The following is a 54,148-nucleotide window of genomic DNA, read 5'->3' on the forward strand; positions in this document are numbered from 1 at the left end:
CCCCCCCCCCCCCCCCCCCCCCCCCCCCCCCCCCCCCCCCCCCCCCCCCCCCGCCCACCCCCCCCCCCCCCCCCCCCCCCGTGACCGTGCGGGAGAGGGGACGGCCGCCCCTGCGGAGGTCACTCCTCCACCGTCAGCCCCTTGCGCAGCCGTACCAGCGTGCGGGACAGCAGACGGGACACGTGCATCTGGGAGATGCCGAGCTCCTCGCCGATCTCCGACTGGGTCATGTTGGCCACGAAGCGCAGCGAGAGGATCTTCCGGTCGCGCTGGGGCAGCCCGGCGATCAGGGGCTTGAGCGACTCGATGTACTCGATGCCCTCGATCCCGTGATCCTCGTACCCGATGCGGTCCGCGAGCGCGCCCTCGGTCTCGTCCTCCTCGGGCTGGGCGTCCAGCGACGAGGCGGTGTACGCGTTCGAGGCGGCCATGCCCTCGACCACCTCGTCGTTCGAGATGCCCAGGCGCTCGGCCAGCTCGGCGACCGTCGGCGCGCGGTCCAGCTGCTGGGCCAGCTCGTCCCCGGCCTTCGCCAGGTCCAGGCGTAGCTCCTGGAGCCGCCGCGGGACGCGCACGGACCACGAGGTGTCGCGGAAGAAGCGCTTGATCTCGCCGATGATGGTCGGCATCGCGAACGTGGGGAACTCGACACCGCGGGACAGCTCGAAGCGGTCGATCGCCTTGATCAGGCCGATGGTGCCGACCTGGATGATGTCCTCCATCGGCTCGCTGCGGGAGCGGAAGCGGGAGGCGGCGAACTTGACGAGCGCGAGGTTCAGCTCGACGAGGGTGTTGCGGACGTACGCGTGTTCGTGCGTCCCCTCCTCCAGCCCCTCCAGGCGCTCGAAGAGGGTCTTGGACAGGGCCCGTGCGTCGACGGGGCCGACCTCGTCGTACGGGGGGATCTCCGGGAGTCCCTCGAAGGGGTTGTGGAGATCGATGGGATGATCCAGTTGTACCGGTGGGGGTGTCGACGTCGCGGTCGGGGTAGGCGAGGCGTCGAGCCGGGGTGACATGGGTGTCCTCCATCGTTCTCGGCATACGGCTGCCGAAGCCATCAGGTGCACTACGGAGTGCGGCGCCTCCAAAGCCGGCGTGTAGAAGTACGTGTCCTTACTAGCCCTATCGGCTTTGCGGGAGCGATCGCAAGTGCGTTCTGTTCAGGTATGTCCGATTATGTGAGGTTGTTCGGGTGCCGGACTGCGCCAGGAAGGCGTAATGTTCGAGGGCATCAGCAAGCCACGACCTCGGGAGAGAGACGGCATGGACCACGGGATGGTCGGCAGCGCACAGTCGGGCCGGCTTCTGGTGGAGGTGCGTGAAGAGGGCTCCAGCGCGGTTGTCACACCGGCGGGTGAGCTTGACCACCACACCGCCGATCTACTGCGCGAACCCCTCGACGACCTCCTGGGCAAGGGTTTCTCGCGGCTCGTGGTGGACTGCTCGCGCCTGGAGTTCTGCGACTCCACGGGGCTGAACGTTCTGCTCGGAGCCCGCTTGAAGGCGGAGGCCGCCGGCGGCGGCGTCCATCTGGCGGGAATGCAGCCCGTAGTCGCCCGCGTGTTCGAGATCACCGGGGCCGAGGCGGTCTTCACCGTCCACGACTCCGTGGCGGACGCCCTGACCGGGGAGGGTGACGGCACCGACTGAGCCCGCGATCACGTGCGGCCGGGTGCGCTGTGCCCCCCCTCGCCCGCCCCTTCGGGGAACCCGGAGACTCCAGGGATCCCAGGGGGCCCGTGTATCCCACGGAAGACGGGGGTGTTCCGGCGCCCGGGTCGGGCAGGAGAGATGCTGACGGCCATCCTCACCAGACGGCGTCGCCGCGCTCCGGGTGTGACGCACCCGTGGGTGTGCGACGGACTCGAACGGGCAGGGACCTGCCCGGACGGGACGACCGCGACAGGGGTGCGGGTGTTTTCGCGCGACGGGCGGACGGGACTGATGTGCGGATGACGGGACGTGCGGCGGGCGCTGGCGCCGAAGACGGACGGACCGACCGGTACCGGGAAGTACCGGACTTTTCAATCGTGTACTGGTGATTCGGTGAGGTGAAGCGCTGATGAGCACCACCCGGCCCTACCCGCCGGGCGACCGCGGCCACGAGCCCAGCGGCGCTTCCGGGATCTCCGGGGCCTCCGGAGCCTCCGGGGAGGAGGCGCCGGCCGGCGCCGCCATGGCGTCCGTCGCGGGCGCGGCCCCCCCGTCCGCGCCGCCGCCCCCCGCCGACGCCGGTGGCGCCGAGGCGGCGCCGCGGGGCCGGCAGCTCCGCAGACTCGGGCTCCAGGGGGCCAGCGGCGTCGTCCCGCTCGCCCGCGACTTCACCCGGCAGGCGCTGTACGACTGGGGGTGGCTGCCCGCCGCGACCGCGGACCAGCGGGCCGCCGCCGAGGATGTGCTGCTCGTCGTCTCCGAACTCGTCACCAACGCCTGCCTGCACGCCGAGGGGCCCGACGAGCTGGCCCTCGCCTGCGACAACAAGGTGATCAGGCTGGAGGTCACCGACCGCGGCACCGGCCAGCCGGCCCCGCGCACCCCCCACCGCGCCGGCCGCCCCGGCGGCCACGGCATGTTCATCGTCCAGCGCCTGTGTCTGGACTGGGGCGTGGTGCGCGCCGAGGGCCGCCCCGGCAAGACGGTCTGGGCGGAGCTGGGCGCTCCGGCCTGACGACGCGTGGCGGCCCCGCCTCAGGGGCCGGCGCCGAGGGCAGGTGTGAGACGCCGATCGGCGCCAAGAGCGCCGCCCCGCCGAACCCAGGGCCCCTCCTTGACGCCGACGACACGCCGGGCGCCCTCCGGCTGACCCGGCGCGCCCCGGCCGTACGCCTTCACGCCACGGCCACGCTCCACCCGCACTCGCACCCGCACCCGCCATCGCCCCCCCACGACTCCTCAGGCGGAAAACCGGGAGGGCCGCCACACCCACCCAGGGTGCGACGGCCCTCCCGGCCGCGTTCCAGCGACTGAGCGACTAGCGCACGTCGCCCATCAGCTTGTTCACCTTGCCGCGGTACATCCACACCGCCACACCGGCGATCACCGCGAGGACGGCCTCCAGCATCACGAAGCCCATCTTGTCGAGGTTGACCCCGCCGACCGCCGGGTTCGACAGCAGCGCGGTGACGGAGTCGCCCGCGGTGACCGCGAGGAACCAGACGCCCATCATCTGCGAGGCGTACTTCTTCGGCGCCATCTTCGTCGTCACCGACAGACCCACTGGCGACAGCGTCAGCTCACCGACGGTCTGGAGGAAGTAGATGCCGACCAGCCACATCGCCGCGGCCTTGTGGCCGTCCTGCGCGATGGACAGCGGGGCGAGGAACACGAAGAAGGAAGCGCCGACCAGCACCAGGCCGGAGGAGAACTTCACGATCGTGCTCGGCTCCTTGCCGCTCCGGTTCAGCCACAGCCACAGCCAGGCGAAGACCGGCGCCAGCGCCATGATCATGACCGGGTTGACCGACTGGTACCAGGAGACCGGGAAGTTCCAGCCGAAGATCGTGTTCTTGGCCGAGGCGCTCGCGAACAGCGACAGGGTCGAACCGCCCTGGTCGTAGATCATCCAGAAGACCGCGGCGGCCACGAAGAACCAGATGTACGCGCGGACCTTCGAGCGCTCCTCGCCGTCGAGGTCCTTGTCGCGCAGGATCCGGCCGATGACCAGGATCGGCACGATGAGCCCGATGACGGTCAGCGGGATCAGCGCCCAGTTGAGGGTGAAGTGACCGGTGCCGCCGACGATGCCGTAGAAGACCACGGCGACGACCAGCCAGATCAGGCCCTTGCGCAGGGTGGTCGCCTTCTCCTGGGCCGTCATCGGCGTCGGGACGACCTTGCTCTCCTCGCTCAGGTGGCGGCTGCCCAGCAGGTACTGGGCCAGACCCAGCGCCATGCCGAGCGCGGCCAGCGCGAAGCCGAAGTGCCAGTTGACGTTCTCACCGATGGTGCCGATGACCAGCGGAGCGACGAAGGCGCCCAGGTTGATGCCGATGTAGAAGAGGGTGAAGCCACCGTCGCGGCGCGGGTCCTTCGGGCCGTCGTACAGGTGGCCGACCATCGTGGAGATGTTGGCCTTCAGCAGACCGGAACCGATGGCGACCAGCACCAGGCCGACGAAGAAGCTCGCGGCGGCCGGCAGCGCCAGGCACAGATGGCCCAGCATGATGATCAGACCCGCGAACGTGACCGTCTTGCGGGGGCCGAGAAGCCGGTCGGCGACCCAGCCGCCGGGCAGCGTGAGCAGGTACACGAGCGACAGATACACGGAGTAGATCGCCGTCGCCGTGCCCGCGCTGAGGTGCAGGCCACCCGGAGCCACCAGGTACAGGGGGAGCAGGGCCCGCATGCCGTAGTAGGAGAACCGCTCCCACATCTCGGTCATGAACAGAGTGGCCAGGCCGCGGGGGTGGCCGAAGAAGGTCTTCTCGGTGCCGGGGGTGCCCGGGTGGACCGAGTCCTTCGTCAGGCTGGACGCCATGGTCGTTCCTTGCTGGTCGGGACGCGCGGTGGAGCGTTGCGCGCCCGGTGGGGGTGGCGGCCGGCACCGGCAGGGTCGGTCGTCCGCCCCCAACGCCCGGAGGGTGTCCGCCCCGGATCACGAAGCGGTGGACGGCGACCACCGGGATCCACGCTCCGTGACGCCACAATGCGTCCGGAGCCCGGCCAGAGGTCATTCCTTTCAAGGCCGGTCAGACGTGACCGGCCCGCACACAACAAGGACCTTCAGCGTCGATGCCCGCCAAAGGTCCCCTGGTGTACTACAGGCGTTCACGTCACTGTACGTCAGGACACCGCCCGGTATGGAAGGACTTGAGACGCGGATCACAGGGGTCCGGGGAACCGCGCGACGGATTTCGAAGGTCCCTTCTACGATCGCATCCCGCAGGTGATGGTTCGTACCGGGGGAGGCCCCAGGTAAGAATCCCGCGAACCGATCACACCCCAGCAGCGCACGCGGGCGGTCTACCATCACCTCATGACCCGTGTACTGCTCGCCGAGGACGACGCGTCCATCTCGGAGCCGCTGGCCCGCGCCCTGCGCCGGGAAGGTTACGAGGTCGAGGTGCGGGAGGACGGACCCACCGCGCTCGACGCCGGAATGCAGGGGGGCGTCGACCTGGTCGTACTGGACCTGGGCCTGCCCGGCATGGACGGCCTGGAGGTCGCCCGCCGGCTGCGCGCCGACGGCCACACCGTGCCGATCCTCATCCTGACCGCGCGCGCCGACGAGGTGGACACCGTCGTCGGCCTGGACGCGGGCGCCGACGACTATGTCACCAAGCCCTTCCGCCTCGCCGAACTGCTCGCCCGCGTACGGGCCCTGCTGCGCCGCGGCGCGGCCGAGCCGCAGCAGCCCCCGGCCACGCACGGCGTGCGCATCGACGTGGAGTCGCACCGCGCGTGGATGGGCGACGAGGAACTCCAGCTCACCGCCAAGGAGTTCGACCTGCTGCGGGTGCTGGTGCGCGACGCCGGCCGCGTGGTGACCCGCGACCAGCTGATGCGCGAGGTCTGGGACACCACCTGGTGGTCCTCCACCAAGACCCTCGACATGCACATCTCCTGGCTGCGCAAGAAGCTCGGCGACGACGCGGCCAACCCCCGCTACATCGCCACCGTCCGGGGCGTGGGCTTCCGCTTCGAGAAGAGCTGAGCCCCGCACCGGGGGCCGGCGATCACCTCAGGTAACGGAACATGCGTCGACGTCTCATTCAATCCACCCTCGCCGTCGTCCTCGTGGTGATCGCCGTCTTCGGCGTCTCCCTGGTGATCGTCGAGACCCGGACGATCACCAACAGTGCCCAGGAGCGGGTGGAGTCCGAGGCGGTGCGGCTGGCCAGCATCGTGGACAGCCGGATCCTGGCCGCGGAGAACGTCAACGCCGACGCGCTGCGCAATCCGGTCAGCAAAGAGCAGTACGCGGTGATCGAGATGCCCGGCCGGTCGCCGATCGAGATCGGCACCCGGCCCGTCGGCGACGTCATCCACGCCACCCAGCACGGCGAGGAGGGCGAGACCGTCACCGTGCAGGAGCCGCGCTCCGCGGTCACCCGCGAGGTCGGCCGCACCCTGCTGATCATCGGCCTGGTGGCGCTGCTCGCGGTGGTCGCCGCCGTGCTGCTCGCGGTGCGCCAGGCCAACCGGCTCGCCTCCCCGCTGACCGACCTCGCCTCGACCGCCGAGCGCCTCGGCTCCGGCGACCCGCGCCCGCGGCACAAGCGGTACGGCGTCCCCGAGCTGGACCGGGTCGCCGATGTGCTGGACTCCTCCGCCGAGAAGATCGCGCGGATGCTGACCGCCGAGCGGCGACTGGCCGCCGACGCCTCCCACCAGCTGCGCACCCCGCTCACCGCGCTGTCCATGCGCCTGGAGGAGATCACCCTCACGGATGACCCGGACATCGTGAAGGAGGAGGCGAACGTCGCGCTGACGCAGGTCGAGCGGCTCACCGACGTGGTCGAGCGGCTGCTGACGAACTCCCGCGACCCGCGCACCGGTTCCGCCGTCACCTTCGACCTGGACGAGGTCATCCAGCAGCAGCTCGCCGAGTGGCGGCCCGCCTACCGCAGCATGGGCCGGGCCATCGTCAGCTCCGGCAAGCGGCACCTCCAGGCGGTGGGCACACCCGGCGCGGTCGCCCAGGTGCTGGCCGCGCTGATCGAGAACTCGCTGATGCACGGCGGCGGCACCGTCGCCCTGCGCACCCGTGTCACCGGCAACCAGGCCGTGGTCGAGGTCACGGACGAGGGGCCCGGAGTGCCGGCCGACCTCGGGGCGCGGATCTTCGAGCGGACCATCAGCGGCCGCAACTCCACGGGCATCGGCCTCGCCGTGGCACGGGACCTCGCCGAGGCCGACGGCGGCCGTCTGGAGCTGCTCCAGGCCCAGCCCCCGGTCTTCGGTCTCTTCCTGTCCCGCACGCCCCCGGCCCGCAAGACGGACGAGGAACAGCCGACCGTCCGCTGAGCGGTACGGCCGGCCGGGGTCTGTCGCTGTCTGCGGTCCGCTGAGCCGGGCAGCGGTCAGGGAACCCGCTGGGTGCTCGGCTCGGGCTCGCTAGGGGAGCGGCGCGACTCCGCCGCCAGGATCGACTCGGCCTCCTGCGCGGGCAGCGCGCGGAACACCCAGGTGCGGTACGACCAGAACCGGAACAGGGTCGCGATGCCGATGCCGAGGAACTTGAAGACGTTGCTCTCCAGCGGGCTGTCCCAGCCGAGGCCGTAGGTCGCCAGGAACAGGACGCCGTTCTCGATCACCAGGCCGATCGCGCTGAAGAACAGGAACAGCGTGAGTTCCTTGGTGCGCCCGCTGCGGTCGCGGTCCCGGTACGTCCAGTAGCGGAAGCCGACGTAGTTGAAGACGATGGCGACCACGGTCGCGATGATGCTGGCGCGCACCACCGGCAGGTCGGAGACGTGCCGGACCAGGTTGAACACGGCCAGATTGACCAGGACTCCGGCCCCGCCGACGGCGCCGAACTTCGCCATCTCGCCCACGAGCCGTTGCAGCCCCGAGGAACGCTGTTCCATGGCGTTGCAGCTCCCGTCGGTAGATTTCCGTCAACCCGGCCATGCTAGCGGCGCGCGGGGCCCGCTGCCTGAGGAGCAGGCCGGTGCGGGGAAACAGGTCGGAAAGAGGCCGGAAAGCGGTGGGTAAGAGCCGGGGACGGGCGGGGCGCGCCCGTCCGAGGGGCACCGGCGGAGGGAGGCGATCCGGCGAGCCCGCGGTGGCCGATACGCTGTAGGTGTGACGTTCCCGGTAGTCGGCATGGTCGGCGGTGGTCAGCTCGCGCGTATGACGCACGAGGCGGGCATCCCGCTGGGCATCAGGTTCAAGCTCCTCAGTGACACCCCTCAGGATTCCGCGGCGCAGGTCGTGAGCGATGTCGTCATCGGCGACTACCGCGATCTGGACACGCTGCGCGAGTTCGCGCGCGGCTGTGACGTGATCACCTTCGATCACGAGCACGTGCCCACCGAGCATCTCAGGGCCCTGGAGGCGGACGGCATCCCCGTGCGTCCGGGACCCGACGCGCTCGTGCACGCCCAGGACAAGGGCGTGATGCGGGCCCGGCTCGACGCGATCGGCATCCCGTGCCCGCGGCACCGGATCGTCGCGGACCCGGAGGATGTCGTCCGGTTCGCCGGGGAGGGGGAGGGCTTCCCGGTCGTCCTCAAGACCGTCCGCGGCGGCTACGACGGCAAGGGCGTCTGGGTCGTGGACAGCGCCGAGGAGGCCGCCGAGCCGTTCCGGGCGGGCGTGCCGGTCCTCGCCGAGGAGAAGGTCGACTACGTCCGCGAGCTCGCCGCCAACGTCGTACGCTCCCCGCACGGCCAGGCCGTCGCCTACCCGGTGGTGGAGTCCCGGCAGGTGAACGGCGTGTGCGACACGGTCATAGCCCCGGCCCCCGACCTGTCCGAGGACCTGGCCCTGCACGCCGAGCGGATGGCCCTGACCATCGCCAAGGAGCTGGACGTCGTCGGGCACCTCGCCGTCGAGCTGTTCCAGACCCGCGACGGCCGCGTCCTCGTCAACGAGCTGGCGATGCGCCCGCACAACTCCGGCCACTGGACCCAGGACGGCGCGATCACCTCGCAGTTCGCCAACCACGTCCGCGCCGTACTCGACCTGCCCCTCGGCGACCCGCGCCCGCGCGCCAAGTGGACCGTGATGGTCAACGTGCTGGGCGGCGACTACCCGGACATGTACTCCGCGTACCTGCACTGCATGGCCCGCGACCCCAAGCTCAAGATCCACATGTACGGCAAGGACGTGAAGCCCGGCCGCAAGGTGGGACACGTCAACACCTACGGCGACGACCTGGACGACGTGCTGGAGCGCGCCCGTCACGCAGCCGGCTACCTGAGAGGCACGATCACCGAATGAGCCCCGTTGTTGGCATCGTCATGGGGTCGGACTCCGACTGGCCCGTCATGGAAGCCGCGGCCAAGGCCCTGGACGAGTTCGAGATCGGCTACGAGGTCGACGTCGTCTCCGCGCATCGGATGCCCCGCGAGATGATCACGTACGGTGAGCAGGCCGCCGACCGCGGGCTCAAGGTGATCATCGCCGGTGCCGGGGGCGCCGCCCATCTGCCGGGCATGCTCGCCTCCGTCACCCCGCTGCCGGTCATCGGCGTGCCGGTGCCGCTGAAGTACCTCGACGGCATGGACTCCCTGCTGTCGATCGTGCAGATGCCGGCCGGGGTCCCGGTCGCCACGGTCTCCGTCGCCGGTGCCCGCAACGCCGGGCTGCTCGCGGCCCGCATCCTCGCCACGCACGACGAGGACCTGCTGCACCGCATGCGCGACTTCCAGCACGACCTGAACGAGCAGGCCACCGAGAAGGGCAGGCGGCTGCGGTCCAAGGTCGGGGGCGCCGGCGGCTTCGGCTTCGGGAAGTGAGCGCCGTGACGCATCTGGACGAGGCCCGCGCCCTGCTGCGGGAGTTCCCCGTGGTCGACGGGCACAACGACCTGCCCTGGGCGCTGCGCGAGAAGGCGGGTTACGACCTGGACCGCCTGGACATCGCCGGCCACCAGCACGGACATCTGCACACCGACATCCCCCGGCTGCGCGCGGGCGGCGTCGGCGCCCAGTACTGGTCGGTGTACGTACCGGCCGAGCAGTCCGACCCGGTGGCCGCGACGCTGGAGCAGATCGACTGCGTACGGCAGCTCCTCGACCGCTACCAGGCGGACCTGGCGCCCGCGCTGACCGCCGCCGACATGGAGGCGGCGCGCGGTGAGGGCCGTATCGCCTCGCTGATGGGCGCCGAGGGCGGCCACTCCATCGCCAACTCGCTGGGCACCCTGCGCGGTCTGTACGCGCTCGGCGTGCGCTACATGACGCTCACCCACAACTCCAACGTGGACTGGGCGGACTCGGCGACCGACACGCCGAGGGCGAACGGCCTGACCGCGTTCGGCCGCGAGGTGGTCCGCGAGATGAACCGGCTCGGCATGCTGGTCGACCTCTCGCACGTGGCGCCGTCGACCATGCGCGACGCGCTGGACGCGACCGACGCGCCGGTGATCTTCTCGCACTCCTCGGCCCGCGCGGTCTGCGACCACCCCCGCAACATCCCGGACGACGTGCTGGAGCGGCTGCCCGCCAACGGCGGCGTGGCGATGGTGACGTTCGTGCCGAAGTTCGTGCTCCAGGCGGCCGTGGACTGGACGGCCGCGGCCGACGAGAACCTGCGCGCCCACGGCCTGCACCACCTGGACACCACCGCCGAGGCGATGAAGGTGCACCGCGCCTTCGAGGAGCGCACCCCGCGCCCGGTCGCCACGGTGCCGGTGATCGCCGACCACCTGGACCACATGCGCGAGGTCGCCGGCATCGACCACCTCGGCATCGGCGGCGACTACGACGGTACGGCCTTCACCCCGGACGGTCTCAGCGACGTCTCCGGCTATCCGAACCTCCTGGCGGAGCTGCTGGACCGCGGCTGGTCCAAGTCCGACCTCGCCAAGCTCACCTGGCAGAACGCGGTACGGGTGCTGGGCGCGGCGGAGGACGTGGCCCGCGACCTCCAGGCGAAGCGGGCGCCGTCCCACGCGACGATCGAGTCGCTGGACGGCTGACGCGCGGTGACCTGAAGGGGCGGGGCGGCCGCTCGGCCACCCCGCCCCTGCGTCGTACCGGCGCGCGCTCCTTACCGGTGCTCGATCCGGCACAGGCAGAACGGATGCCCCGCCGGGTCGGCGTACACCACGAAGTCCTTCTTCTCGCGGTCCTCCTGGTCCAGCGGGCGGGCGCCGAGCGCCAGGACCCGCTCATGTGCGGTGTCCAGCTCCGCCCAGGTGCTGCCCGCGTCGAAGTCCAGGTGGAGCTGCTGGCCGTTGTGGTCGGCGCGGGGCCACTCGGGCGGGGTGTACCCCTCGGCCCGCTGGAAGGCCAGCCGGGGGCCGCCGGGAAGCTGGAGTACGACCCAGCTGTCGTCCTCGGCCACGGGCGTGCCCCCGCCCACCGCGGCGTAGAAGGCGGCCAGGGCGTGCGGGTCGGGGCAGTCGAGCACGACGTTGCGGAAGTGGGCGACGGACGCCATGGTTTTCCTCCTCGGTGTTCGGGCTCAGCAGGCGCACAGGCAGAACGGGTGCCCGGCGGGGTCGGTGTACACCCGCCAGGACCGGCCGGGCTCCCCGGCGTCCAGGAGCGTCGCCCCCAGCTTCAGCACGTCCTCCTGCGCCGCGTCCAGGTCCGGCACGTTCAGGTCCAGGTGGAACTGCTGGCCGTCGCTGCCGGAGCGCGGCCACCGCGGCGGGGTGTATCCCTCGGCCCGCTGGAAGGCCAGCGCCTGCCCGCCGGGCACCTTCAGGTCCACCCAGCGGCCGTCCTGCTCGCGCTGCACCGTGCCGCCGAGCACTGCGGCGTAGAAACCGGCCAGCGCGTCGGGATCCGGGCAGTCCAGGACCACCACACCGAGCTTGGCGAGAGCCATGTCGACCTCCTTCTGTTACCTGTAGAGCCGGGTAACCGGTAACGGTGACCTCATGCTCCCGGACAAGGGGTAACGTCGCAACCATGTATGACAGATCTGCCGCTCCCGGAGGTCTGGCGCTGATCGAGTCCCTGGTCAACACCGTGGACCTGGAGGACGGCACCGACGCGCTGGACACCGCGGAGGGGCGCCGGCGCTTCGGGATCACCGAGGACGGGCTCGCGCGGGCGCGGGAGCTGCGGGAGTCGCTGCGGGCCGCCCTGCTCGCCCACGCCGGGCATCCGCCGCACCGGCCCGTCACCCCGCTCGGCGAGCTGCTGGCCCGCGCGCCGCTGTACGTCGCCGTGGACGAGCGGGACGGCTCGGCGGCGCTCGCCCCCGCGTCCGCCCCCGCCGCGGACGCGGACCTGCTCTGCCGGGTCGCCGCCGCCGTCGCCGAGGCGCTGCTGGCGGGCACCTGGATGCGGCTGAAGGCGTGCGAGGCCGCGACGTGCCACTGGGCGTACTACGACCGCAGCCCCGCCGGACGCGGCCGCTGGTGCTCGATGCGGGTCTGCGGGGCGCGCGAGAAGATGCGGCGGTACCGCGCCAAGGGGGCGTAAAGCGCGGGAAGCCGGGGTCCTGGGGCACAGGGGGCTGGGGCAAAATGCGACACGGCGCCGGTTCGGCCGACTGAGCCTCGGCCGAACCCGCGCCGCCTCCCCGGTCCGTCGGACAACCCGACCGTCAGGTGATCGCCGGTCATCTGAGCAACCGCCAGGCAACGGGCCGTCAGGCAACCGTCCTCGGTCAGGCCGTCGGCCGCCCCATCGCCCGGTACGTCCAGCCCGCCCGGCGCCACAGTTCCGGGTCGAGGGTGTTGCGCCCGTCGAGCAGCACCCGTGCCGCCGCGACCGCGCCCAGCCGGGCCGGGTCCAGCTCGCGGAACTCGCGCCACTCGGTCAGGTGCAGCACGACGTCCGCGCCGCGCACCGCGTCGAGCGCCGACTCGGCGTAGCCCAGGGTGGGGAAGACCTTGCGGGCGTTGTCCATGCCCTTCGGGTCGTACACCGTCACCTGGCCGCCCTGGAGGTGTATCTGGCCGGCCACGTTCAGCGCGGGCGAGTCGCGGACGTCGTCCGAGTCGGGTTTGAAGGTGGCGCCGAGCACCGCGACCCGCTTGCCGAGGAAGGAGCCGCCGCCCAGCGCCTCGCGGGCCATCTCCACCATCTGGCCGCGCCGGCGCATGTTGATGGAGTCGATCTCCCGCAGGAAGGTCAGCGCCTGGTCCGCGCCCAGCTCGCCGGCGCGGGCCATGAACGCCCGGATGTCCTTGGGCAGGCAACCGCCGCCGAAACCGATCCCGGCGCGCAGGAACTTACTCCCGATCCGGTCGTCGTGCCCGATCGCCTCCGCCAGCTTGGCCACGTCGCCACCGCCGGCCTCGCAGACCTCCGCCATCGCGTTGATGAACGAGATCTTGGTGGCGAGGAAGGAATTGGCGGCGGTTTTCACCAGTTCGGCGGTGGGGAAGTCGGTGACGACGAAGGGGGTGCCTTCGCCGATCGGCGTCGCGTACACCTCGCGCAGCAGCTTTTCGGCCCGCTCGCTGCGCACCCCGACCACGATCCGGTCCGGGTGCAGGGTGTCCTCGACGGCGAAGCCCTCGCGCAGGAACTCCGGGTTCCAGGCCAGCTCGGCGTCGCCGCCCGCGGGCGCGTGCGCGGCGAGATAGGCGGCCAGCCGGTCGGCCGAGCCCACCGGCACCGTGGACTTGCCGACCACCAGGGCGGGGCCGCGCAGCTGAGGGGCGAGGGAGGCGATCGCGGAGTCGACGTACGACATGTCGCAGGCGTACTCGCCGTGCTTCTGCGGGGTGTTCACACACACGAAGTGCACATCGCCGAAGGCGCCGACCTCGGCCCAGTCGGTGGTGAAGCGGAGCCGTCCGGTGGACCCCTCGATGCCGGCCACGTGCCGGCGCAGCAGCTCGTCGAGGCCCGGCTCGTACATCGGGGTCTCGCCGCGCTCCAGCAGGGCGATCTTCTCGGGTACGACATCCAGGCCCAGCACCTCGAACCCCAGCTCGGCCATGGCCGCGGCGTGGGTGGCGCCGAGATACCCGGTGCCGATCACGGTGATCTTCAGGCTCATGGACGCGCTCCAGCTCGGGGATTCTCTCGTGCGGGCCCGAGCATAGCCGGGCCGGTCGGGGGGCAACTTTCCCGCTGTCGCCAACCTCACGTAGGCGAGTCGGGGCCAGGGCCCTAAAATTTGAGTTACTTAACGGTAATTAGCGTTTGTAATGTCCGTGATGCGTCACCATCACTGCGTCTTTGGAGCGTGAGAGACCTTGGCCGGATCGGCTGACTTCGACCTGTACCGCCCGTCCGAGGAGCACGACATGCTCCGCGACGCCGTCCGCTCCCTGGTCGAGGCGAAGATCGCGCCGTACGCCGCCGCGGTGGACGAGGAGGCCCGCTTCCCGCAGGAGGCCCTCGACGCGCTGGTGGCCAACGACATGCACGCCGTGCACGTCCCCGAGGAGTACGGCGGCGCCGGTGCCGACGCGCTCGCCACGGTCATCGTGATCGAGGAGGTGGCCCGCGCCTGCGTCTCCTCCTCCCTGATCCCCGCGGTCAACAAGCTGGGCTCGCTCCCGGTGATCCTCTCCGGCTCCGAGGAGCTGAAGAAGAAGTACCTGGGCCCGCTGGCCAAGGGCGACGCGATGTTCTCGTACTGCCTCTCCGAGCCGGACGCGGGTTCGGACGCGGCCGGCATGAAGACCAAGGCGGTCCGCGACGGCGACCACTGGATCCTCAACGGCGTCAAGCGCTGGATCACCAACGCGGGCGTCTCCGAGTACTACACGGTCATGGCCGTCACCGACCCGGCCAAGCGCTCCAAGGGCATCTCGGCCTTCGTGGTGGAGAAGTCGGACGAGGGCGTCTCCTTCGGCGCCCCCGAGAAGAAGCTCGGCATCAAGGGCTCCCCGACCCGCGAGGTCTACTTCGACAACGTCCGCATCCCCGCCGACCGCATGATCGGCGAGGAGGGCACGGGCTTCATGACGGCGATGAAGACCCTGGACCACACCCGCATCACCATCGCCGCCCAGGCGCTCGGCGTCGCGCAGGGCGCCCTGGACTACGCCAAGGGCTACGTCCAGGAGCGCAAGCAGTTCGGCAAGGCGATCGCCGACTTCCAGGGCATCCAGTTCATGCTCGCGGACATGTCGATGAAGATCTCCGCCGCCCGCGCCCTGACCTACCAGGCCGCCGCCGCCTCCGAGCGCGGCGACGCCGACCTGACCTACCTGGGCGCCGCCGCCAAGTGCTTCGCCTCGGACGTCGCCATGGAGGTCACCACCGACGCCGTCCAGCTCCTCGGCGGCTACGGCTACACCCGCGACTACCCGGTCGAGCGCATGATGCGCGACGCCAAGATCACCCAGATTTATGAGGGCACGAACCAGGTCCAGCGCATCGTCATGGCGAGGAACCTTCCCTAGCCGGGATTCCTGGGCGGGTGCCGGGCTGAAAACAGCCACTGACCTGCACGAACAACACAGCCTCCGGCGCGACGCCGGGGGCTGTTGTCGTACGCGGACCAGGCGACCTCTGATGCCTCCGTCGGGTCGTCGGCGCCAGGCGTCAACATCGTTGCGATGACGACCCGACCGCTACCACGAGAACGATGTAGCCGACTGGGCGGGCCACGGCAGTGCGGATTATGCGCCTGGGCAGCCCAGTTCAGCGTTCGCGCGATTCGGGGAACACGTCACCACTGCCAGGGACAGATACGAGGGACGTTCCAAGTAGAAGCCGTACGACAGATCAGCACCCGAGTGCAGTTGTTCGGCAGCAGCGTTGACCAGCCGGGCCAGCCGCGTGATGTCGCGATCCCTCTCTGACGCGAACCGGGGCGCGTACTCGGCCAGTCGCTCACCGAGCCATGACGCGGCCTCCTTCGCCTCCTCCCACGTGCCACGAACCAAGGAACGGGGCTTGATCAGCCAGTACGCCCTTTCCAAGGGCGGCAGATCGGAAGTGGGGAACTCTGCGGCTACCTCGCGGTACCGCTGCATCAGTTCCGGCCTGCTTCCGGCTGGGGGCGGCTCAGGGTGCGGGGGCCGTCGTAGTGCTTCCTGGTCGAAGCGCTCTTTCGGGCCGGTCCACAGGTAGCCGTGGTGGTGCACGAGTCGTTCCCGTTCGAGAGGTGCCAGCCGAGCCGGACCCGGGGACGGGGGATGGACCCGGCCCGGCTGACGGGAGGGGGAGGATCAGACGTTCAGGCCGAATCGCGCGGGCTCGATACCGGCCGCGTCCAGTTCCTCCGTGCTGAACCGCAGCGGCTGGGCGTCCGGCCGCTTGCTGTCACCGAGCGCCCAGAGGTCGTCACCGATCCGGGCCAGGGTCACGCAGCCCTCCGTGCAGGGGCCGCCGCACGCCTTCACGAACGAGGCCCCGCTGATGTCGAGCGCGTACAGGTCGGTTCCGTTCTGCATCACTGCACCTTCCTGCTCAACTAGTCGCGGTCATGGCTGACCGCCGCCACCCGAACGGGCGGGAGTACGAAGGGGGAGAGCCGAGCTTCAGCGGTTGGGATGCTTGCCGGACTTTGTGCATCGTGCGCACTCGCACGGCGGCCACGCGGAAGTCATGAGAGCTGCCGGATCATCACTCGCGGACACTGCCTGCTCCGGCTCCCACGTTCGCCCGGAGTCACGGGAAACCCGCATCGTCATCAGCGGCCGGTCAGCGAAGAACCGCTGCGCCGCTCCCCTGCACGTCACGCATGCACCTCAGCTTGATGACGACGCAGCCTCACGTTCCCGTCCGACACCCCGCTGTAGTCTCCTGCGGATCGCGCGTTCTCACGAGCGACCGACAGCGAGAGGCACGTATGGCATCCAGGCTTCGGGGACGGCTCCCGTGTTCCCTCCATCAGGCTGGGTGCCGCTGCGGTCGACTTTGGCTCGGAAGTTCTCTTTTCGCTCCCCATGACGCCATCTTCGGCTGGCCGGGGATGCGATTCTAGGCTGTTTCCTGTTCCCGCAAAAAGTCGTTGCGTATGTCGTCGAGCAGGCTACGCATTCTGTCGCCCGACAGAGCTACGGAAGCGAACCCATCGAACTTTTCTACGTACAGTCCAACGTCTCTGGGGTCCGTGACAACCACCTCGGCGTGCACGGTCTCTACCGTCACCAAATGGTCATCACGGATGACGAACGCGTGATTTGCAATGTCGTTCTGTGGAATCGACAGTGGCACCACCCGAATGTCCACATGAGATAGACGTGATATAGAAACGATGCGGTCGAGTTGCGCCGTCATCATCTGCGGCGGGACTATTTGCCATCTAAGCACGGGTTCCGTAATGACGAACCGTAGCGACTTCCCGCCGTCGTAGAGAACCGCTTGCCGTTCAAGCCTTCCATTGATCGTGCGTGTGAGGGCATCTGCACTCAGGTTGTGCCGTTTTAGCACAGCGCGCATGTACTCGGGGGTTTGAAGCAGGCCGGGAACCAATGCCGGTTGAAAGAGCCGCAGCGTCGACATCTGGGCTTCCAGGGCCTTCGCGGCTTGCTGTCCTTTGTGGACACCGATGCGTTTCAGCAGCCGCCACGCTGTCGCTTCCGTCGCCGACGCTCGGGCGGCCTCGGTGTACTCGGCCTTGACCTCATCTGAGACACCGATGGCGGTCAGGATGCGTTCAACATCCGTGGCGCTCGGCGCGAGCTTCGCATTCTCGATCTTCGACAGCTTGGACGGAGACATGAGGGCGCTGCGGGCCACCGCCTTGGCTTCCTTTCCGGATGCCATGCGCAGTGCCCGCAGCGCGGCCCCAAGCTGTGCTCTATTCACGTCCCGTACTTGGCCCACCATTCGGCGAAAGGTTTCGCGTGAGCGAGTGCCGTGTCACGGTACCTGGTGAATTCTGCCGCCCGTTCCGGTCCCAGTACTTCCGAACCGAGGTACTTCCCGGCCTCGTCGTAATTCATCACAGCCACGGACTCGGAATCAAAGCACCAGAAGTCCGGGACGCCGGCCAGAGGATTGGGTTTATCCGTGACGTCGAGGATGAAGAACTCTTCTCCTCCGGTCGTGTTCTTCCGGTAGCCCCACCCGAGTTCGAAGCAAAGATAGTCCGTGAGTGGACGCGACAGAATGTGCACCCGATAGACCCGCTTCCCGTTCCCGGTGTGCGAGCGGAGTTCTTCCACCCATCCGGCGTTGTAGTCCTCAGGCTGCGGATCCCCAGCCAGGTAGGCGTGATACGCGTTGACGTTCCCGGACTTGCTGTAGTCGTCCAGGGTTTCCAGACGGAAAGCCTCACGCTGGAACGAGTCGAAGAGGTCGCCGAGGGTCTTAGATGAGCTTGTCACGGATGGCCTTCTGGATCAGTTCCATCGGGATCTCGACCAGGGTTTCATGAGCGGGAATCTGAAGCCCGTGGTCCGTTGGCGTCTCGCCCTGCACCAGGAGGGTGTCGCGATCCGTCGCGTAGATCGTCGGGCAGTCCTTGATGTCACACGTGCTGACCAGCTTGGTGACCTTCATGGTCTGGGTTCCCCTCCCATGCCGCTGTCGGTGCCTCGCGTCTGGGTTGATGCTCCCGAGGGCCGGGTGTGCGGGTCAAGCGATCACGGTTGAGGGAACGGGAAACCGCGTGATCCAGGGAGGCACCAACCAGGTCCAGCGCATCGTCATGGCGCGCAATCTGCCGTAACCGCGCGCGGTACCGGGAGGCGTCCCGCGGGGCGCCTTCCGTGTTTCGGGGCGGCCTTACGACCGGTCGGTCACATGCGGGGGCGGGCCGGGCGGCGTAGGACGGAAGCACACGGGACCCGCTCACAGGGTCCCCCTGCTCCGAGGAGGAGCCATGGCCCAGCCCGGAACGACGATGCCCGCCATGACCCAGCAGATGCAGGACTGCATCGAGGCCTGCATGAACTGCCACAGCGTCTGCGAGGAGACCATGAGCTCCTGCATGCAGCAGGGCGGGCAGGCGCAGATGCAGATCATGCGCGCGCTCATGGACTGCTCCGAGACGACCCGGATGTGCGCCGACATGATGATGCGCCGCTCGCCCATGTCGGGCGAGATGTGCGCGATGTGCGCCAAGGCGTGCGACATGGCCGCCGAGGCGTGTATGTCCATGCCGGACGACCCACAGCTGATGCGCTGCGCGGAGGCGTGTCGCAAGTGCGCCCAGATGTGCCGCGCGATGGCCATGTGATCAAGGCGAAGGGCGGCCGGTGCCGCCGCACGCGGGTCTTGCCCGTCCGTGCGGCGGCCCGGCCGCCCCTGTCGCGCCGTTCCGGCTAGCTGCCGGAGACCGTGACCTTCTGGTCGTTGTTCAGCTCGTCCACCAGTGTCTTCACCTTCGCCTTGTCCCAGACGAGGTTGCCGCCGGTGGAGCCGGAGATGGGCATGTTCATGGAGGTGCCGTCACCGCCGTTGACGCCCTTCATGGCCCAGAACATCGAGGCCAGGTCCCACAGGGACATGTCCTTGTCCACGATCAGCGAGTCCAGGCCCGCGCCCATGGTCGGGTAGAACTTGAACGGGTTCAGCACCGTCGAGGGCGTCGCCACCTCGTGGGCCAGCGCCGACAGGAACTTCTGCTGGTTCTTGGTCCGCTGGAGGTCGGAGGCGGCGAAGGCGTGCCGGGTGCGCACGAAGGCGAGCGCCTGCTGGCCGTTCAGGGTCTGCTTGCCGGCCTTGAAGTCGGCGCCGGACCACTTGTCCTTGAAGCCCTTGTCGATGTCGATCTGGACCCCGCCGACCGCGTCCACGATGTTCGCGAAGCCCTCGAAGCCGATCTCCACGTAGTGGTCGATGTGCAGCCCGGTGTTGTACTCGATCGTGCGCACCAGCAGCGTCGGCCCGTCCTCCGCGTAGGCCGCGTTCAGCTTCTCCTGCCGGCCCGTGGCGGGGTAGACCTTCCCGGACGTCGAGCCCTTGTACGACGGGATCACCACGTTCGAGTCACGCGGCAGCGAGATCAGCGTGTCGCCGTTGTCGCCGACATGCAGGATCATCATCGAGTCGGTGCGCTTGCCCTCGGCGGCACCGGTGTGCAGCTTCTTCTCGTCCGCCTTGGACATGCCCTCACGGCTGTCCGAGCCGACGATCAGATAGTTGGTGCCGGACCCCGACTGCGGCCGGTCGATCACCTTGGACAGGTCGACCTCGCGGCGCAGCTTGGAGTCGGCCCAGAAGTAGGTCGCGACCGATGTGACGATCAGCACGGTCACCAGTGTGATCGCGGTCCACTTGATCCGCCGCCGCCAGTTCGGGGCGGGTCTCTGCCCGGCGCCCGGCGCGCCACCGGGCCCGCGGCCGCCGGGGGTGCCGTAGACCTGGCCGGTGTTGTAACCGCTGTCGTACTCGCTGTCATAGCCGCCGTCCGCGTACGACGGCTGCTGCGGAACGCCGGCCCCGTACTGCGGTGCCGCCGGGCCGCGCCGCACCTGGCGCATCGCGCGGGCGCCTTCGGGCTGCGCGCCGCCACTGCCGCGTCCATAGCGGGGGCCGCGGTTGTCGTCGGACCATGCCTCGGGCCAGTCATTCATGCCGACCAGTGTGCAGGGCCCCGCCGTATGGCTTACAAGGGCTGTCGGAAAATAAGGGCGGCGCTGTTGCGAAGCTGACACAAATTCCGCGAAAGCGGCTTCGGCATAAGGTGGAGGGCATGACAGACCAGGCCACGGATTCGGAAGCAGTGGAACCGGACATTCCAGGCAAGCCCACGTCCGCCTCGCGCACCACGCTCAGCCACATCATGACCCACAACGACACCAACCTGCTGGGTACGGTGCACGGCGGGGTGATCATGAAGCTGGTGGACGACGCGGCGGGTGCCGTGGCCGGCCGGCACTCCGGCGGCCCCGCCGTCACCGCCTCCATGGACGAGATGGCCTTCCTCGAACCGGTCCGTGTCGGCGACCTGGTCCATGTGAAGGCGCAGGTCAACTGGACCGGCCGGACCTCCATGGAGGTCGGCGTACGGGTCCTCGCCGAGCGCTGGAACGAGTCCAACCCGCCCACCCAGGTCGGCTCGGCCTATCTGGTCTTCGCCGCCGTGGACGCCGACGGCAAGCCCCGCCAGGTGCCCCCGGTGATACCGGAGACCGACCGGGACCGCCGCCGCTACCAGGAGGCGCAGATCCGCCGCACCCACCGGCTGGCCCGCCGCCGCGCCATCCTGGAGCTGCGCGAACAGCGGGCGGCGGACGGGTTCCGGGACTAGGTTCCGGGACTAGAGGGGAGGGGGCCGGGTCCGGAGCGGACGGGTTCCGGGTCCGGAGGGGACGGCGCTCCGGACCCCGCGACCAGAGGCGGCCGGGAGGGGCGCCCGCTCAGGCGTCCCCCGCCCGCCCGCTCAGGCGTCCCCCGCGCAGACCACCTCGTTGCCGCGCACCACGCCCTCGGCGCCCTGTGCCGCGCGCCCCGGATCCGCGAAGCGCACCGCCCGCACGCCCTTGAACCCGTCCCCCACGAGCACCTTCAGCACCGGCCCCTGGCCCGGCGCCGCGCGCAGCTCGCTGCCCGGCAGGGCCGCCGCCAGGGTCTGCGCGGAGCGGTCCCAGCGGGGGTCGTACGTGATGACGGTGTCCGGCAGCCGGGCGGGCGCGGTCACCGGCTGGTGGGTGGCGGCGAAGCCGGTCGCCGCCAGCTCGGCGTCGACCCGCTTGGCCAGCCCGCTCGTGGCGGTGCCGTTCGCCACCTGGACCCGGATTCCCCGCGGGTCCGTCTCGACGGTCACCGGGGCGTCGGCGGGGTGCGGGCGGGGCGCGCTGAGCGGTTTGTCGTCGCGCAGCGCCTGGAACAGCCGGGCCGAGCGGGCCGGGTCCCACTTCAGGGTCGAGCCGATGCCCTTGACCGGGTAGTCCATCTCCCCGATGGGCACGGTCGTGAACTCGGAGGACGAGGGCGAGAAGTTCCGCATCGCGCGCCCGAGATCGAGCAGCTCGTCGGTGCCGAAGCCCACATCGGCACGCACGGAACCGAGCACCGCGCGGGTCACGTCCCGGAAGCGCATCGGGTTCAGCAGCACCCCCGAGGACGTCGCCTTGTCGATCAGCGCGGCCAGGAACCGCTGCTGCCGCCTCATCCGGCCCAGGTCGCTGGCCCCGTCGAGGTGCCGCGAGCGCACGTACTGGAGCGCCTCACCGCCCAGCAGGGTGTGCGTGCCCGGCGCGAGGTCGAGCCCGCTGTAGCTGTCCTTCAGCGGCGTCGCCGTACAGATCCGCACCCCGCCGAGGACGTCCACGGTCCTCATGAAGCTGGAGAAGTCGATCTCCAGATAGTGGTCGATCTTCACATGGGTCATGCTCTCGACCGTGCGCACGGTCAGCTGGGGACCGCCCTCGGCGTAGGCCGCGTTCAGCTTGAGCGGGTGCGGGCCGAGCTGCCGGCCGGTGGTCTGGTCCCGGTGCGCGGGGACCTCGGCGAAGGAGTCGCGCGGCAGGCTCACCACCGTGGCCCGCTCGCGGTCCGCCGAGATGTGCACGATCATCATCGTGTCGGTGCAGTGGCAGGGCTGTCCGCCCAGGTGGAAGGCGCGCCGCTGCCGCTCGGTGATCTTGTCCCGGCCGTCGGTGCCGACCAGCAGGATGTTCATCCCGTGGCCCGCCTGCGGCCGGTCCTTCATGTCCTTGAAGGCGTCGACGCGGGCGATCCCCGCGTCCAGGCTGGTGACCACCGCGTGCCCGATGCCCGCGGAGGCGAGCACCACCACCGACAGCGTGGTCATCGCCCGCATGGCCCAGCGCGGCCGTCGTCGCCGGGGCTGGGGCCGCGCCGGCCGCTCGGGCGGGGGCGGCAGCCGGTGGGGCGGCTGCGGGCGGCGCTGGGGTCGCGCCGCGGACCGGGGCGGGCTGGCCAAGGGACACCTCCGGACGAGGCCGTACGTGGGATCCGTGAGCACAGTAGGCCGATACGATCTCCATCCCGCGTCAGAGCCCCGGCGGCGCGCACCGGTGTCCCCCGTTCGCGGTAACGTGAGGGCCCTATGAACGCCAAGCCCGACGTGCGGTTCCCCGCTGTATCCGTGATCATGCCCGTCCTCAACGAGGAACGGCATCTGCGCGGGGCCGTCCAAGCGATCCTCGCGCAGGAGTACGGCGGCGAGATGGAGGTCGTGATCGCCCTGGGTCCGTCCACGGACCGCACGGACGAGATCGCCGCCGCGCTCGTGGCCGAGGACCCCCGCGTCCACACCGTCCCGAACCCGACCGGCCGCACCCCCGCCGCGCTGAACGCGGCGATCAAGGCATCCCGGCACCCGATCGTGGTCCGCGTCGACGGCCACGGCATGCTCTCGCCCCACTACATCAGCACCGCCGTACGGCTGCTGGAGGAGACCGGCGCGCAGAACGTCGGCGGCATCATGCACGCCGAGGGCGAGAACGACTGGGAGTGCGCGGTCGCCGCCGCCATGACCTCCAGGATCGGTGTCGGCAACGCGGCCTTCCACACCGGCGGCGAGGCGGCCCCCGCCGAGACGGTGTACCTCGGCGTCTTCCGCCGCGAGGCGCTGGAGCAACAGGGCGGCTACAACGAGGAGTTCATCCGCGCCCAGGACTGGGAGCTGAACTTCCGCATCCGCGAGGCGGGCGGCCTGATCTGGTTCTCACCGGAGCTGAAGGTCTCGTACCGCCCCCGGCCCTCGGTGCGGGCCCTGGCCAAGCAGTACAAGGACTACGGCCGCTGGCGCCATGTCGTCGCCCGCTACCACTCCGGCTCGATCAACCTGCGCTACCTCGCCCCGCCGACCGCGGTCTGCGCGATCGCCGCGGGCCTGGTGGTCGGCGCGGCCCTGACCCCCTGGGGCCTGGTGGTCCCCGGCGGCTACCTCGCCGCGATCGTCCTCGGCTCGCTGCCCGCCGGCAAGGGCCTGCCCGTCAAGGCCCGCCTCCAGATCCCCGTGGCCCTCGCCACCATGCACATGTCCTGGGGCTGGGGCTTTCTGACCAGCCCGAAGTCCCTGGCGAAGCGGGTCATCGCCTCGCGCCGCCCGGCGGTGCGGAGCGCCGCCTGACGGACGCGAGCGTCGGGCAAGAAGGGCGGGGCCCCTCCGGGAAGGAGGGCCCCCGACTCGCCGGTGCCGGCAGGGCGTTCACCACCGGTACGGCTTGTACACATCCATGCAGCCGCCCTTGTCCGCGCCGTTGATGGCGTCCGCGTTGGACGGGAGGTCGCCGGCCTTGGGCTTGGCCTGCTTCGGGAAGGTCGTACCGGCGCGCCAGTCGGCGCCCAGCAGCAGGGTGACGCCGGAGACCGAGGTGGACTGCTTCACCGCGGTCTCCGGGAGACCCAGCGCCTTGGCCACGCCCTGCGCGTCGCCCTGGAGGTCGGCGCTCGGGTACTCGATCACCGTCTTGTCCTGCGGCGCCGGGGGCGCGGTGTCGGCCGTCGCCCTGCTGTAGCCGTCCGCCGCGAGCGCCTCGGCGATGGTGCGGGCGCGGCCGGGGACCGCCGCCTCGGTGGCCGAGCCGGTGCCGTTCTGGACCAGGACGCCGAGCCGGGACGGGTCGGTGGACGGCGACTTAGACGGCTTCGGCTTGTCCGCGGCCTGCTGGGAGCCCGCGGCCCCGCCGTTCTTGTCCAGCGGGATGTCGTCCCGGAGCATCTCCCAGAGCTTGTTCGCGTCGGTCGTGTCCGGGACGACGTGGTTGTCGGGGTCCCGCGGGTCCGGGAGGTTGGGCATCGTCACGCTCGTGATGCGGTCCGACGGCACGGACTTCATCTCCATGCCGAGGTCGTAGAGCTTCTTGACCGTGCCGATCTCCTTGGAGACCTTGAGGGACTTGATGGCCGCGTCGGCCAGGTCCATCAGGCGCCCGGTGTCGGTGAACACGTTCTGCGACTTGAGCGTGCGGAGCATGGAGTTGAGGTACATGTGCTGGGCGCGGGCGCGCAACGGGTCGCTGCCCCAGGCGTGCCGGGTGCGCAGCCACTGGAGCGCCTGCACGCCCTTGATCTTGTGGGTGCCGGCCGTCAGCTTCAGCCCGGAGCCGCCGCGCTGGGCCGCGGTCGGGCGGTCCCAGACGTTCTGCTTCACGCAGACGTCGACGCCGCCGATGGCGTCCGCCATCCGCACCACGCCCGCGAAGTCGATCGTCATCCAGTGGTCGATGTAGACCCCGGTGAGGTTCTCCCAGGTGGCCAGCGTGCAGCCGGCGCCGCCCCGGCCGAGGGTGGTGTTGATGATGTCGTTGGTCGCCGGATAGACCTTGCCGGTGTCCGGATCCGTGCACTTGGGGATGTCGACGCGGGTGTCGCGCGGGATGCTCACCATCGCGGCGCTCTTGCGGTCGGCGGATATGTGGATGAGCATCTGCACGTCCCCGAGCGGGGGATCGCCGACGCTGCTCTTGCTGCCGCCCAGCTTCAGGTTCTCCGCCGAGTTACGGCTGTCCGAGCCGACCAGCAGGATGTTCAGCGGGGTCTGTCCGGCGGCGTTCGGGGCGGTCTTGCGCGCCTTGGCGTCACCGCTGCTGCGCTCGCCCGTGCGTATGCTGTCGTTGAGGTGCTGGTAATAGAGGTATCCGGCGCCCGCCGTGCCGAGTATGACCACCGCGAGGATGGTCGCCGACCAGCGCAGCGCGCGCCGGCGACGCCGGCGGCCGGCCGTGGCACCCTCCGGACCGCCCGGCCCCCCCGAGCCCGAGCCCCCTTTGCGCCGCCCGCCGCCGTGCCGTCCGGCACTCGCTTCCGGGTTCGCCGTCCGCGGGTTGAGTGCCATCGTGTCGTCCAGTCCGGCAGCGTCACCCCGCACTTCGCTCTGCGCCACTCTCCCTGCCCTCCCCGCCCTTTTGCGCCATGCGACGGGCCCGTCCCGCGCCGAGTAGTTAGACGCACGACGGGCCCGCAGGGTTACCTATGAGGCGCACTTAACCTCGTCGGCCGTTGACTTGTCGACCTTCGGCGCCTTGTCCGGGGCGGCGATCGGCGTGCCCGCGGCCTTGAAGTCCTTGCCCAGGGTCAGGGTCATCGCGGGCAGCCCCTGGGAGTTGACGACGCTCGAACCCGGCTTGAGCGCCGAGCCGGGCAGCCCCATCAGCGCGGCCAACTCCCGTGCCTGCGCGGCCTGGTCGGGCGCGTATTCCAGCGTGGTCTTCGGCAGCCCGGCCGGGGCGTTGCCCGCGTTCTCCGACTTCAGCACGCCCTCGGTGTTCTGGAGCCAGTCGAGCACCGCCTGCGCGCTGCCCGGCGCCGCCTCGCTGTTGAGGATGCGCACGCGTACGTCGCCGGGTGCGGACCTGGTGCCCTTGAGCCGGGCGGCCTGCGCGTCCTTGGCGGCCTTCTCCTTGCGCTTGACGTCGGTGAAGGACACGTCGTTCTGTATGGCCTGGAAGACCGCCGGCGCCTCCGACTGGTTGAGCACCACCGTCGCGTGGACCTTCTCGGCGGGGTTGTCCACCACCGGCACCGTGGTGAAGGTGATGTTCTTCGGCGGTACCTTCTTGAGTTCGAGCGCCATGTCCTTCAGCGTGCTGATGCTTTTTATGCCGGTGTCGACGGTCAGCGCCTTGGTGGCCGCCTCCGCGAGGTCCATCACCTTCGAGGGGTTGGTGAGGGTGTCGCTGGAGGACATCTTGCGCATCAGCGAGCCCAGGAACTGCTGCTGGACCTTGATGCGGTCCAGGTCGCCCTGGTTGCCGAAGCTGTGCCGGGTGCGCACGAAGGCGAGGGCCTGCTCGCCCTCCACCACCGACTTGCCCGCGGGCAGCTTGAGGTGGGACTCCTTGTCGTCCACCGGGTGCGCGACGCACACCTCCACACCGCCCACGGCGCTGGTCAGCGTCTTCACCGCGTTGAAGTCGGCCATCATGAAGTGGTCGACGTGTATGCCGGTGACCGCTTCGACGGTGCGCATGGTGCAGCCCGGATCGCGGCCGTCCTGGCCGAGGCTGGTGTTGAAGCGCACGTTGTCCGTGCCGGGGATGACCTTCTTGCTGCCGTCGGGCTGGACGGTCTCGCAGTCCGGGACGTTCACGATCAGGTCGCGCGGGATGCTCAGCGCGGTCGCGTTCGTCCGGTCCTTCGAGACGTGCAGCAGGATGTTGGTGTCCGCGTGCCCCACGCTGCCCGAGTCGCCGTAGCCCTCGTTGCCCTTGCCGGTGCGCTTGTCGGTACCGATGATCAGCAGGTTGAAGGCCTCGTCCTTGCTGAAGCCCTTGGAGCCCGCGTCCCCGACATCGGTGGCGCTGATGTTGCCCTCAAGGTGCTTGAGGTACAGGTATCCGGCGGTGCCGACCGCGAGAAGCACGAAGGCGGTGCCGCCGGCGGTCCACGCCAGTACCTTCTTCGCCTTCGACTTCTTCTTCACCGGCCGCCGGCCGCGCCGTCCCGGTGCGCTTTCGGGCTCGGTGGTACGGCGCCGGGAGGTCCTCGGCGGCGGCACGTTCCCGGCGCGCGCCTTGTCCCCGGCGCGGGAACCCTCGCGGGTACGGCCCCCGTCCTGGACCCGCGATCCGCCCTGGGCGCGCGCCCCGTCCTGGGTGCGTGTCCCGCCTTTCTCGTGCCCGCCGTCCTGCGCGGGCACCGTGCTCATCTCGCGGGTCTCACCGGGCGCCATGTCGTTGCGCCGGCGGCGCCGGGGTCCGTCCCCGTCCTGGGCGGACGGCTTGCGCGGCCCGGGGACCGACTGCGTTCCGGAAGGAGGCAGTCGCAGTTCGTATTCGCCGGTGTTCGGATTGAGTACCCACTGGTCTGCGGGATCGATGTTCTCCGCCCGCCCACGGCCTTGCGCGTCCACGGTTGTCCGAATCCTCCGTCGGGGCCACGCGGCGCCTTCCCCCTCAAAGGCGCTCGGGTCTCGGTGAAACAGTGCACGACCCCAGGTCGGACCTCGTGGCCACGTGCACCGGATCGCTCACACTATCCGCCCAGTTCAGCGTCTAGGGGCCCCGGTGACAAATCCGTCGTCCCTACAACCGGGCAATCCGCCTCATTTTCTGAGCGGAAGCCGGACGCCTCGGTGAACGCCTTACGCGCAGCCGTGCTCGGCGGCCGTGTTCCCGGTGTAGGTGGGCGCGGGGGAAGGGCCGCTCTTTGTGCCCTTTTGCGGCGCCGGCGGCTTCTCGGGCGCCTGTCCGGCGACCACCACCGGCTGGTCCGCGCGCAGCCGCCGGAACAGTTTCTCGGCCTCGGGCTCCACGAGTTGGTCGCGGTCGGCGTCGTAGACGTACTGCTCCCTCGGCACCGTCAGGAACTGCATCCGCCCGGTGGGGATGTCGTGCAGTGTCCGCACCAGCCGGTACAGGTCGCCCAGATCGGCGAGGCCCGGATCGGTGGTGAGCGAGGAGGTCGCCGCGTCCAGCACGGCGTACAGCCGCAGCGGGTTCAGCAGTACGTCGTTGCCGCGCACCCTCGTGACCAGCGCGCCGAGGAACCGCTGCTGGCGCCGCATCCGCTCGGTGTCGCTGCCGTCGCCCAGCGACTCGCGGGCCCGTACGTAGCCGAGGGCCTGCTCGCCGTCGAGCGTGACCTCGCCCGCGGGCAGCCTGAGCCGCGCGGCCTTGTCGTCGATGGGCTCCTTCAGGCAGACCCGTACCCCGTCCACGGCGTCCACCATGTCCTTGAAGCCGCTGAAGTCCACGACCATGTGGTGGTCGACGCGGATGCCCGTGAGCTTCTCCACGGTGCGGACCGTGCACGCCGAACCGCCCAGCTCGAAGGCGTGGTTGAACATCGCGAACACCGGCCGGCCGCGGGTGCCGTCGCCCTGGAGGCAGCCGGGGATGTCCACCATCAGGTCCCGCGGCACGGACACGGCGGTGGCGCTGCGCCGGTCCGCCGCCAGGTGCAGCAGGATCGTCGTGTCCGACCGCTGACTGCCGAGGTCCCGCCCGTAGCGGGAATTGCCGTCCCCGGCCCGGCTGTCGGACCCGATCAGCAGGATGTTCCGCGCGCCGGGCGCCACGACCGCGGGCCGCTCGCGCGCGTACCGGCCCAGCTCGGCGGCCGCCGCGTCATCGGCCCGGATGTTGGCACTGAGCCGGTCGTACGCCGCCCACCCCGCCCCGACGGCCGCCAGCACCAGCACCGCCGCCCCGAGCCCGGCCCCCGTGGCCCACCGCCGCCGACGCCGCCGCGCCAGTCCTGCCCCGGTCGCGGACGACCCGCCGGCGGAAGAGGGGGAGTGGATCACGGCGTGGCGCCCCTGGAGTGGAGGAGGTGTTTCCTGCGTACTCCTACGACGATGCGGCGCAAGGGCGAGGTGAGGCGCCCTCTGCTACGCCAAGGGGAGGACGCGTCCCGACCCGGGGGGCGTGGGGAACCGCGCGAAAGCCACGACGTACCGGCACTCGGCATCCGACCTCCGGCACCCGCCTCCGCCCGCCGTCACCGCCGTACCGCCGTCACCCTCTCGCTCTCGATCCGCTTCGCCAGCGCCTCCTCGTCCAGGCGCTCCAGATTCCGGCAGAGCACCACGGACCCCCCGCTGGCCAGCGGCGCGAACAGCCCCGCGCTGAGCCCCTCCCAGGTGTCGTACGGCAGCCCCGACAGCAGCCGCGAACCGGGCCCCGTCAGCTCCAGCCCCTCCGCGTCGGCGAGGGCCTTCTGCACGACCTCGGCCCCGCTGAACTCCGCGCCGGCCACGATCAGCGCCGACTCCCCGTCGTCCGCGGAGGCGAACCGGTCGCCCTGGCCCGGCACCTCCACGGCGTAGTCGAGGAACCCCTGCGGCGGTTGCGGGAACCGTCCGCCGAGCGGCCGCAGGGACAGCGCGACCCGCTCGCCCCGGCACGCCCGCGCCGCCTCCAGCGTGTCCGGCCCGCTGACGACCACGTCGGCCGCCGCGGGGTCCCCGGCCACGTCCGCGACCGCGCCCACCGAGGCGCAGGCCAGCAGCCACACCGCGGTCTGCCAGTGCGCGGGCAGCAGCAGCGCGACCCGGTCGCCCGGTTCCACGGAGAGGTCGCCCTGGAGGAGGTTCGCGGTCTTGGCCACCCAGTTGGCGAAGGTGGCGACCGAGAGTTCGACGCGTTCGCCCGTGGCATCGTCGTAGAAGGTCACCAGCGGGCGGCCGGGATCCGCGGCGAGGGCGGAAGCCAGCAGGTCGGCGGGGGTGCGATCGGTGGCGTTCACCCGGCACAGGGTACGCGCGCGAGGGCGCGCGGCGGGGGCGCGTCTCTCACTGATCTCACACCCGTCTCATGGCAAACCGCGTGGCCGTCACGGCCTCCGTCGCTACCGTCTGCATACACTGACCGGCCGATACGAGTAGAACGAGACAGTTCGGCCGGTCCCGGCAGGAAGCAGAGACGACAGGTGACAGAAGCGATCCTCCTGGTCGGCGGCAAAGGCACCCGGCTGCGCCCGCTCACCGTGAACACGCCCAAGCCCATGGTCCGGGCCGCGGGCGTGCCGTTCCTCACCCACCAGCTGGCGAGGGCGAGAGCCGCGGGCGTCGAGCACATCGTCCTTGCCACCAGCTATCTGGCCGAGGTCTTCGAGCCGTACTTCGGCGACGGTTCGTCGCTGGGCCTCCACCTCGAGTACGTCACCGAGGAGGAACCCCTCGGCACCGGCGGGGCGATCCGCAACGTGGCCTCGCGGCTGCGCTCGGGACCCGACGAGCCGGTGCTGATCTTCAACGGCGACATCCTGACGGGCCTGGACATCCGGGCCCTGGTCGACACCCACGAGTCGACGGGCGCGGACGTCTCGCTGCACCTGACGAAGGTGTCCGACCCGCGGGCCTACGGCCTGGTGCCGACCGACGAGACGGGCCGGGTGCTGGCGTTCCTGGAGAAGCCGCAGACGCCGGAGGAGATCGTCACCGACCAGATCAACGCGGGTGCCTATGTCTTCCGGCGCTCGGTCATCGACACGATCCCGGCGGGCCGGCCGGTGTCGGTGGAGCGCGAGACGTTCCCCCAGCTGCTCGCGGCCGGGGCGCACCTCCAGGGCATGGTCGACTCCACGTACTGGCTGGACCTCGGCACCCCGGCGGCGTTCGTGCGCGGCTCGGCGGACCTGGTGCTCGGGCGGGCGCCGTCGCCCGCGGTGCCGGGGCGCTGCGGTGACCGGCTGGTGCTGCCGACGGCCCAGGTGGCGCCGGACGCGAAGCTGACCGGGGGCACGGTGGTGGGGGAGGGCGCGTTCGTCGCGGAGGGCGCGCGGGTCTTCGGCTCGACGATCCTGCCGGGCGCGGTCATCGAGCCGGGCGCGGTCATCACCGACTCCCTGATCGGCACCCGCGCCCGCGTCGGCACCCGCTCCGTCCTCACCGGCACGGTCATCGGCGACGGCGCGGTCATCGGCCCCGACAATGAGCTCCGCGAGGGGGCGCGGGTGTGGTGCGACGCGCGTATTCCGGCGGGGGCGGTGCGGTTCTCGTCCGACCAGTAGGTGGGTGGGGGGGGGGGGTGCGGCCGGGGTGAGGGGGCTTGTTTTGGTCGCCGGGTGCCGGTGCGTCGTGACTTGTCGCGCAGTTCCCCGCGCCCCTGACGGGCATAGCTGCGGGCAGTCGTGCCGCTGGGGGCGGCACGGGTGGGCGCGGCGGCACCCCGCCAGCGCGGGCAAGCGACCCGACTCCCGCCGCGCCCCGGCTCACAGCAGCCCGATGTCCACCCGAGGCATCTTCGGTACCCGCCGCGCCGGGGCGAGGCCGCTCAAGAGGATCAGCCGGGCGGCGCGATGCCGCTGACCGGCGTACGGCTCCAGCAGGCGCAGCATCTCGGAGTCGTCGGCGTACCGGTCCCCCGCCAGCACCCACCCCACGATCCCCGGCAGATGCAGGTCCCCGACCGTCACCTCGTCCGCCGCCCCATGACTCCGCTGCACGACCTCCGCCGACGTCCACACCCCCACCCCCGGCACCACCTCCAGCCGCGCTCGGGCCTCCGCCGCCGGCATCCCCGCCGCCTGCTCCAGCCGCGCGGCCACCCGCACCGCCCGCAGGATCGTGGACGCGCGCTTGTCGTCGACCCCGGCCCGGTGCCACTCCCAGGAGGGAATCAGCGCCCACGTCCGCGGCGCGGGCATGACGGACATCGGCCGCTCACCACGCCCCGCCGGCCCCGGCGCGGGCTCCCCGAACCGCCGTACGAGCAGCCGCCACGCCCGGTACGCCTCGTCCGTCGTGACCTTCTGCTCCAGCACCGAGGGGATCAGCGACTCCAGCACCAGCCCGGTCCGCGTCAGCCGCAATCCCGGCCGTCGGTGCCGCGCCAGCGCCACCACCCGGTGCCGGGGCACGAATGCCTCCGGATCGTCGGCCGCGCCGAGCAACGCGGGCAGGCCGTCGAGCAGCCACTCCGCGCCGGGCCCCCACGCCTCGCCGAGCACCTCACCGCCGTACGCCCGCACCCGCAGTGTGCCGGGCCCGGCCGGGGTGCGGCACGCCCGCCACACGGATCCGTCCGCCGTGGCCCGGAACGTCGGATCGGCGGGCCCGCGCCTCAGCGGCCCGAGCACCAGCCCGAGATCGAGCGGTCCCTCGGGCACCCACCGCCGCACCCGCGCGGGCACCGCGGCCTGCCGCGGTATCCCGGCCGCACCGCCGCCCGCGGACACACCGGCCTGCCCGCCGCGCACGGTCGTACGCGTGGGCCGCTGAACGAAACGTCCTGCCACGGATCAGATCCTCGCAATGCCGGTACGGCCGCTGCCCGCGGTGCCGCCCTTCGAGACTAGGCCCTCGGGACGAGCCCCCCGCCCCGTCTCACCGCACCTCGATGAACGCCTCCGTATCCCGCTCCGCCCGAGGCTTCGGCGCCTCCGCGGGGTGACCGATCGCCACGGCGCCCATCGGATCCCACTCCGGGGGCAGTCCGAGCGTCTCGCGGACCACGTCCCGGCAGAACATCGTGGACGACACCCAGGCCGAGCCGAGGCTCTCCCCGGCCAGCGCCACCAGGAAGTTCTGCACGCCCGCGCCCATGGCGACGACGAACATCTCCCGCTCGGCACCGTCGCGCCGCTCGTCCCCGTAGTGGTGCGCCCCGTCCATGACGAGGCACGGCACCACCAGATACGGGGCGCTGCGCAGCACCTCGCCGCGCCGGACCCGCTTGGCGATGGACTCCTCGCTCTTGCCGTCCCGGCGCAGGTCGGCGATCCAGGCGTCCCGCATCGCGTCCAGCAGCCGGCCGCGCGACTCGGCGGACTCCAGCAGCACGAACCGCCAGGGCGTGGTGTGGTGCGGCGCGGGCGCGGTCACGGCCGCCGCCACCGCCCGCCGCACCGAACCCGGATCCACCGGCTTCTCGGTGAACGCCCTTACGGTGCGCCTCAGGGTCACCGCCTCGCGGACCGCCTCGGAGGTGCCGAGCCGGAACATGTCGCCGGCCGCGCCGCGCACCAGCGCCCGCGCGCCGGTGTCCGCCTCGCCGCCCCGGTCCAGCACCCGCGACAGACCCCGCACCACCGCGACCGGCCGCCCCCCGGCCTTGCCCTTGACCAGGTCGCCGGCGGCGGCCAGCTCGTCCGCGGTGGCCACCACGGTGGCGCTGAGCGGGTTGCCGTACGCGTCCGTGCCCCCGCGCAGATCGTCCAGCACCCGCACCCCGGCGGCGCCGATCGCCACGTCCGTCAGCCCCGAGCGCCAGGGTCGCCCGAAGGTGTCACTGATGATCACCCCGACCTCGACCCCGAGGGTGTCGCGCAGTCCGTCGCGGATCGTCCGTGCGGACGCGTCCGGGTCCTCGGGGAGCAACAGGACGGTCCCGGCGGGGGTGTTGGAGGCGTCGACCCCGGCCGCGGCCATGACCAGGCCCTGCCGGTTCTCCACGATCCGCAGGGTGCCCCGGCGGGCCACGACCCGCACGGCCTCCGCGTCGATCGCGGCCTCCCGGTCGTCGGCCCGGACGATCCGGCCCTCCGCCTTGGACACGATCTTGGAGGTGACGATCAGCACGTCCCCGTCGGCCAGGGCGGGCTCGGCGGCGGCGATCAGCTTGGCGAGGTCGTCGCCGGGCTGCACCTCGGGCAGGCCGGCGGGAGCCCAGACCTGGAACGCGGGACGCTCCGCGCGGTTTCCGCTCACGCGTCCCGCACCTCCTCGGCCAGCGCCAGGGCCTCCCGCGCCATCTGCGCGGTCGCGGCCACGTCGGTCATCATCAGTGGTACGGCCCGGCAGCGGATGCCGTCGGTCTCCACGCGCTCCACCGACGCCGCGTCCACGGTGTCGACCAGCCAGCCGTCCAGCAGGCCGGAGCCGTAGTGCTCGGCGACCGCGGCGGCCGTGGACTCCACGCCGACCGCGGCGAGCACCTTGTCGGCCATCCCGCGCACCGGCGCGTCGCCGACGATGGGGGACAGGCCGACCACGGGCACGCCCGCGTCCGCGATGGCCTCCCTGATGCCGGGGACCGCGAGGATCGTGCCGATGGACACGACCGGGTTGGAGGGCGGGAAGAGGATGACGTCCGCCTCCGCGATGGCCTCCAGGACGCCGGGGGCCGGCTTGGAGTGCTCGGCGCCGACCGGCACCACCGCCTCGGCGGGCACGCCGGCCCGCATCCGCACCCAGTACTCCTGGAAGTGGACCGCCTTGCGTTCGCCGTCGATCTCGACGGCCACATGCGTCTCCACCCGGTCGTCGGTCATCGGGATCAGCTTCACGCCCGGCTTCCACCGGTCGCACAGGGCCTCGGTGACCGCGCTCAGCGGATAGCCGGCGCCGAGCATCTGCGTCCGCACGATGTGCGTGGCGAAGTCCCGGTCGCCGAGCCCGAACCACTCGGGCCCGACCCCGTAGGCCGCCAGTTCCTCCTTGAGATGGAAGGTCTCCCCGGACCGCCCCCAGCCCTGCTCCTCGTTGATGCCGCCGCCCAGCGTGTACATCACCGTGTCGAGGTCCGGGCAGACCTTCAGCCCGAAGAGGTGGATGTCGTCGCCGGTGTTGCCGATGACCGTGACGTCCGCGTCCGGCGCGGCCTGCTTGAGACCGCGCAGGAACCGGGCACCACCGATGCCGCCTGCCAGAACCACAATGCGCATGGGAACCAGTCTTGCAGGAGGGTCCGACAACGCGTCAGGCAGTCACCGCACGCGCCTCGCAGAAGGGGGAGGCACCCGCACCGGCGTGCGAGGCGGGGTGCATGGGCATCTCGGTCAGCCCCGGATAGTAGATGTGCAGGCTGACGGCCGGTTCCAGCGCGTCGTTGACGACCTCGTGCGCGTACCCCGGCGCGGACACGTGCTGTGCGCCGGGCGTGAGCGTCCTGGTGCCGCGCCGGGTGTGTTCGGTGAGCGTGCCCTCCAGGACGGTGAGGACGCCGAAGGAGCGGCCGTGGTCGTGCCGCCCGGTGCCCTGCCCCGGCACCCAGGACAGCAGCCAGACCTCGTATCCGGGGCCGGTGCGCAGCCGGTGGTACCAGCGGGTCGTGGCGTCGTAGCGCACGAGGTCCGCCCACTGGGCGCGGTCGGCGGCGATGGCGCGGGCCAGGCCGGCGAACTCCGCGACGGTGGCCGGGTGCTCGCGCGGCGGCTGCAGCAGGTGCGGCACCTCGAGCAGGTCACCGGCGATCTGGAGGTCGTTGTCGCTGTTCATGGGGGTGTGCTGGTTCCTCGGCTGAGAAGAGTGGAAGCCCGGCGGGAGGGGCTGCGAAGGAAGAACGGCCGAGCGCGCGCGGGGCGGGGCGTCGGCGGCGGCCGGAGCGGAGACCCGGAAAAGCGGAAGGGGTCGGCTCAACAGCTGGAACAGCGACAACAGCTACAGCGGGCCCGGGCAGCACCGTGGGACCCGGCGGGGCGGGTCGAGGTGGATACCGAGTTCGCGAGCATGCCCCCTAGGACAACGGTTCACACCTGCACTGTCAACTCGATGCCCGCCATGTGGGACACATTTCACCTCATCCGGGTCATCTGACCGTCGTGAGGTTTGCTGCTCGGGAAGCCGGGACACATGGGGCACATCCGAGCGCTCGACGAGCGGTGCAACGCGATCGAACGTCGGGACGTCTTTCTCCGTACAGGAGCCGTGCGGGTGCCGTAAGAGGGCCGCGCGGGTGCCGGGCGGAGTGCGGCGTCCGACGGATGTCGGTCGCGTGGTCGGCCGTGTGTCGGGGTTTATGCCGATTTGAACACTTTCCGCATGGCCTTGGTTCCGCAGAGTGAATAACGGGCTCAATAGCAGATCTCGGCTTGACTCGCCCGGAGCAGCACACTTGTAATTTCACTCGTGTCGTTCAGCCGAAATCGGTAACGGCTACGCACGGGGACGTGAAAGACAGACGAGGGGCGCACATGACCGAGCTGGTGCAGCAACTGCTGGTCGACGACGCGGACGAGGAACTCGGCTGGCAGGAGCGCGCGCTGTGCGCCCAGACCGACCCCGAGTCCTTCTTCCCCGAGAAGGGCGGCTCCACCAGAGAGGCCAAGAAGGTCTGCCTCGCCTGCGAGGTCCGGTCCGAATGCCTCGAATACGCCCTCGCCAACGACGAGCGCTTCGGCATCTGGGGCGGCCTGTCCGAGCGGGAGCGCCGCCGGCTGAAGAAGGCCGCCGTCTGACCGCGCGCCGACGGCGCGGGCACCCGGTACATACCCGCGCCATACCTGAGAAAACATCCCGAACGGCCCGCTGCCCGTGGGTTATCCACAGGCGGCGGGCCGTCGTCGTGGGCAGCCGATAGTGTGGTCGCTCGTCCGAGACGCCCCGCTGTCCCCGCGAGCCCATCGAGGCCCTGGGGGCGCGGGTGTCCACCGCAGTCCAGCGAACCGGGGCCCGTACCTCGATGTCCGTGCACAGCCACACGCCGGCCCAAGACCCGGCCGCCGCAGCAGCGTTCGACCCAGCCCGCCAGGCGGCGTTCGACCCGGCCCCCCAGGCGGCGTTCGACCCGGCCCGCCCACCCGAGTTTCCGCGTCACGTCGTCACCGCCGTCCTCGTCTCCCACGACGGCGCGCGCTGGCTGCCCGACGCGATCGCCGGGCTGCTCGGCCAGGAACGCCCCGTCCAGCACGCGGTGGCCGCCGACACCGGCAGCGCGGACAACTCCGCCCAACTGCTCGGCGAAGCCCTCGGTGACGCGGGCGTGCTGCACCTCGCCCGCCGCACCGGCTTCGGCCAGGCCGTCGAGGAGGCCAGCCGCACCGCCCCCCTCCTCACCCCGGACGAGCTGCCGTACCTCAAGCGCCCCAGCGGCTGGGACCCGGCCACCCGCACCTGGCGCGACGACGCCTACGACCTCCCCGAACTGCCGTACGGCGAACCGATCCAGTGGCTCTGGCTGCTGCACGACGACTGCGCCCCCGAACCCGACGCCCTCGCCCAGCTCCTGAAGGTCGTCGAGAACGAACTCGAACTCGGCCGCGACGACGTGGCCATCGTCGGCCCCAAACTCCGCGGCTGGTACGACCGCAGGCAACTGCTGGAAGTCGGCGTCTCCATCGCCAACTCCGGCCGCCGCTGGACCGGTCTGGACCGCCGCGAACAGGACCAGGGCCAGCACGACCACGTCCGCACCGTGCTGTCCGTCTCCACCGCCGGCATGCTGATCCGCCGCGACGTCTTCGAACAGCTCGGCGGCTTCGACCGCCGACTGCCCCTGATGCGCGACGACGTGGACCTGTGCTGGCGCGCCCACCTCGCCGGCCACCGCGTCCTGATCGCCCCCGACGCGGTCGTACGACACGCCGAGGCCGCCTCCCGCGAGCGCCGCGCCGTGGACTGCGTGGGCCGCACCGCCGCCTCCCCGCACAAGGTCGACAAGGCCGGAGCCGTCCACACCCTGCTCGCCAACACCCGTACCGCCGCGCTGCCCTGGGTGCTGCTCCGGCTCGTCCTCGGCACCCTCCTGCGGACCGTCGCCTACCTCGTCGGCAAGGTGCCGGGCCAGGCCGTCGACGAGATCCGCGGCCTGCTGGGCACCCTGCTGCGGCCCGAGCGGATCATCGCCGCCCGGCGCCGCCGCGGCACCCCGCGGATCGGCAAGGACGAACTGCGCGCCCTCTTCCCGCCCCCCGGCGCCACCATCCGCGCCACCGTGGAACAGTTCGCGGGCAACTTCACCGGCGGCTCCGACACCGACACCACGGCAGGCCGGCACGGCGGCGCCGTGGAATCCGGACCCGGCGGCGACGACGCCGACTTCCTGGAGGTCGAGCAGTTCGTCCGCCTCAAGCGGATCGCCCGCAGGCCCGGACCGGTCCTCTTCCTCGCCCTGCTGGTCATCTCCCTGGTCGCCTGCCGCGCCCTGCTCACCGGCGGCGCGCTCGGCGGCGGCGCCCTGCTGCCCGCCCCGGCGAGCGCCGGCGACCTGTGGTCCCGCTTCGCGGACGCCTGGCACCCGGTCGGCACCGGCGGCACCCCCGCCGCACCGCCCTACCTCGCCATCGTCGCCACCCTGGCCACCCTGCTGTTCGGCTCCGCCGGAGTCGCGGTCACCGTGCTGCTGGTCTGCTCGGTGCCGCTCGCCGGATTCACCGCCTACTTCGCCTCCCGGCCCCTGGTCACCTCCCGGCTGCTGCGCGCCTGGGCGGCCATCGCCTACGCCTTCCTGCCCGCCACCACCGGCGCCCTGGCCGGCGGCCGCATCGGCACCGCCGTACTCGCCGTGCTGCTGCCGCTGATCGCCCGCGCGGGCATCGCCGCGGGCGGCCTCACCAGCCGCACCGGCGCCCGCGGCAGCTGGCGCGCCACCTGGGCGTACGCCCTGCTGCTGACCATCACCACGGCCTTCACCCCGATCGTCTGGCCCATCGCGCTGATCCTCGGCCTCGGCGTGCTGGTGCTGCGCCGCGCCGACCTGGTCGCCCACGGCCTGCGCCTGCTCGTCCAGCTCGGCACCCCGCTGGTGCTGCTGGCCCCCTGGTCGCTGACCCTGCTGCCGACCGGCTTCTTCAAGGAAGCGGGCCTGGCCTACGGCGCCTCGTCCGCCTCCGCGCTCGACCTGCTCGGCGCCAGCCCCGGCGGCCCCGGCACCATGAGCGGCCTGCTGCTGCTCGGCATCGTGCTCGCCGCCCTCGCCGCACTGCTGCGCTCGCAGCGGCAGTTGGGCATCCGCACCGCCTGGGCCGTCGCCCTGACCGGCCTCGTCTTCGCGGTCCTCGCCAACCGGTCCGCCTGGGCCGGTCCCGCCACCCTCGTCTACGGCATCGCCCTGCTGGCCGCCGCCGCCCTCGGCGCCGACGGCGCCCGCGCGCGCGTGGCCGAGCAGAGCTTCGGCTGGCGCCAGCCGCTGGCCGCCCTGATCGCCCTCACCGCCGCCGTGGGCCCCCTGGTGCTCGCCGCCGCCTGGATGGTCCGCGGCGCCGACGGCCCCGTGCAGCGCCGCGACCCGGCCCAGGTGCCCGCGTTCGTCGCCGAGGACTCCACCACCGGCGACCGGGCCCGCACCCTCGTCCTGGACAGCGACTCCACCGCGCGCGTCAGCTACACCCTCGTACGCGGCGCCGGCGCCCGCATGGGAGACGCCGAACTCGCCGCCGCCGACGGCCACAACGCACGCCTGGACAAGGTCGTCGCCAACCTGGTCGCCGGCTCCGGCGCCGACCAGGCCGACGAACTCGGCGGCTTCGCCGTGCGCTACGTCCTCGTCCACAAGGGCGCGCCCCGCGACATCACCCGCGTCCTCGACGCCACCCCCGGCCTGGCCCGGCTCAGCCAGCAGAACGGCAACGCCCTGTGGCGTGTCGACCAGGAGGTCTCCCGCGCGGTCATCCTGCCCGCGGGCACCTCCGACTCCGTCGACTCGGGCAGCACCCAGCCGGTCGAGGCGGGACCGGTGGACATCCACACCACCGTCCCCGCCGGCTCCGACGGCCGCGTCCTGCGCCTCGCGGACAGCGCTGCCCCCGGCTGGACCGCCACCCTCGACGGCAAGCCGCTCACCCGCACCACCGTCGACGGCTGGGCCCAGGGCTTCCGACTCCCGTCCACCGGCGGCCGGTTGGACGTCACCTACGACGAGCCGATCACCCACACCGCCTGGCTTTGGGCCCAGGGCGCGCTCGCCGTCGTCCTGGTCGTCCTCGCCCTGCCGGGCCGCCGGCGCGACGTGGACGACGACCTCCCCGAGGAGGAGCCGGTGCCCGCGCAGGCCGCCACGGGCGAGGGCCGCCGCGCCCGCCGCCTGCGCGCCCAGGCCGAGGAGGAGTCCGCCGCGGAACTCCCCGCAGCGCAAGCCCCCGTAGGGGAGACCCCCATGGGGGAGATGCCCGCAGGGGACGCCCCGGACATGCCCCCGGCCCCGGCCGAGCCCCAGATCCCGCACCAGCAGCCGTACGACCCCTCCTACGACGAGTCGTACGCCACCCCCTACGCCGACGCCCCGTACCCCGGCTACGGCACCGACCCCTACCAACAGGGCGGCTACGACCCGCAGACGTACCAGGCCGACCCCTACGGAACGGCGTCGTACGACCCGTACGCCTACGGCGGCACCGCCGAACAGCAGCCGTACGACCCGGCGGCGTACCAGCAGCAGGGCTACGACCCGGCGTACGACCCCGCCCAGCAGGGCTACGACCCCGCCCGGCCGCACCACGGCACCGGCAGCGAGCGCCCCGACGGGAGCCAGCAGTGAACCGCACCACCCTGTCCTTGATCGCCGGCACCACCGCGCTGGCCGCCGTCACCGCGTTCGCTGCGCTGACCACCCCGTCCGCGTCCGGCGCCGCCGGGTCCGGCGCCGCGGCGTCCGGCGCCGCCGCCCAACTGCCCGTGCAGCGCACCGGCCTGCTGTGCCCGGCGCCCAGCGTCTCGGACATCGCGGACACGACGTACACCTCGTTCACGCCCGTCACCCAGGGCGCCCCGAGCAGCGGCAAGGCCCAACTCCAGGCCGCCCCCGCGCAGTCGGCGGACGGCACGGGCGGCACCCCGCAGGGCAAGAGCAAGGGCAAGGGCGGCAAGAAGACGACCGCCGACCAACCGGTACTCACCCCGAAGGCGCCCGGCACCCCGGTCACCGCCGACACCTCAGGCGCCGACACACCCGCGCTGATCGGCACCGCCGACGGGAAGTTCGCGCCCGGCTGGACCGTCCAGGAGACCACCGAGATCGACGCCGGTACCGGCCGCGGCCTCCAGGGCGTCGCCTGCACACCCGCCGACACGGAGTTCTGGTTCCCGGGCGCCAGCACCGCCGCCGGCCGTACCGACTACGTCCATCTGACCAACCCGGACGACTCCGCCGCCGTCGTGGACGTCGAGCTGTACGGCAAGAACGGCGCGATCAAGTCGCCGCTGGGGGAGAACCTCACGGTCAAGCCGCACACCAGCGAGCCGATCCTGCTGTCCACGCTGACCGACGAACGGCAGGACGACCTGACCGTGCACGTCAGCGTGCGCAGCGGCCGGGTCGGCGCCACGGTGCAGGCGCTGGACGACAAGTCGGGCGGCGACTGGCTGGCCGCGGCCGCCGACCCGGCCGGCAGCCTGGTGCTGCCGGGCATCCCCAAGGACGCCACCGACGTACGCCTGATCGCCTTCACGCCCGGTGGCGACGACGCCGACCTCAAGATCCGGCTCGCCTCGCCCGACGGCCTGATCACCCCGGCGGGCAACGAGGAACTGCACGTCAAGTCCGGCATGACCACCGCGGCCGACCTCGGCCCGCTCACCCGCGGCGAGGCCGGTTCCCTGGTCCTGACCCCCACCGACCAGTCGGTGCCGGTCGTCGCCGCGCTGCGGGTGGTCCGGGGCAAGGGCGCGAACCAGGAGACCGCGTTCATCCCGGCCACCGCCCCCGTCGGCGCGCGCGCCACCGCGGCCGACAACAGCGCCAAGGGCACCACCCTCGCCCTGACCGCGCCCACCGGCACGGCCAGGGTCAAGGTCACCGCCTCGGCGGGCAGCGAGGGCGGTACGGCGGTCAGCAAGACCTACACGATCAAGTCCGGCACCACTCAGGACGTCGACGCCCCGGTCCCCTCCGGCGCCAAGGGCACCTACGCCCTGACCGTCGAGCCCCTCACCGCCACCCCCGTCTACGCCTCCCGCACCCTCACCTCGACCGACCCCTCCGGGTTCACCATCCAGACCCTGCCGAGCGACAGGGGGCTGGTCTCGGTCCCGAAGACGGACGAGGACCTGTCGATCCTCCAGAAGTAGGGGGCAGGCTCCGGGGCACGCCGTACGGGGGTGGGTGAACGGCACCCGCCCCCGGCCCGCGACAGCGCGGGTCGACCAGACAGCAGAGGCCGAACGGACAGCGCGGGCCAACCCGACAGCGCGGGCGGGCAGCGGGCGGCGGGCAGCGGGCGGCGGGGCCTAATCCTCCCCGTACCGCGGATCCACCGTCTCCGGCGTCAGCCCCAGCAGCTCCGCGACCTGCTCCACGACCACTTCGTGGACGAGCGCCGCCCGCTCGTCCCGCCCCTTCGACCGGATCTCCACCGGCCGCCGGTACACCACGACCCGCGCCCGCCGCCCCTGCCGCGCCGGCACGATCCCCCCGAGCGGCACCGCCTCGTCCCCCCACAGGGCGACCGACTCCTGCCCTTCGAGGCGAGGCACCTCCAGCACCAGGAACTCCACCTCGGCGAGCTGCGGCCACCGCCGCTCCAGCCGCTCCACGGAGTCCTGCACGAGATCGTCGAACACCTCCGCCCGGCTCGCCGCCAACGGCACCTGCGGCGGTGCGATCGGCCCCCGCATGCCCCGCCCGTGACGATCACGGCGACGGGGTCCGGGGCCTGCGGCTCGGGGCGGTACACGGTTGTCCATCACTGGTGAAGCGTAGTCCCCGGCCGCCCCGCCCGCCCGGTCGCACGCGCCAACCGGCCACCGGCGACTTCCCGCCGCGTTCTGCCGCTTTCCTGTCGCGGGACGACCGTTCCGGCCAAGCCCCGGCGCATTTCGGCAACCGTCCACGAACCCTTCAAGTCCCCAGAACACAAGGCAATTGACCGTGTTTGTACTGACTCATGACCGGAAACAGTCCCACCCGAGCACCCCGAAACCCCCCTCTCTGCGGCTCAACAGGGCCTGTTTCCAGGGGTATGTGGGGCGTCTCACAGCACGACACGGGGGAGTGACCTGGTGGAGAGTCGTCGCGGCCCGCTCAAGAGTGCGGTACCGTCCAACGTCGTGAGCCCTGTACGTCGCTGTTCGCGCACCGCCTGCGGCCGACCCGCCGTCGCGACGCTGACGTACGTCTACGCCGACTCGACCGCGGTCCTCGGCCCGCTCGCCACCTACGCCGAACCCCACTGCTACGACCTGTGCGCCGAGCACTCCGAGCGCCTCACCGCCCCGCGCGGCTGGGAGGTCGTCCGTCTCCTCGACGGCTCCGCCCCCGCCCGGCCCAGCGGCGACGACCTGGAGGCGCTCGCCAACGCCGTGCGCGAGGCCGCCCGCCCCCAGGAACGCGCGGCCGGGGCAGGCGGCGGGGCCCGCGCCGCGGACCCCATGGAGGTGGCCCGCCGCGGCCATCTGCGGGTCCTGCGCTCCCCCGACAACTGACCGGCGTCCGCGGGGGGATGACGGACGCTCCCCCGTAGGGGTCGTCCCGGAGCGCCACCCGCCCCGCCACTCCTCCCGGTGCTTCCGGGTTCCTCCCGGAGGACGCGCGCCCCAGGTGTCCGCACACCTCCCCCTTACCGCGAACGGGTAGTTTGTGGGGGCCAGAGAACTTTCAGGAGGGTTGGCCGTGACTGCTGATCTGTCGCAGATCGTGAAGGCGTACGACGTACGCGGAGTGGTCCCGGACCAGTGGGACGAAACACTGGCCGGACTCTTCGGCGCCGCCTTCGCGCAGGTGACGGGCGCGTCGGCGATCGTCGTCGGCCACGACATGCGGCCCTCGTCCCCCGGTCTGTCCCGCGCCTTCGCGCGCGGCGCGGCGGACCGCGGCGTGGACGTGACCGAGATCGGCCTGTGCTCCACCGATCAGCTCTACTACGCCTCCGGCGCGCTGGACCTGCCCGGCGCGATGTTCACCGCCTCGCACAACCCGGCCCAGTACAACGGCATCAAGATGTGCCGCGCCGGCGCCGCCCCGGTCGGCCAGGACACCGGTCTCGCGCAGATCCGCGAACTGGTCGAGGAATGGCTGGAGTCGGGCGCCCCGGAACCGGCCGCGGAGCCGGGCACCCTCAGCTCGCGCGAGACGCTGGAGGACTACGCGGCGCACCTGCGCTCGCTGGTCGACCTGCGCGCGATCCGCCCCCTGAAGGTCGTGGTCGACGCGGGCAACGGCATGGGCGGCCACACGGTGCCCACGGTCTTCGCCGGCCTGCCCCTGACCCTCGTGCCGATGTACTTCGAACTGGACGGCACCTTCCCGAACCACGAGGCCAACCCGCTCGACCCGGCCAACCTCGTGGACCTCCAGAAGCGCGTCCCGGCCGAGGGCGCGGACCTGGGCATCGCCTTCGACGGCGACGCCGACCGCTGCTTCGTCGTGGACGAGAACGGCGACCCGGTCTCCCCGTCCGCGATCACCGCCCTGGTCGCCGCGCGCGAGCTGGCGCGCAACGGCGGCGAAGGCATGATCATCCACAACCTGATCACCTCCCGCACGGTCCCCGAGGTCGTCCGCGAGAACGGCGGCACCCCGGTCCGCACCCGCGTCGGCCACTCCTTCATCAAGGCCGAGATGGCCCGCACCGGCGCGATCTTCGGCGGCGAGCACTCCGCGCACTACTACTTCAAGGACTTCTGGAACGCCGACACCGGCATGCTGGCCGCCCTGCACGTCCTCGCCGCCCTCGGCGGCCAGGAGGGCCCGCTGTCCTCGCTCGTCGCCCAGTACGACCGCTACGCGGGCTCCGGCGAGATCAACTCCACCGTCGCCGACCAGTCCGGCCGCCTCGCCGCGATCCGCGCCGCGTACGAGGGGCGGGCCGGCGTCACCCTGGACGACCTCGACGGCCTCACCGTCTCCGCCCCCGACTGGTGGTTCAACGTCCGCCCCTCCAACACCGAGCCCCTCCTCCGCCTGAACGCCGAGGCGAAGGACGAGCCCACGATGACCAAGATCCGCGACGAGGCGCTGGCCATCATCAGGGCGTGACATCCCCGTCCCGCCCCCCGCCCGGCTTCCCTGCCGGGCGAGGTGGGGTGGGGCCGGGGGAGAGAGCCGAGAGCCGGGGCCACATCAGGGGGCCGAATCCCACCATCCCGGCTCGCGCCCGCCCGCCGGGCCCCGGTCCCACCACCGCTGCCCTCCTGCCTGGCTGTCTGTCTCCCGCCTGGCCGCCGGGCCCCGGTCTCACCACTGCGGCCCTCCCTCCGGCTGCTTGTCTCCTGCCCGCCCACCGGGCCCCAGCCCCACTACCGCGGCCCTTCCCCCGGCTGTCTGCCTTCTGCCCGGCCGCCGGGCCCCGGTCTCACCACTGCGGCCCTTCCCCGCGGCTGTCTGTCTCCTGTCCGGCCTCCGGGCCTCGGTCCCACTACCGCGGCCCTCCTGCCTGGCTGTCTGCCTCCTGCCGGCCACCGGGCCCCAGCCCCACCACTGCGGCCCTCCGACCCCCCGGCTGTCTGTCCCCACCCCGCCACCTCCACCCCGGCCCGCAGGGCCCGTGCCTCCACCCCTCGGCCAACCGGTTCGGGCGGGTGGGTGGGCAAAGCCGGGACGTGACGGAAGCCGCCCTGATCACCCCGGCCCGCGGGGCCCCTACCTCCACCCCTCGGCCAACCGAGTCGGGCGGGTGGGTGGGCAAGGCCCCGCCCCGCCCGCACCCCCGCGGTACGCTGACCAGCGGTCCGAGAAACCCCGCCCCCGAAGGGACACACCCCATGCCGCTCGAAGCCGGCCTCCTGGAGATCCTCGCCTGCCCGGCCTGCCACGCCCCCCTCAAGGAGCAGGACGCCGAGCTGATCTGCACCGGCCAGGACTGCGGTCTCGCCTACCCGGTCCGCGACGGCATCCCGGTCCTCCTCGTGGACGAGGCCCGCCGCCCCGAGTGACGCGGCCCGACCCGTCGTACCGTCGAGGACACCGCCGTACCGTCCAAGGCCCCCACACCCCGTAGGGTCTTAGACGTCGTAGCCACCCCCGGCCATCGGAGGCTGCCGCCCATGCTGGACGAATCGCTGCTCGACAGCCCGGAGGGCCTCGCCGAGGCCGACCGCCGGGGCCTGCTGCGCGGTGCCGCCGAGGCCGGCGCCCGCGTGCGCACCGCCGCCCGGCATGCCGCCGAGGCCGGCGTCGGCAACCTCAAACCCGACGGCCGCCCCCGCGCCGTACTGATCGCCGGGCCCGGCGCCGCCGCCACCCACACCGCCGACCTCCTCGGCACCCTGGCGGGCCCCGGCAGCCCCGTGGTCCGCCTCGCCCCCACCGGCGTCGCCCCCGCCGCGGGCGCCCTGCGCTGGGAACTCCCCGGCTGGGCGGGCTCGGTCGACCTGCTCCTGATCACCACCCCGGACGGCACCGAACCCAGCCTCGCCCTCCTCGCCGACCAGGCGTACCGCCGCGGCCTCACCGTCGTCGCCGTCGCCCCGGCCGGCACCCCCCTCGCCGAGTCCGTCGGCGGCACCCACGGGCTGTTCGTCCCGATGGCGACGGCACCGTACGACCAGGACGAACCGCTCGCCGCGTCCTCGCCCGGCGTCTTCTGGGCCCTGCTGACCCCGCTGCTCGCCCTTCTGGACCGCATCGGCCTGCTCTCCGCCCCGCCCGAGGCCCTGGAGAAGGTCGCCGACCGCCTCGACCGGATCGCCGAACGCTGCGGCCCCGCCATCGCCGCCTACAGCAACCCCGCCAAGACCCTCGCCGCCGAACTCGCCGACGCGCTCCCCGTGGTGTGGACCGAGGGCACCTCCGCGGGCCCCGCGGGCCGCCGCTTCGCCGCCGCCCTCGCCGAACTCGCCGGCCGCCCCGCCGTCGTCGCCGAACTGCCCGAGGCGCTCGCCGCGCACGGCGCCCTGCTGGCCGGCCCCCTCGCCGCCAGCGCCGACCCGGACGACTTCTTCCGCGACCGCGTGGAGGAGGCGCCCGCGCTGCACGCGCGCGTGGTGCTGCTGCGCGACCGCCCGAGCGGCGGCCTCACCGCCGCCCCCGCCGCCCGTGACCTGGCCCTCAGCCACGACACGCCGATCAGCGAACTCGAACCCGAGGAGGGCGGCGAACTGGAGACCCTCGCGGAACTGATCGCCGTCACGGATTTCGCCGCCGTTTACCTGGCGCTCGCTTCCGGGGCCTGATCTGGCTACGGGCCGGTCCGCACCGGCCACGGGCCCGCCCTTCCACGGCCCGCACACCGGCACCGCGCCCCGCGCGAGCCCCGCCGGCCGAGCAGCGCACGCACGGAAGACAGAGAAGACACATGGACCGCCTCGACAACACCGTCCGCCCCTACGCCTGGGGTTCCCCCACCGCCATCCCGCACCTCCTCGGCGTCGAGCCGACCGGCGAACCCCAGGCGGAGATGTGGATGGGCGCCCACCCCGGCGCCCCGTCGCGCACCCCGCGCGGCACCCTTGCCGAGGTGATCGACGCCGACCCGGAGCGGGAACTGGGCAAGGAGACGGTGGCCAGGTTCGGCCCGCACCTGCCCTTCCTGCTGAAGATCCTCGCCGCCGGCGCACCCCTGTCCCTCCAGGTGCACCCCGATCTGGACCAGGCCAGGGAGGGTTACGGCGACGAGGAGCGCAAAGGCGTCCCGATCGACGCGCCGCACCGCAACTACAAGGACGCCAACCACAAGCCCGAACTGATCTGCGCCCTTACCGAGTTCGACGGCCTGTGCGGCTTCCGCGACCCGGCCCGCGCCGCCGACCTGCTCGCCGGTCTCGGCGTCGACTCCCTCAAGCCGTACGTCGATCTCCTGGGCGCCCACCCCGAGGAGGCGGCCCTGCGCGAGGTCCTCACCGCGATCCTCGGCGCGGACCGCGACGACATGGCCCGCACCGTCACCGAGGCCACCGCCGCCTGCGCCCGCCTGGGCGGCGACTACGCCCCGTACGCCGGCCTCGCCCACCACTTCCCCGGCGACCCCGGCGTCATCGCGGCCATGCTGCTCAACCATGTCCGCCTCCAGCCCGGCGAGGCGCTGTTCCTGGGCGCCGGCGTCCCGCACGCCTATCTCGACGGCCTGGGCGTCGAGATCATGGCCAACTCCGACAACGTCCTTCGCTGCGGTCTGACGCCCAAACACGTCGACGTGCCCGAACTCCTGCGCGTCGTCCGCTTCGAGGCGGGCGACCCCGGCGTGCTGCGGCCCGAGGCCGCCCCGGACGGCGAGGAGGTCTACGAGACACCGATCGACGAGTTCCGGCTCTCCCGGTACGTCCTGGCCGAGGGCGGCACCGCCCACGACCTCACCCGGAACACCCCGCAGATCCTGCTCTGCACGGCCGGCTCCGTCCGCGCGGGCGAGCACGAACTGGGCCCCGGACACTCGGTGTTCGTCCCGGCCGGCGAGAAGGCCGAGATCTCGGGCGCGGGTACGGTCTTCCGCGCCACCGTGCGCGTTTGACGGACCGTATGACCGGGGCTGTGGATACCTGACGTGCCGGGGCCCGGCCGGGCTGCGACAATGGCCCACCGGCAAAGGCCGGGCAAAGGCGCAGAGCGGGCAGAGACCGAAGGGACAACGCGGACACATGAGCGCGTCAGGCGGTACCAGGGCGATCGTGGCGGCACTCGGCGCCAACCTCGCGATCGCGGCATCGAAGTTCGTGGCGTTCGCCTTCAGCGGCTCCTCCTCGATGCTCGCCGAGGGCGTCCACTCGCTCGCCGACTCCGGCAACCAGTTCCTGCTGCTCGTCGGCGGGAAGAAGGCCCAGCGCGAGGCCACCCCGCAGCACCCCTTCGGCTACGGCCGCGAGCGGTACATCTACGCCTTCCTCGTCTCGATCGTCCTCTTCTCCGTCGGCGGCATGTTCGCCATCTACGAGGGCTACGAGAAGATCTCCCACCCGCACGCCCTGGAGAACTGGTACTGGCCGGTGGCCGTCCTCGTCTTCGCGATCCTCGCCGAGGGCTTCTCCTTCCGCACCGCCATCAAGGAGTCCAAGGAGCTGCGCGGCTCGCTGTCCTGGTCGCAGTTCATCCGCCGCGCCAAGGCCCCCGAGCTGCCCGTCGTCCTGCTGGAGGACTTCGGCGCGCTCATCGGTCTCGTCCTCGCCCTCGGCGGCGTCGGCCTCTCCCTGCTCACCGGCGACGGCGTCTGGGACGGCGTCGGCACCGTCTGCATCGGTGTCCTCCTCGTCTGCATCGCCCTGGTCCTGGCCGCCGAGACCAAGTCGCTGCTGCTGGGCGAGGCGGCCGGCCTCGACGTGATCAAGAAGATCGAGGACGCGACCGTCGACGGCGCCTCGGTCACCCGCATCATCCACATGCGCACCCTCCACCTCGGCCCCGAGGAACTGCTGGTCGCCGCCAAGATCGCGGTACGGCACGACGACACCGCCGCCGAGGTCGCCGCCGCCATCGACGCCGCCGAGGACCGCATCCGCACCGCCGTCCCCATCGCCCGTGTGATTTACCTCGAACCCGACATCTACAGCGAGGCCGAGGCCGCCAAGGGACCCGACCCGGCGGCGACCCCCGGCGGCCCGAACCCGCACGCCGGCGGCCACTGACCCGGCCCCGCCCACCCCGCCCCGGACCGCACCGCGCTCTTGGATACGGCTTGAACCATGCGGACGCGGACTGTGGGCGAGCGGGCGGTCCGGTGTAGCTTGGGACGGAGCCAGACGTCGCTGCTGATGGCGGTCGGGCGGTCCCACCACGGACCGTCCGAGGGAGAGAGGGCCTCCGACGGACTGCGCTGCGCGCACGTGGGCATGCCCATGTCCTCTTTCCGGGCATCCGTATGTCCGCCGCCGCGCAGATCAGCCGTACCCACCCTCGCCCCGATTCCGAGGAGCAGCTCGTCATGACGACTGTCGACAACCGACAGGACTTCAAGGTCGCCGATCTCTCGCTGGCCGAGTTCGGCCGCAAGGAGATCACCCTCGCCGAGCACGAGATGCCCGGCCTGATGGCGATCCGCAAGGAGTACGCCGGGAGCCGGCCGCTGGCCGGCGCCCGGATCACCGGCTCCCTGCACATGACCGTGCAGACCGCCGTGCTGATCGAGACCCTGGTCGCCCTCGGCGCCCGCGTCCGCTGGGCCTCCTGCAACATCTTCTCCACCCAGGACCACGCCGCCGCCGCCATCGCCGTCGGTCCGAACGGCACCCCGGACAACCCCCAGGGCGTCCCGGTCTTCGCCTGGAAGGGCGAGACCCTGGATGAGTACTGGTGGTGCACCGAGCAGGCCCTGACCTGGCCGGACAGCCCCACCGGCGGGCCGAACATGATCCTGGACGACGGCGGCGACGCCACCCTCCTCGTCCACAAGGGCGTCGAGTACGAAAAGGACGGCAAGGTCCCCGGCCTGGAGACCGCCGAGTCCGACGAGCACCGCGTCATCCTCGAACTGCTGCACCGCACCATCACGGACGGTTCGCAGAAGTGGACCCAGCTGGCCTCCGAGATCCGCGGGGTGACGGAGGAGACCACGACGGGTGTGCACCGGCTGTACGAGATGCAGCGTGACGGTGTGCTGCTGTTCCCGGCGATCAATGTCAACGACGCGGTGACGAAGTCGAAGTTCGACAACAAGTACGGCTGCCGGCACTCCCTGATCGACGGCATCAACCGCGCCACCGACGTGCTGATCGGCGGCAAGACCGCCGTCGTCTGCGGTTACGGCGACGTGGGCAAGGGCTGTGCGGAGTCGTTGCGCGGTCAGGGTGCGCGTGTGATCGTCACGGAGATCGACCCGATCTGCGCGCTCCAGGCGGCGATGGACGGTTACCAGGTCACGACGCTGGACGAGGTCGTCGAGACCGCCGACATCTTCGTCACCACGACGGGCAACAAGGACATCATCATGGCCTCGGACATGGCCAGGATGAAGCACCAGGCGATCGTGGGGAACATCGGTCACTTCGACAACGAGATCGACATGGCCGGCCTGGCGAGGATTCCGGGCATCGTGAAGGACGAGGTCAAGCCGCAGGTCCACACCTGGACGTTCCCGGACGGCAAGGTGATCATCGTGCTGTCCGAGGGCCGGCTGCTGAACCTGGGCAACGCGACCGGGCACCCGTCGTTCGTGATGTCGAACTCCTTCGCGGACCAGACGCTGGCGCAGATCGAGCTGTTCACCAAGCCCGACCGGTACCCGACCGGCGTGTACACGCTGCCCAAGCACCTGGACGAGAAGGTCGCCCGCCTCCACCTCGACGCCCTCGGCGTCAAGCTGACCACGCTGCGCCCGGAGCAGGCCGCGTACATCGGCGTCGAGGTCGAGGGCCCGTACAAGCCCGACCACTACCGCTACTGACCGCCCCCGAGCCGCGTCACCGCGTCTCGGCCAGGTCCGCAGAGGCAGGCCCCCGCACCCCCGTGCCGGGGGCCTGCCCCTTTGGCCGGTCCGGTCTCCGGTCCGGCCTTCACGCACCCGTCCGGCGCTCACGCCCCCGGACCGACGTACCGCGGCGACGCCCCGAGCCCGTCACAACCCAGGACCCCCATGCCCCGCGGCCGCTATTCGCTCCACGATCCACACGATCACACCCCCCTCGGCGAAGAACACTTCCAGTGCGCCCCCGGCCCGTCCGGCTGGCGCTATGTCTCCCGGCTGACGACCCCCGCCGGCGACCAGAGCGGCTCGGTCGACCTCGCCCTGGACGACCTCGGCCGTCCCATCCGCCTCGAACTCCACGCGGGCGGCTGGCAGGTGCGCGGTGCCGCCCTCGACGGCGTCACCTGGGTCCGCACGGACCCCACCGGGACCCATGCCACCGAAGGCAATGTGCGCGCCCACGCCTTCACCGGCACGTCCCCCGCGTTCCTCGTCGCCACCGCTCGTCTCCTGCGCCTCACCCCCTCCTCCGCGACCCGCGTACGACTTGTCGCCCTCACGGACCCGGTCCTCGCCCCCCGCACCGTGGACCAGTCCTGGGCACTGGTGAACAGCGAAGCACACGCCACTGACAACGGCCCCCTGACCGTGGACGAATACCAGGTCAGCGCCCTGGACACGGGTGAACAGCACACCGTCCACATCGCCGGCGACGTGGTGCTGGCCGCGCCCGGAATCGAGCTGGAGGACCTGGAGTCACCGCCGTCGACGTTCCGCTGAGCAGCGGGGCTGGCGGGGCGTGAAGGGGCGTCTCGCGCGGGCGAGGGAAGGGCGCTGCCCGGCCCGCCGGCTCAACTGTCCACCGGCGTCCGCGCGGGCGGGGTTGGGGCCCGGCCGTACTCCGCGGTGAGCGCAGTCGCCCTTACGCGGGCGGCGCGAACCCGGTGGCCGGCCGCTCACCCGGCGGCTCCTGCCGGGAAGGCGCGGCCGACGGCACACTCGGCACGGCGGACGCCTCCGGCTGGGCGGGCGCCGGGGCCCGATACACGGACCAACCACCGGGCTCCGCAGCCGACCCGGCACCCGACGCGTCACCCCCGGCCGCGCGCGGGGCATCTCCCGCCACGGAACCGCCCGCGCCGAACGGCCGCCGCGCCTGCCGGGACTCCCGCGACTGCCGCTCGTGCACCACGGCGGCCAGGAAGACGGCAGGAGGAAGATCGGCGGGCAGCGGAGCCCCCGTGCGCGCCGCGAGCTCACCGGCGAGCCGCCGCGCCATCTCCCAGGACACACCGGGATCCAGCTGCTGCATCCGCGTCAGGTACTGCCGTACGGCCAGCCACAGCCCGTCCGGCACGGCCGACAGGTCGAGGCCGGCGAACCGCTGCGCGAGGTGCGGCGGCGGAGGCGGGACGAGACCGGTCCGCCCCACCGGAATCCGTTCCCGCACGACGAGGGTCCCCGCGAACACGTCCCCGAGCCGCCGCCCGCGCGCCGAGACCAGCGACGCGATGGACGCGATCGTGCCGAACGTCATGAGAATCTCGATCACACCGATCGCACCCCGTACCAGCGCGTGCCGGAAGCGGATCGGCCCGCCGTCGTCCCGCACCACCCGAAGCCCCAGCGCCATCTTCCCGAGCGAACGGCCGTGGCTCAGCGTCTCCACCGCGATCGGCACGCCGATCGGCACCAGCAGGAACGTCGCGATCGCCAGCGCCGTTTGCGCGGCACTGTCCAGGGAGGACGTCGTCACCACGAGCAGCACGGTGACCGCGACATACGCGGTCACCGCCGCCGCCAGGTCGAGCAGTACGGCCAACGCCCTGCTCGGGAATTTCGCCGGCAGCAGTTCAAGGGCCACCGCCTCGCCGGTCACCAGCTCGCTCACGCTCACCCCGTCCTTCTCCTGGTCCGCCCCGTGGGCGGCAAGTCTGCCAAGCTGTGGGCGCATTGCGCGCCAGTGCGACAAGCTGACAGCAAACACGATCATCGACGACGAGCAGTCGGCGACCGGCCGAGGAGCAGGCAGACCCGATGGACCTGGACGTCTTCGTCTCCGCACACCGAGCCGAATGGGACCGCCTCGACGCCCTGCTCCGCCGCCGACGCCGCCTGAACGGCGCCGAGGCCGACGAACTCGTCAGCCTCTACCAGCGCACCGCGACCCACCTCTCGCTCATCCAGTCCAGCGCCCCCGACCCGCAGCTCACCGGGCGGCTCAGCCAACTCGTCGCCCGCGCGCGCAGTGCCGTCACCGGTGCCCGCACCGCGTCCTGGCGCGATGTGACCCGCTTCCTGACCCGAGGCTTCCCGGCCGCCGTCTATCGCGCGCGCCGCTGGTGGGTCCCCACGGCGCTCGTCTCCACGGCCGTCGCGATCCTGCTGGGCTGGTGGATCGGCGCGCACCCGGAGGTGCAGTCCTCCATCGCGGCCCCCGGTCAGCTGCGCCAGATGACCCGCCCCGGCGGTGAGTACGAGACCTACTACTCCAGCCATCCGGCGGCCTCCTTCGCCGCTCAGGTGTGGACGAACAACGCCGAGGCGGCCGCGATGTGCCTGGTCCTGGGCGTCTTCCTGGGCCTGCCGGTCCTGTGGATCCTCTTCGAGAACATGCTCAACCTCGGTGCCGGCTTCGGCCTGATGTCCTCCGCCGGCCGCCTCGACACCTTCCTCGGCCTGGTCCTGCCGCACGGCCTGCTGGAACTGACCGCCGTCTTCGTCGCGGCCGGTACGGGACTTCGCCTGGGCTGGACCGTCATCGACCCCGGCCCCCGCACCCGGCGCGCCGCGCTCGCGGAGGAGGGACGGGCCGCGGTGGGCATGGCGATCGGCCTCGCCCTGGTCCTGTTCGTCTCCGGCGCCATCGAAGGCTTCGTGACGCCGTCCGGCCTGCCCACCTGGGCCCGCATCGGCATCGGCATCGTGGCCGAGGTGGCATTCCTGACGTACGTCTACGTCCTCGGGGGCCGCGCGGTACGTGAGGGCGAGACGGGTGATCTCGACGCGGCGGACCGCAGTTCCTCCGTGCCCACCGCCGCCTGATGTGCGTCCGGCCCTCCTGAGCTGCTAGTCTCCTCTTCGCCCACGGGAGCCGTTGACACGGGTCGCGTGGGGAGGTAGATTCAAACAGTTGCCTAGAACTGGACACGTCCGGTAGGCGATCGCTAGACTCTACTGGCTTCCACGAAGTCGCTATCGACATTCAAAAGAAGCATCCTCCCGATTACTCAGAAATGAGCGGCCGGTCAGACCGGCCAAGAACTTCTGATAAAGTCGGAACCGCCGGAAAGGGAAACGCGAGAGCGGGAACCTGGAAAGCACCGAGGAAATCGGATCGCGAAGGTCTGATAGAGTCGGAAACACGAAGGGAAGCCCGGAGGAAAGCCCGAGAGGGTGAGTACAAAGGAAGCGACCGTTCCTTGAGAACTCAACAGCGTGCCAAAAGTCAACGCCAGATATGTTGATACCCCGTCTCCGGTCATCACGATCGGGACGTG

Annotated in this window: 48 protein-coding genes; 25 read left to right on the forward strand and 23 right to left on the reverse strand. The window is 71.6% G+C overall.

The genetic code is table 11. The annotated features are described in order from the left end of the window. Positions 1 to 119 precede the first annotated feature (119 nt). Positions 120 to 1,016 (reverse strand): RNA polymerase sigma factor SigF, encoded by an 897-nt coding sequence (locus AC069R_RS27240; protein ID WP_478769436.1) that lies wholly within the window; start codon positions 1,014 to 1,016, stop codon positions 120 to 122. Between the two features lie 247 nt (positions 1,017 to 1,263). Between AC069R_RS27240 and AC069R_RS27245 the strand changes: the two genes are divergently transcribed. Then, entirely contained in the window at positions 1,264 to 1,650 is a 387-nt protein-coding gene (locus tag AC069R_RS27245) for an STAS domain-containing protein (RefSeq protein ID WP_478769437.1), read from the forward strand. A 412-nt stretch (positions 1,651 to 2,062) separates the two neighbouring features. Continuing rightward, entirely contained in the window at positions 2,063 to 2,668 is a 606-nt protein-coding gene (locus AC069R_RS27250) for an ATP-binding protein (protein WP_478769438.1), read from the forward strand. 303 nt (positions 2,669 to 2,971) lie between these two features. On the opposite strand, the gene AC069R_RS27255 is transcribed toward AC069R_RS27250, so the two are convergent. After that, on the reverse strand, positions 2,972 to 4,477 hold the full coding sequence (locus AC069R_RS27255) for a peptide MFS transporter (protein WP_478769439.1): 1,506 nt from the start codon (positions 4,475 to 4,477) through the stop codon (positions 2,972 to 2,974). A gap of 498 nt (positions 4,478 to 4,975) precedes the next feature. Between AC069R_RS27255 and AC069R_RS27260 the strand changes: the two genes are divergently transcribed. Next, positions 4,976 to 5,653 carry a response regulator transcription factor gene (locus tag AC069R_RS27260; protein WP_020940464.1) on the forward strand — a complete coding sequence of 226 codons (678 nt, stop codon included), beginning with the start codon at positions 4,976 to 4,978 and terminating at the stop codon, positions 5,651 to 5,653. A gap of 41 nt (positions 5,654 to 5,694) precedes the next feature. Then, positions 5,695 to 6,966 (forward strand): ATP-binding protein, encoded by a 1,272-nt coding sequence (locus AC069R_RS27265; RefSeq protein WP_478769440.1) that lies wholly within the window; start codon positions 5,695 to 5,697, stop codon positions 6,964 to 6,966. 56 nt (positions 6,967 to 7,022) lie between these two features. Here the strand turns inward: AC069R_RS27265 and AC069R_RS27270 are convergent, their stop codons facing one another. Beyond that, positions 7,023 to 7,529, reverse strand: coding sequence for a GtrA family protein (locus tag AC069R_RS27270; protein WP_478769441.1), 507 nt, complete (start codon positions 7,527 to 7,529; stop codon positions 7,023 to 7,025). A 217-nt stretch (positions 7,530 to 7,746) separates the two neighbouring features. Here AC069R_RS27270 and AC069R_RS27275 point away from each other — a divergent pair, with 217 nt between their 5' ends. From AC069R_RS27275 to AC069R_RS27285, 3 genes are read left to right on the forward strand one after another with little or no spacing between them, the layout of a single operon-like run. After that, positions 7,747 to 8,886: a 5-(carboxyamino)imidazole ribonucleotide synthase gene (locus AC069R_RS27275; RefSeq protein ID WP_478769442.1), complete on the forward strand. Its 1,140-nt coding sequence runs from the start codon at positions 7,747 to 7,749 to the stop codon at positions 8,884 to 8,886. Beyond that, entirely contained in the window at positions 8,883 to 9,404 is a 522-nt protein-coding gene (purE, locus tag AC069R_RS27280; protein ID WP_478769443.1) for a 5-(carboxyamino)imidazole ribonucleotide mutase, read from the forward strand. The genes AC069R_RS27275 and purE overlap by 4 nt, the downstream gene beginning before the upstream one ends. A 5-nt stretch (positions 9,405 to 9,409) precedes the next feature. Beyond that, entirely contained in the window at positions 9,410 to 10,588 is a 1,179-nt protein-coding gene (locus tag AC069R_RS27285; protein WP_478769478.1) for a dipeptidase, read from the forward strand. A 71-nt stretch (positions 10,589 to 10,659) separates the two neighbouring features. Here AC069R_RS27285 and AC069R_RS27290 read toward each other — a convergent pair whose 3' ends face one another. Both AC069R_RS27290 and AC069R_RS27295 read right to left on the reverse strand, forming a co-directional pair. Next, positions 10,660 to 11,052 (reverse strand): VOC family protein, encoded by a 393-nt coding sequence (locus AC069R_RS27290; RefSeq protein WP_478769444.1) that lies wholly within the window; start codon positions 11,050 to 11,052, stop codon positions 10,660 to 10,662. 24 nt (positions 11,053 to 11,076) lie between these two features. Then, positions 11,077 to 11,445, reverse strand: coding sequence for a VOC family protein (locus AC069R_RS27295; protein ID WP_478769445.1), 369 nt, complete (start codon positions 11,443 to 11,445; stop codon positions 11,077 to 11,079). An 83-nt stretch (positions 11,446 to 11,528) separates the two neighbouring features. Here AC069R_RS27295 and AC069R_RS27300 point away from each other — a divergent pair, with 83 nt between their 5' ends. Beyond that, positions 11,529 to 12,047, forward strand: coding sequence for a CGNR zinc finger domain-containing protein (locus AC069R_RS27300; RefSeq protein ID WP_478769446.1), 519 nt, complete (start codon positions 11,529 to 11,531; stop codon positions 12,045 to 12,047). Between the two features lie 187 nt (positions 12,048 to 12,234). Here the strand turns inward: AC069R_RS27300 and AC069R_RS27305 are convergent, their stop codons facing one another. Further along, positions 12,235 to 13,578 carry a UDP-glucose dehydrogenase family protein gene (locus AC069R_RS27305; protein ID WP_478769447.1) on the reverse strand — a complete coding sequence of 448 codons (1,344 nt, stop codon included), beginning with the start codon at positions 13,576 to 13,578 and terminating at the stop codon, positions 12,235 to 12,237. Positions 13,579 to 13,777: 199 nt separating this feature from the next. Between AC069R_RS27305 and AC069R_RS27310 the strand changes: the two genes are divergently transcribed. Continuing rightward, positions 13,778 to 14,935, forward strand: a complete 1,158-nt coding sequence (locus tag AC069R_RS27310) for an acyl-CoA dehydrogenase family protein (RefSeq protein ID WP_037660888.1) — start codon at positions 13,778 to 13,780, stop codon at positions 14,933 to 14,935. A 219-nt stretch (positions 14,936 to 15,154) separates the two neighbouring features. Here the strand turns inward: AC069R_RS27310 and AC069R_RS27315 are convergent, their stop codons facing one another. From AC069R_RS27315 to AC069R_RS27335, 5 genes are all read right to left on the reverse strand, one after another. Continuing rightward, on the reverse strand, positions 15,155 to 15,622 hold the full coding sequence (locus AC069R_RS27315; RefSeq protein ID WP_478769448.1) for a hypothetical protein: 468 nt from the start codon (positions 15,620 to 15,622) through the stop codon (positions 15,155 to 15,157). A gap of 84 nt (positions 15,623 to 15,706) precedes the next feature. Then, positions 15,707 to 15,931, reverse strand: coding sequence for a DUF397 domain-containing protein (locus AC069R_RS27320; RefSeq protein WP_478769449.1), 225 nt, complete (start codon positions 15,929 to 15,931; stop codon positions 15,707 to 15,709). 529 nt (positions 15,932 to 16,460) lie between these two features. Continuing rightward, complete coding sequence (locus AC069R_RS27325) at positions 16,461 to 17,291, reverse strand: helix-turn-helix domain-containing protein (RefSeq protein ID WP_478769450.1); 831 nt, start codon at positions 17,289 to 17,291, stop codon at positions 16,461 to 16,463. Then, the gene (locus AC069R_RS27330; protein WP_478769451.1) at positions 17,288 to 17,812 is read right to left on the reverse strand and encodes a DUF6879 family protein; all 525 of its coding nucleotides are present in this window, start codon (positions 17,810 to 17,812) and stop codon (positions 17,288 to 17,290) included. The genes AC069R_RS27325 and AC069R_RS27330 overlap by 4 nt, the downstream gene beginning before the upstream one ends. Continuing rightward, positions 17,796 to 17,987, reverse strand: a complete 192-nt coding sequence (locus AC069R_RS27335) for a hypothetical protein (protein ID WP_478769452.1) — start codon at positions 17,985 to 17,987, stop codon at positions 17,796 to 17,798. The genes AC069R_RS27330 and AC069R_RS27335 overlap by 17 nt, the downstream gene beginning before the upstream one ends. 322 nt (positions 17,988 to 18,309) lie before the next feature. Here AC069R_RS27335 and AC069R_RS27340 point away from each other — a divergent pair, with 322 nt between their 5' ends. Beyond that, positions 18,310 to 18,666: a four-helix bundle copper-binding protein gene (locus AC069R_RS27340; protein ID WP_478769453.1), complete on the forward strand. Its 357-nt coding sequence runs from the start codon at positions 18,310 to 18,312 to the stop codon at positions 18,664 to 18,666. Between the two features lie 85 nt (positions 18,667 to 18,751). Here the strand turns inward: AC069R_RS27340 and AC069R_RS27345 are convergent, their stop codons facing one another. After that, positions 18,752 to 20,005, reverse strand: a complete 1,254-nt coding sequence (locus AC069R_RS27345) for an LCP family protein (protein WP_478769454.1) — start codon at positions 20,003 to 20,005, stop codon at positions 18,752 to 18,754. A 119-nt stretch (positions 20,006 to 20,124) separates the two neighbouring features. Between AC069R_RS27345 and AC069R_RS27350 the strand changes: the two genes are divergently transcribed. Continuing rightward, entirely contained in the window at positions 20,125 to 20,682 is a 558-nt protein-coding gene (locus tag AC069R_RS27350) for an acyl-CoA thioesterase (RefSeq protein WP_478769455.1), read from the forward strand. Positions 20,683 to 20,814: 132 nt separating this feature from the next. On the opposite strand, the gene AC069R_RS27355 is transcribed toward AC069R_RS27350, so the two are convergent. Further along, entirely contained in the window at positions 20,815 to 22,320 is a 1,506-nt protein-coding gene (locus tag AC069R_RS27355; protein WP_478769456.1) for an LCP family protein, read from the reverse strand. Positions 22,321 to 22,446: 126 nt separating this feature from the next. On the opposite strand from AC069R_RS27355, the gene AC069R_RS27360 reads away from it, so the two are divergent. Continuing rightward, positions 22,447 to 23,475, forward strand: a complete 1,029-nt coding sequence (locus tag AC069R_RS27360) for a glycosyltransferase family 2 protein (RefSeq protein WP_478769457.1) — start codon at positions 22,447 to 22,449, stop codon at positions 23,473 to 23,475. Between the two features lie 78 nt (positions 23,476 to 23,553). Here the strand turns inward: AC069R_RS27360 and AC069R_RS27365 are convergent, their stop codons facing one another. From AC069R_RS27365 to AC069R_RS27380, 4 genes are all read right to left on the reverse strand, one after another. Then, positions 23,554 to 25,182 carry an LCP family protein gene (locus tag AC069R_RS27365; protein ID WP_478769479.1) on the reverse strand — a complete coding sequence of 543 codons (1,629 nt, stop codon included), beginning with the start codon at positions 25,180 to 25,182 and terminating at the stop codon, positions 23,554 to 23,556. A 135-nt stretch (positions 25,183 to 25,317) separates the two neighbouring features. Beyond that, complete coding sequence (locus AC069R_RS27370) at positions 25,318 to 27,198, reverse strand: LCP family protein (RefSeq protein WP_478769458.1); 1,881 nt, start codon at positions 27,196 to 27,198, stop codon at positions 25,318 to 25,320. 231 nt (positions 27,199 to 27,429) lie between these two features. Next, on the reverse strand, positions 27,430 to 28,593 hold the full coding sequence (locus AC069R_RS27375; RefSeq protein ID WP_478769459.1) for an LCP family protein: 1,164 nt from the start codon (positions 28,591 to 28,593) through the stop codon (positions 27,430 to 27,432). 194 nt (positions 28,594 to 28,787) lie between these two features. Continuing rightward, the gene (locus AC069R_RS27380) at positions 28,788 to 29,534 is read right to left on the reverse strand and encodes a TIGR03089 family protein (protein ID WP_478769460.1); all 747 of its coding nucleotides are present in this window, start codon (positions 29,532 to 29,534) and stop codon (positions 28,788 to 28,790) included. 183 nt (positions 29,535 to 29,717) lie between these two features. Between AC069R_RS27380 and manB the strand changes: the two genes are divergently transcribed. Then, entirely contained in the window at positions 29,718 to 30,800 is a 1,083-nt protein-coding gene (gene manB / locus AC069R_RS27385; RefSeq protein ID WP_397985638.1) for a mannose-1-phosphate guanylyltransferase, read from the forward strand. A gap of 201 nt (positions 30,801 to 31,001) precedes the next feature. Here the strand turns inward: manB and AC069R_RS27390 are convergent, their stop codons facing one another. From AC069R_RS27390 to AC069R_RS27405, 4 genes are all read right to left on the reverse strand, one after another. Further along, positions 31,002 to 32,027, reverse strand: coding sequence for a DNA-3-methyladenine glycosylase family protein (locus AC069R_RS27390; protein WP_478769461.1), 1,026 nt, complete (start codon positions 32,025 to 32,027; stop codon positions 31,002 to 31,004). Positions 32,028 to 32,115: 88 nt separating this feature from the next. Continuing rightward, positions 32,116 to 33,438 carry a coenzyme F420-0:L-glutamate ligase gene (locus AC069R_RS27395; RefSeq protein WP_478769462.1) on the reverse strand — a complete coding sequence of 441 codons (1,323 nt, stop codon included), beginning with the start codon at positions 33,436 to 33,438 and terminating at the stop codon, positions 32,116 to 32,118. Continuing rightward, positions 33,435 to 34,394: a 2-phospho-L-lactate transferase gene (gene cofD / locus AC069R_RS27400; protein WP_478769463.1), complete on the reverse strand. Its 960-nt coding sequence runs from the start codon at positions 34,392 to 34,394 to the stop codon at positions 33,435 to 33,437. Before cofD ends, AC069R_RS27395 begins: the two co-directional genes overlap by 4 nt. A 34-nt stretch (positions 34,395 to 34,428) precedes the next feature. Continuing rightward, on the reverse strand, positions 34,429 to 34,947 hold the full coding sequence (locus tag AC069R_RS27405; RefSeq protein WP_478769464.1) for a cysteine dioxygenase: 519 nt from the start codon (positions 34,945 to 34,947) through the stop codon (positions 34,429 to 34,431). Between the two features lie 695 nt (positions 34,948 to 35,642). Here AC069R_RS27405 and AC069R_RS27410 point away from each other — a divergent pair. From AC069R_RS27410 to AC069R_RS27420, 3 genes are all read left to right on the forward strand, one after another. Further along, the gene (locus AC069R_RS27410) at positions 35,643 to 35,906 is read left to right on the forward strand and encodes a WhiB family transcriptional regulator (protein WP_003975777.1); all 264 of its coding nucleotides are present in this window, start codon (positions 35,643 to 35,645) and stop codon (positions 35,904 to 35,906) included. Positions 35,907 to 36,130: 224 nt separating this feature from the next. Continuing rightward, positions 36,131 to 39,922: a glycosyltransferase gene (locus AC069R_RS27415; RefSeq protein WP_478769465.1), complete on the forward strand. Its 3,792-nt coding sequence runs from the start codon at positions 36,131 to 36,133 to the stop codon at positions 39,920 to 39,922. Further along, positions 39,919 to 41,451 (forward strand): DUF5719 family protein, encoded by a 1,533-nt coding sequence (locus tag AC069R_RS27420; RefSeq protein WP_478769466.1) that lies wholly within the window; start codon positions 39,919 to 39,921, stop codon positions 41,449 to 41,451. The genes AC069R_RS27415 and AC069R_RS27420 overlap by 4 nt, the downstream gene beginning before the upstream one ends. Positions 41,452 to 41,610: 159 nt before the next feature. On the opposite strand, the gene AC069R_RS27425 is transcribed toward AC069R_RS27420, so the two are convergent. Further along, positions 41,611 to 42,066 carry a metallopeptidase family protein gene (locus AC069R_RS27425; RefSeq protein WP_478769480.1) on the reverse strand — a complete coding sequence of 152 codons (456 nt, stop codon included), beginning with the start codon at positions 42,064 to 42,066 and terminating at the stop codon, positions 41,611 to 41,613. 315 nt (positions 42,067 to 42,381) lie between these two features. Here AC069R_RS27425 and AC069R_RS27430 point away from each other — a divergent pair, with 315 nt between their 5' ends. From AC069R_RS27430 to AC069R_RS27465, 8 genes are all read left to right on the forward strand, one after another. Then, complete coding sequence (locus AC069R_RS27430; protein WP_186287702.1) at positions 42,382 to 42,804, forward strand: DUF3499 family protein; 423 nt, start codon at positions 42,382 to 42,384, stop codon at positions 42,802 to 42,804. A gap of 187 nt (positions 42,805 to 42,991) precedes the next feature. Continuing rightward, positions 42,992 to 44,356, forward strand: a complete 1,365-nt coding sequence (locus AC069R_RS27435; protein WP_478769467.1) for a phosphomannomutase/phosphoglucomutase — start codon at positions 42,992 to 42,994, stop codon at positions 44,354 to 44,356. Positions 44,357 to 45,081: 725 nt separating this feature from the next. Next, positions 45,082 to 45,252 carry a Trm112 family protein gene (locus tag AC069R_RS27440; protein WP_007450268.1) on the forward strand — a complete coding sequence of 57 codons (171 nt, stop codon included), beginning with the start codon at positions 45,082 to 45,084 and terminating at the stop codon, positions 45,250 to 45,252. A 111-nt stretch (positions 45,253 to 45,363) separates the two neighbouring features. Next, positions 45,364 to 46,491: an SIS domain-containing protein gene (locus AC069R_RS27445; RefSeq protein WP_478769468.1), complete on the forward strand. Its 1,128-nt coding sequence runs from the start codon at positions 45,364 to 45,366 to the stop codon at positions 46,489 to 46,491. A 122-nt stretch (positions 46,492 to 46,613) separates the two neighbouring features. Then, positions 46,614 to 47,765: a mannose-6-phosphate isomerase, class I gene (manA, locus tag AC069R_RS27450; protein WP_478769469.1), complete on the forward strand. Its 1,152-nt coding sequence runs from the start codon at positions 46,614 to 46,616 to the stop codon at positions 47,763 to 47,765. Positions 47,766 to 47,892: 127 nt separating this feature from the next. Continuing rightward, on the forward strand, positions 47,893 to 48,873 hold the full coding sequence (locus AC069R_RS27455) for a cation diffusion facilitator family transporter (RefSeq protein ID WP_478769470.1): 981 nt from the start codon (positions 47,893 to 47,895) through the stop codon (positions 48,871 to 48,873). Positions 48,874 to 49,169: 296 nt separating this feature from the next. Further along, entirely contained in the window at positions 49,170 to 50,627 is a 1,458-nt protein-coding gene (gene ahcY / locus AC069R_RS27460; protein WP_478769471.1) for an adenosylhomocysteinase, read from the forward strand. A gap of 189 nt (positions 50,628 to 50,816) precedes the next feature. Continuing rightward, entirely contained in the window at positions 50,817 to 51,428 is a 612-nt protein-coding gene (locus tag AC069R_RS27465) for a hypothetical protein (RefSeq protein ID WP_478769472.1), read from the forward strand. 142 nt (positions 51,429 to 51,570) lie between these two features. Here AC069R_RS27465 and AC069R_RS27470 read toward each other — a convergent pair whose 3' ends face one another. Then, on the reverse strand, positions 51,571 to 52,539 hold the full coding sequence (locus tag AC069R_RS27470) for an RDD family protein (protein WP_478769473.1): 969 nt from the start codon (positions 52,537 to 52,539) through the stop codon (positions 51,571 to 51,573). Between the two features lie 146 nt (positions 52,540 to 52,685). On the opposite strand from AC069R_RS27470, the gene AC069R_RS27475 reads away from it, so the two are divergent. Then, entirely contained in the window at positions 52,686 to 53,693 is a 1,008-nt protein-coding gene (locus tag AC069R_RS27475) for a stage II sporulation protein M (RefSeq protein WP_478769474.1), read from the forward strand. Positions 53,694 to 54,148: the final 455 nt, after the last annotated feature.

This window comes from Streptomyces sp. NPDC043952, from assembly GCF_056435325.1.

Bases quoted from the DNA above. Each gene is read 5' to 3' on its own strand.
- AC069R_RS27240 (WP_478769436.1), bottom strand. From the start codon at position 1,016: ATGTCACCCCGGCTCGACGCCTCGCCTACCCCGACCGCGACGTCGACA.
- AC069R_RS27245 (WP_478769437.1), top strand. From the start codon at position 1,264: ATGGACCACGGGATGGTCGGCAGCGCACAGTCGGGCCGGCTTCTGGTG.
- AC069R_RS27250 (WP_478769438.1), top strand. From the start codon at position 2,063: ATGAGCACCACCCGGCCCTACCCGCCGGGCGACCGCGGCCACGAGCCC.
- AC069R_RS27255 (WP_478769439.1), bottom strand. From the start codon at position 4,477: ATGGCGTCCAGCCTGACGAAGGACTCGGTCCACCCGGGCACCCCCGGC.
- AC069R_RS27260 (WP_020940464.1), top strand. From the start codon at position 4,976: ATGACCCGTGTACTGCTCGCCGAGGACGACGCGTCCATCTCGGAGCCG.
- AC069R_RS27265 (WP_478769440.1), top strand. From the start codon at position 5,695: ATGCGTCGACGTCTCATTCAATCCACCCTCGCCGTCGTCCTCGTGGTG.
- AC069R_RS27270 (WP_478769441.1), bottom strand. From the start codon at position 7,529: ATGGAACAGCGTTCCTCGGGGCTGCAACGGCTCGTGGGCGAGATGGCG.
- purE (WP_478769443.1), top strand. From the start codon at position 8,883: ATGAGCCCCGTTGTTGGCATCGTCATGGGGTCGGACTCCGACTGGCCC.
- AC069R_RS27290 (WP_478769444.1), bottom strand. From the start codon at position 11,052: ATGGCGTCCGTCGCCCACTTCCGCAACGTCGTGCTCGACTGCCCCGAC.
- AC069R_RS27295 (WP_478769445.1), bottom strand. From the start codon at position 11,445: ATGGCTCTCGCCAAGCTCGGTGTGGTGGTCCTGGACTGCCCGGATCCC.
- AC069R_RS27300 (WP_478769446.1), top strand. From the start codon at position 11,529: ATGTATGACAGATCTGCCGCTCCCGGAGGTCTGGCGCTGATCGAGTCC.
- AC069R_RS27305 (WP_478769447.1), bottom strand. From the start codon at position 13,578: ATGAGCCTGAAGATCACCGTGATCGGCACCGGGTATCTCGGCGCCACC.
- AC069R_RS27320 (WP_478769449.1), bottom strand. From the start codon at position 15,931: ATGCAGAACGGAACCGACCTGTACGCGCTCGACATCAGCGGGGCCTCG.
- AC069R_RS27335 (WP_478769452.1), bottom strand. From the start codon at position 17,987: ATGAAGGTCACCAAGCTGGTCAGCACGTGTGACATCAAGGACTGCCCG.
- AC069R_RS27340 (WP_478769453.1), top strand. From the start codon at position 18,310: ATGGCCCAGCCCGGAACGACGATGCCCGCCATGACCCAGCAGATGCAG.
- AC069R_RS27345 (WP_478769454.1), bottom strand. From the start codon at position 20,005: ATGAATGACTGGCCCGAGGCATGGTCCGACGACAACCGCGGCCCCCGC.
- AC069R_RS27350 (WP_478769455.1), top strand. From the start codon at position 20,125: ATGACAGACCAGGCCACGGATTCGGAAGCAGTGGAACCGGACATTCCA.
- AC069R_RS27360 (WP_478769457.1), top strand. From the start codon at position 22,447: ATGAACGCCAAGCCCGACGTGCGGTTCCCCGCTGTATCCGTGATCATG.
- AC069R_RS27365 (WP_478769479.1), bottom strand. From the start codon at position 25,182: ATGGCACTCAACCCGCGGACGGCGAACCCGGAAGCGAGTGCCGGACGG.
- cofD (WP_478769463.1), bottom strand. From the start codon at position 34,394: ATGCGCATTGTGGTTCTGGCAGGCGGCATCGGTGGTGCCCGGTTCCTG.
- AC069R_RS27405 (WP_478769464.1), bottom strand. From the start codon at position 34,947: ATGAACAGCGACAACGACCTCCAGATCGCCGGTGACCTGCTCGAGGTG.
- AC069R_RS27410 (WP_003975777.1), top strand. From the start codon at position 35,643: ATGACCGAGCTGGTGCAGCAACTGCTGGTCGACGACGCGGACGAGGAA.
- AC069R_RS27415 (WP_478769465.1), top strand. From the start codon at position 36,131: ATGTCCGTGCACAGCCACACGCCGGCCCAAGACCCGGCCGCCGCAGCA.
- AC069R_RS27425 (WP_478769480.1), bottom strand. From the start codon at position 42,066: ATGGACAACCGTGTACCGCCCCGAGCCGCAGGCCCCGGACCCCGTCGC.
- AC069R_RS27440 (WP_007450268.1), top strand. From the start codon at position 45,082: ATGCCGCTCGAAGCCGGCCTCCTGGAGATCCTCGCCTGCCCGGCCTGC.
- AC069R_RS27445 (WP_478769468.1), top strand. From the start codon at position 45,364: ATGCTGGACGAATCGCTGCTCGACAGCCCGGAGGGCCTCGCCGAGGCC.
- manA (WP_478769469.1), top strand. From the start codon at position 46,614: ATGGACCGCCTCGACAACACCGTCCGCCCCTACGCCTGGGGTTCCCCC.
- AC069R_RS27455 (WP_478769470.1), top strand. From the start codon at position 47,893: ATGAGCGCGTCAGGCGGTACCAGGGCGATCGTGGCGGCACTCGGCGCC.
- ahcY (WP_478769471.1), top strand. From the start codon at position 49,170: ATGACGACTGTCGACAACCGACAGGACTTCAAGGTCGCCGATCTCTCG.
- AC069R_RS27465 (WP_478769472.1), top strand. From the start codon at position 50,817: ATGCCCCGCGGCCGCTATTCGCTCCACGATCCACACGATCACACCCCC.
- AC069R_RS27475 (WP_478769474.1), top strand. From the start codon at position 52,686: ATGGACCTGGACGTCTTCGTCTCCGCACACCGAGCCGAATGGGACCGC.